Source organism: Mesorhizobium sp. B2-7-2, from assembly GCF_006440775.1.
Taxonomy (GTDB): Bacteria; Pseudomonadota; Alphaproteobacteria; order Rhizobiales; family Rhizobiaceae; genus Mesorhizobium.
In genome coordinates, this window is the sequence record NZ_VFTZ01000031.1 from 1 (window position 1) to 56,111 (window position 56,111).

Consider the following 56,111-nt stretch of genomic DNA (forward strand, 5'->3'; position numbering starts at 1 on the left):
CTACTCCCCTACTCCCCTACTCCCCTCATTTTCGGGGTTACATCCGCCAAAACTCTTCCCTATAAGGCCCTCCTAGCCTGATACCAGAATCGCAAACACAACCGGCCGGGTCCTTCCCGCCCGGTTTTTCGTGCAAGCTGCTCGCCGAACGGAACCCGCAGACATGCCAAGACGCACCGACATCAAGTCGATCCTGATCATCGGGGCCGGCCCCATCGTCATCGGCCAGGCTTGCGAGTTCGACTATTCCGGCACCCAGGCTTGCAAGGCGCTGAAGGAAGAGGGCTTCCGCGTCATCCTGGTCAACTCCAATCCGGCCACCATCATGACCGACCCGGAGCTGGCCGACGCCACCTATATCGAGCCGATCACGCCCGAAGTGGTGGCCAAGATCATCGCTAAGGAGCGCCCAGACGCGCTGCTGCCGACCATGGGCGGCCAGACGGCGCTCAACACGGCGCTGTCGCTGCGCCGCATGGGCGTGCTCGAGCGCTATCAGGTGGAGATGATCGGCGCCGATGCTCATGCCATCGACAAGGCCGAGGACCGTGCGCTGTTCCGCGAGGCGATGAGCAAGATCGGCCTCGAAACGCCGAAGTCGATGCTGGCCAACGCCACCGATGTCAAGAACGCCGACCGCAAGACGCATGAGGCCGAGCGCGCCGCGCTGAAGGCCGAACATCCGGAAAATCTCGACGCCGCCCTCGATGCGCTGGAAACCCGCTGGAATCTCGGCGAAGGCGACCGCAAGCAGCGCTATATCAGCCACGCCATGGCGGTCGCCGCCCAGGCGCTCGACCATGTCGGCCTGCCGGCCATCATCCGCCCCTCCTTCACCATGGGCGGCACCGGCGGCGGCATCGCCTACAACCGCGCCGAATTCTACGACATCGTCCAGTCCGGCCTCGATGCCTCGCCCACCACCGAGGTGCTGATCGAGGAGAGCGTGCTCGGCTGGAAGGAGTATGAAATGGAGGTCGTCCGCGACAAGGCGGACAATTGCATCATCATCTGCTCGATCGAGAATCTCGATCCGATGGGCGTGCACACCGGCGATTCCATCACCGTCGCGCCGGCGCTGACCTTGACCGACAAGGAATACCAGATGATGCGCAACGCCTCGATCGCGGTGCTGCGCGAGATCGGCGTCGAGACCGGCGGCTCCAACGTGCAGTTCGCCGTCAACCCGGCCGACGGCCGGCTGGTGGTCATCGAGATGAACCCGCGCGTCTCGCGCTCGTCGGCGCTTGCCTCGAAGGCCACCGGGTTCCCGATCGCCAAGGTCGCGGCCAAGCTCGCCGTCGGCTACACGCTGGACGAGCTCGAGAACGACATCACCGGCGGCGCGACCCCGGCCTCGTTCGAGCCGACCATCGACTACGTGGTGACGAAGATCCCGCGCTTTGCGTTTGAAAAATTCCCGGGCGCCGAGCCGGTGCTGACCACCGCCATGAAGTCGGTGGGCGAAGTGATGGCCATCGGCCGAACCTTCCAGGAATCGCTGCAGAAGGCTTTGCGCGGACTGGAAACGGGTCTCACCGGATTGGACGAGATCGAGATTCCGGGCCTCGGCCACGGGAGCACCGCCGCAAGCCATGTCGACGACCGCAACGCCATCCGCGCCGCGCTCGGCACGCCGACGCCGGACCGGCTGCGCATGGTGGCGCAGGCGATCCGCATGGGCACCTCGCTCGAGGACGTGCATGCCATGTGCAAGATCGACCCGTGGTTCCTCGAGCAGATCGCCGCCATCATCGCCATGGAGGAACGCATCCGCGAGCACGGCCTGCCGCAGGATGCCGTCAATCTGCGCATGCTGAAGGCGATGGGCTTTTCCGACGCCCGCCTCGCCTCGCTGACGAAGACCGACGCGGAAGTGATTCAGAAGGCAAGGCAAAAGCTCGACGTTCATCCGGTCTACAAGCGCATCGACACCTGCGCGGCCGAGTTCGCCTCGCCGACCGCCTATATGTACTCGACCTATGAAGTGCCCTTCGTCGGCGAGCCCGCTAACGAGGCACGCGTGTCGTCGCGCAAGAAGGTCGTGATCCTCGGCGGCGGCCCGAACCGTATCGGCCAGGGCATCGAGTTCGACTATTGCTGCTGCCATGCCGCCTTCGCGCTGCGCGACGCCGGCTATGAAGCGATCATGATCAACTGCAATCCGGAGACGGTCTCGACCGACTACGACACCTCCGACCGGCTTTATTTCGATCCGCTCACGGCGGAGGACGTGCTGGAGATCCTGCGCGCCGAGCAGGCCTCGGGCGAGCTGGTCGGCGTCATCGTCCAGTTCGGCGGCCAGACGCCGCTGAAGCTGGCCGATGCGCTGGAGAAGGCCGGCATCCCGATCCTCGGCACCTCGCCCGACATGATCGACCTGGCGGAGGACCGCGACCGCTTCCAGAAGCTCTTGCACAAGCTGAACCTCAGCCAGCCGAAGAACGGCATCGCCTATTCGGTCGAGCAGGCGCGCCTTGTCGCCGGCGAGCTCGGCTTCCCGCTGGTGGTGCGCCCGTCCTATGTGCTCGGCGGCCGCGCCATGCAGATCATCCATGACGAGGGCATGCTGCAGACCTATCTGCTCGACACCGTGCCCGGCCTGGTGCCGGAGGACATCAAGCAGAAATACCCCAACGACAAGACCGGCCAGATCAACACGCTGCTGGGCAAGAACCCGCTGCTGTTCGACACCTATCTCTCCGGCGCCATCGAAGTCGATGTCGACTGCCTGTGCGACGGCAAGGATACTTTCGTCTCCGGCATTCTGGAGCATATCGAGGAAGCCGGCATCCATTCGGGCGATAGCGCCTGCTCGCTGCCGGTGCACTCGCTGCCCTCCGACCTCGTCGACGAGCTGGAGCGCCAGACGGCCGCCTTGGCGCGCGCGCTCAATGTCGGTGGCCTGATGAACGTGCAGTATGCGATCAAGGACGGCACGGTCTATGTGCTGGAGGTGAACCCCCGCGCCTCGCGCACCGTGCCCTTCGTCGCCAAGACCATTGGACGTCCGATCGCCAAGATCGCGGCTCGCATCATGGCTGGCGAGACGCTGGAAAACGCCTTCGCCCATTACGGCGCCATGCCCGATCCTAGGCGGCCCGGCCACATCGCGGTCAAGGAAGCCGTCTTCCCCTTCGCCCGTTTCCCCGGCGTCGACATCCTGCTCGGCCCGGAAATGCGCTCGACCGGCGAGGTCATGGGCCTCGACCGCGACTTTGCGCTGGCCTTCGCCAAGAGCCAGCTCGGAGCCGGTGTCGATCTGCCACGCTCCGGCACGCTCTTCGTCTCCGTGCGCGACGAGGACAAGAAGGGCATCCTGCCGGCCGTAAAACGTCTCGCCGGCCAGGGTTTCAAGGTGCTCGCCACCTCCGGCACCGCCCGCTTCCTCGCCGAGAACGGCGTGGTCGCCGAAAAGATCAACAAGGTGCTGGAAGGCCGCCCCCACATCGAAGACGCCATCCGCAACCGCCAGGTCCAGATCGTCTTCAACACGACGGACGGCCAGAAGGCGGTGTCGGACTCGAAATCGCTGCGCCGCGCGACGCTAATGCAGAAGGTGCCGTATTACACGACGCTGTCGGGTGCGGCGGCGGTGGCGGAGGCGATTGCGGCGCTGCGGGCGGGAAATCTGGAGGTTCGGCCGCTGCAGGAGTATTTTGGGTGATATCTTAGCCGATCTCTTCAGACTACTCTAAAACATGATCGCCCTGTGAATAGGATGGCTGCCATCGTAATGACGAACAAAAGCGCTTCTCAGGGACATTGAAAAATGGTGCCCATCGTTCTTAAGAGAACGAAAAAGCTCGCTTTTCCGGAGCTTCTCCCTGTTTTTGTCTTCCAATTTTTTCCGAATATCCGCCTTAGCCATCCTTTCCAAAAACTTATCGTAATACATTAGGGGTTCGAATGCATCTTCTCCCAATACATCCAATACCCTTTCAATAGGCGTCATCCGCACTAAACGTTCACAGATTGCCCTCTTCTCCCCAGCACTTCTTTGAGCAGTTTCAGCGCAAATAAGAAGCCCCGAAAAATATATCAATTTTCTCGAAAATACCAACTTTATATTTCTTATCCCCCACGGCTTTCCATCTTCCTCGGTTTTAAACTCAAAATCAACGCAGACAGTTCTGTAGTACCTTATTATATCGTTTAACAGAAAAAGAGCCAGTTGGTGATCAGTTATTTTTTCGGATATATACCTAATAAGCATAGACTTTATCAAATTGTGATAGGCTCCCACATCACCTACGCCAATTGATTCAAGTATCAATAACATCCGCCTAGTGATACTTTCGTTGCTGTCGCCTGTTCCACCAATATTTAATAATATCTCATCGTGTTGAACAACGCTATCTTCGCCAAATATCCCTGAAGAGCCCGGCAGCTTTAATTCGACCGCAATATGCGCATCTTTCCAGAGTCTCTGCATCGACTCATTCGAAGCGTTATCCCTAACTACAAAGGCGTCAAAGTCCGACCCGTTAACCATTTCCTTTCGAGCCAGCGAGCCATTTACTACCAGGAAGGTCCCCGAGTTTGCATAGGTCTCACTCAACCTAGCTAGTTTTTCCAGAGTCGTTTCCGATTCCAAATGGGCTTTCTTTATGTTGCCAAAACGCCCGTCCAGTTCTTCGATTTTCAACGCTTCCCCCTCGTTCTTATATATCTACGATACAGGTCAGAAATCGACGTCAACGCGACTGACCTGTCGATATCGAAATTTGTTTCCCGAAGTTCAAAGCTATTACCCACCTGACCATAGTACAAATCCGGCTCAAGGCCAATCTCATGAGCCAATTCACGATCACTCTTAAGAAAATCTCCGTATCCAACATCGGTTTTCTTCGACAATACCAAGTTTATATAGGAATTTTCAAACCTTGCATAAGCACCATGCTTTAGAAACTCATCATAGAACGCCCCCTTTACGTCCCAAAACCGGTCAAGATTCTCAATTTGATGCACTCCAATTTTATTTTTCTTATAGAGCTCAGAGAGAGAGTTTATTGCATCGGGAACATCAAACGGAGGCAAAAGCCGGAATGAGATCATGAAACGAAAGATACCGTCAAGGGTATCGATATTTATTGGGTTGTGAAATATCCATCCGAGATCTTTGTCAGTACCAAGGCTAATCGCGAGAACCCTATCATCATTTAAGCCGAATTTCGATAGTATCGAAGATACCCCCATCCTTGAATCAGAAAGTATGAACTCTAATATAACCCTGTGATTGATTTTTGGGTTTATTTTCTTAAAAGCTCGCTCAGTGCTGTGCGAGAAAGGGCTATGACCCAGGTCATGGCATATAGAGGCAGCTATCACATACAGCCTTTCTTCCGGAGAAAGGCCTATGCTGTCTATAAGGCGTTGAGAGAGCAGGAGGACACCAATGGTATGATCTGATCGCGAAAAATGCCAAGTACTATCTCTAGATTTGTGGAAATTATAATAATCTATCGCACCTAGAAAAGAAACTTCCTGCAATCTCGCAAAAGCTTCAGACCTTATCAGAGACCGTATAAGATCTCTCTCGGTCTCTTCCATTCTAGATTTTTTTTCTGATATGAAGGTCATCGTTTCATCTAATACGCAAGGTCGCCCCAGATTTATTGCCGTATTTTAAGAACTGACAGCGATACCCACTTACGTCCCCAGGCCGAGATTGCAGCTTACCACGTGAGGGTATTTCTGTCATAACGGCAATGCCCTCCGATGTGTGCATCTGATGACGCAGAGAGCGGAACCCATTGGTTAGATAGATGCTGCCTAGCGTGTTAGCAATTGCCACCCGAGCCCCCTTTTTCGTTGTGGGAATAGGAAAGGTTCACGCCACCGCCGCACACTCGATCTCAATGTCAGACTCCATCGGCCAGGACGCCACCGGCACGAAACTCCGCGCCGGCGGGTTCACGCTGAAATACCGGGCATACACCCTGTTTATTGCGTTGTAGAAGCCGGAATTGACGGCGTAGATGCGCACCATCACCACCTTGTCCAGCGAGGTGCCGGCCGCTTCCAGGCAATGTTTCAGCGCCTTCAGCGACGCCTCCGTCTGGGTCTCGATGTCGCCGCGCACCATCTCGCCGGTCGCCATGTCGACCGGCGGCGTCGCCGAGATGAACACGAAGCCGTTGGCCCGCACCGCCGTCGAGCACGGCAGGCCGAGCGAGCGCACCTTGGCCGACATTACGGGTACTTCGATGACTTCCTTGTCCATGGCGGCGCTCCCTTGTTTGGGGGCGAGCTATCGCGGCAGTGTGGGGACGCCAGCCTTCCCTTCCCCCCTTGTGGGGGAAGGTGGATCGGCGCGTAGCGCCGAGACGGATGAGGGGTGTTCCAGCGAAGTGAGGCGTCGGCATTCCCTGGAACACCCCTCATCCGGCCGCTTCGCGGCCACCTTCTCCCACAAGGGGAGAAGGCAAGGGCGGCCCTCACTGGTGCGCGACCGCCAGTTCCTTCACATGCTTCTCGTGCATCTTCAGCACCGGCAGCGTCTTCTTGGCGAATTCCTTCATCGCCGGGTCGTCGCCTGAATTGGCGTAGGTGGAAAACAGCGCCACCGCATCCTTATGCGCGTCAGCCTGCATCTTGATGTATTTGGCGTCGAATTCCTTGCCGGTGGCAGCCTTCAAGTCATCGAGCAGCTGCTGCTCCTTGGGCTGCAGCGCGGGGCCGGCCGGCTTGATCGACGCCGTGGTCTGGCCCTGGCTGAGCGCGGCCTTGAAGTCCTCGCCGGCCTTGCTGTGATCCTTGATCATCTGCGCGGCGAAAGCCTTGACGTCGGCCGACGCCGACTTCTCTTGCGCCAGCTTGCTCGACTCGATCTCGAACATATTGGCATTCGGCACCGTCGTGACGAAGGTCTGAGTGTCGACCTTGTTCTCGGTCACCATCGGTCCCACGGCATCTGAATTGTCCGACTGGGCGAACGCGGCGGGCGCGCCGGCAACAAGCGCGACGGCGACCAGGGGCAGCAGCGTTTTCATCTCGATCTCCGATCCGAAACAGCCCCTCCGCCTTCCCCAACGCGGCACCGGCCCCAGGGTTGCCTAAGAGGTTGCCTCGAAAGGAAGCGCGGGGGCCTGGCGCCCGCACCGCCATCAGTGGCAATGCGCGCCGGGAGCGAGCCCGGCATATTGCAGCTGCTCGTGCCAGTCCGGCCGCCCTTCGGGCGTGAAATCCATCAGGTTCCACAGGATCTCGCAGGTGCCGATGGCGCGCGGGTCCTGTCCCGGCTCTGTCGGCGCGAAGCCGAGCTCCGACGACCAGAAATGCCGGATGCCGTCACCATCGCGGTGGAACACCGAAAGCAGCGGTATCTGCGCGCCCTCGGCGGTTTCGGAGTTGTAGTCGCGCTTGAAAGCGTTGCCGGCGGACGAGACGAGCCGCATGTTTCGCCAGCCGCGGTCGCGGCCGAGCGCCGTCAGATTGTCGAGCCCGGTCTTCGCCACCACGGCAAAGTTGAAGCCCGCCGCTTCGAGATGGCCGATCGCGCCGTCGAACTGGTCGAGCAGTGCCGTGCAGGACGGGCATGGCTGGTCCTGCCGGGCAAGCTTCGCCGTCTCGCCACCCGTTGCCACCTCGCGCGTCTCCTGCGGATGGCGCGGGAACATCATCTGATAGAGGATCAGCGTATCCTTGCCCGGCGCGAACAGGTCCGACAGCTTGACTTTCGCCGACTGGCCCTGGTCGTCCAGGGCGTCGAACACATAGTCCTGCGACACCAAGCCACCCGGCGGCAAAGCGCGCCTTGCCTCCGCCACCGCTTCCATGGCGCGGCGCAGCTCGATTTCCTTGCGCAGCAATTTTTCGCGCGCGGTGCGATATTTGGCGGATTCATTGGGAAAGGTGATCATGATCGTCTCCTGGCGCCGGCGTCCCGGCGCGGGTTGCTCTACGATCCAAGGACGGCTCGCCGCGACCTGATCCGACATTTCGGCACACGCTTTCCGGTCACTTTTTCGCGTCGCATCTAGCCTTTGACGCCGCCAGCCGTAAGACCCGACACGATCCTGCGCTGGAAGACGAGCACCAGCGCCACCAGCGGCACGGTGACGATCACCGAGGCGGCCATGATGTTGCCCCACGGAATCTCGAACTGTGAATTGCCGGAGAGCAGCGCGATCGCCACCGGCACGGTGCGCTGCGTGTTGGTGGAGGTGAAGGTGAGCGCGAAGAGGAATTCGTTCCAGGCGCTGATGAAGGCAAGCAGCCCGGTGGTGGCTAAAGCCGGCCACATCAACGGCAGGAAGATGCGCGTGAGGATGGTCCATGGTCCGGCGCCGTCCAGGATCGCCGCTTCCTCGATCTCGACCGGCAGGTCGCGCACGAAGGTGGTGAGCACCCAGACCGTGAACGGCAGCGTGAAGATCATGTAGGACAGGATGAGCGCCAAGAGTGAATTGTAGAGATGCAGCGCCCGGATGATCTCGAACAGCCCGGCGAGTGCCGCGACCTGCGGAAACATCGACACCGACAGGATGGCCAGCATCAGCGCCGAGCGCCCGCGGAAGCGGATGCGCGCCAGCGCGTAGGCCGCCGTGACGCCGAGCAGCAGCGAGACCGCGACGACCGCGCCGGAGACGATCAGCGAATTGACGAGATTGCGCAGGAAGGGACCTTCGGTCAGCACGTTGCGGTAATTGGCAAGGCCGAACGATCGCGGCCACAGGCCTGCCTGGAACAGCTCTGTTCCCGATTTCAGGCTGGTGACGATTGCGTAGTAGAACGGAAACACCGCGACGAAAACGATCGCCAGGAGCAGCAAGTAGAAGCCGGCGCGCTTCAGCATCTTCATATCAGCGCCCTCCGTCGAAACTCAGCCGGCCGATGCGGATATAGGCGATGGTGAGCAGGCCGATGATCAGGAAAAGCAGCGTCGAGGCCGCCGAGCCATAGGCAAACTTGTCGAACTCGAACAGGTTCTCGCGCGCGAAGATCGACATCGACTTGGTCTGCACATTGTTGGGCGTCAGAACGTAGATCAGGTCGAAGATGCGCAGCGCGTCGAGCGCGCGGAAGATCACCGCCACCATCACCGCCGGCCGGATCAGCGGCAAGGTCACCCGCCAGAAGATCTGCCACGGGTTGGCGCCGTCGAGCTTCGCCACCTCGAGGATCTCGCGCGGCAGCATCTGCAGGGCCGCCAGGATCAGCAGCGCCATGAACGGCGTCGTCTTCCAGATGTCGACGATCAGCACGGCGATCATCGCCGTATCGGCATTGGCGGTCCAGGCGATCTTGGTGTCGATCAGGCCGAGATTGAGAAGCGCGACATTGATGATGCCGAACTGGTCGTTGAGCATCCACTGCCACATCTTGGCCGAGACGATGGTCGGGATCGCCCAGGGAATGAGGATCGCTGCCCGCACGATGCCGCGTCCCGGGAATTCGGTGTTGAGCGCAAGCGCCACGATCATGCCCAGCACCGTCTCGCAGGTCACCGACACCGCGGCAAAGCGCACCGTGTTCCACACCGCGCGCCACCAGACCGGATCGACGAGCAGCCCGTCATAGAGCAGGCGGCCGCTCGGCAGGCGCAGCACCGAGAAATAGTTGTCGAAGCCCACCCATTGCCTTGCGTCGAGATCGGCCAGCGAAGCATCGGTGAAACCGTAATAGACCGTGCGCAGGAACGGCCAGCCGGCAACGGCAGCGAGCACGAGAAGCATCGGCGCGAGGAACAGCCAGGCCGTGCGCACGCGTCGGCGCATCAGCGGCGATCGCCTTGCCGCGCTCACCAGCCCTTGCCTTTCAGCCTGGTCAGCCTCGCCCCGAGATCGGCCAAATTGTCGGCGGCGGCGCCTTGGCCTGAGATCGTGTCGTGCACGGCAGTCCAGAACTGGCTGGATGCCTCGTTGTACTTGATCCTGGCGGTTGCCGACGGCCTTGGCTGCGCGTTGAGAAAAATCTCTTTCCAGCGCGGCACGATCGGCTGCTGCCGGGCGATGTCGGGGTCGTCATAGAGCGCCGGAATGGTCGGCAGGTTGGACGTTCTCAGCGTCCGGTATTTCTGCATCTCGCGCGACGCGATGAACTTGACCAGATCGATCGCCTCGTCTGGATGTTTCGAATATCTGGAGACGGCAAGATTCCAGCCGCCCAGGGTGGCGGCGGGATGCCCGCCTTCGCCGGCCGGCAGCGGCGCCACGTCGAACTTGCCCTTGATCGGCGAATTCTCGCTGTTGCCAAGCGCATAGGCGTATGGCCAGTTGCGCATGAAGACGGCATTGCCGGTCTGCCAGACGCCGCGCGTTTCTTCCTCCTGATAGGCGAGCACGCCCGGCGGCGCGATCGTGCCGATCCAGCCCTTGACCATGTCGAGCGCCGCGGCCGCCTTTGGATTGTCGATGGAGATTTCACCGTTCGGCTCGATGATCCGACCGCCGCCATTCGACATCACCCATTCGAGCGCGTTGCAGGTCAGCCCCTCATAGGCGTTGCCCTGGAAGACGAAGCCCCAAATGTCCTTGTTGCCGGCCGCCCGCTCCTTGTTCATCACAAGCTTGGCGGTATCGGCCAGCTCCTTCCAGGTGGTCGGCACCTTGGCGCCGTATTTGTCGAGCAGATCCTTGCGGTAGTAGAGCGCCGGCGCATCGGTGAAGATCGGCAGCGCGACCAGCCTGCCGTTGACCGTCTGCGATTGGATGATCGACGGGAAATGCTCGCCCACCACATCCCTGGTCGCCTCGGTCAGGTCGACCAGCTGGCTGGCAAGCTGCGGCGCCCAGATCACGTCGGTCTGGTAGACGTCGATATCGCTGCTGCCGGCGGCGAGCCAGAGCCGGTATTGGCCGAACTGGTCGGTGGTCGAAGGCGGGATGACGACGATATCAACCTTGTTGCCGCTCTTCTTCTCGTAACGATCGAGTATCTCGCGCAACACTTTGATGCCGTTGCCCGTATCGCCCGACACGATCGACAGTTCCACGGCTCGCGCCTGAACAGCGCCGAGCAGGATGCCGGCGGCCAGGAATGCTGAAGCGAGTTTCACAGGATTGCGGACCTCCCTGCGCGACCGGCGACGCATAGATCGCGGCTCATCAAGGCCCCTGCGTTGAATGCGCGACGCCGCTTAGGGTTCCCGCGCTTGTGCGTGCCGACCGGGCCGGCGGGTCGGTGAAGCCGATCTCGGTTGGCTCGACCGCGTCGGCGGCCCGTTCCGTCCGCCTCGCTTCACGCAAAGCGGACGGGCTCCGAAACCCCCGCCCCGGAGCCCGCCTGGGAGTGGCTGACGCATGCCGGCACAGCCTCCTCCGACGCCTTGCCCGCGTCGATCCGCCGATCGGCCGCCCGGCACGACGACGAATTAGCATGCCCTAACGTCAGCCTATGTGAAGGAGTTCACAATGTCCGGGCGCAGGCGATTGCAAGCCGCGCCGGGAGCCTCGAATCCGGCCCGCCGCGCTTTGCGCGTCAGCCTTCCCAGTCGACCGGGATCATGCCGAGCCGCTCGTAGAGCCTGAAGGCCGCGGTGCTCTTCACCGTGTTGGTCTTGAGATCGACATGGGTCGCCCCGCGCTCGCGAAAGGTCAGGAACACCTGCCGCATCAGCGCCTCGCCGAGGCCCTGCCGTCTCGATTCCGGATGCACGGCGAGATCTTTGACGAAACCGGATGTCCAGCAGAGCGCCGCGCCCGCCAGCAGCCCTTTGCCGTCGATCGCCAGGAAACAGAGAGCGGGATCGAACTCCGCATCGCCGGCAATGCGCGGCCACCATTCGTCGAACGGCCCGTCGGCGCCGTCGTCGAACACCTCTTCCAGCAGCGCGTGCAAAGCCTGCGCGTCCCGGTGATCGAACGCACGCATGACGAAACCCTGCGGCCAGTGCGGCGCGGTCAGCGTGTCGTCGAGCAGCTTGCGCAGGCGGATGTCGTTGGCAGCCGGCGGGCGGGGCGTTGTGTTTTCATGCATGGCGCTGTCTCGAAACGCCGCGCGGAACCGTCCGTCCGCTCAGGCGTCGGGTGGCAGGCGGTGCCGCTTGCGGTCGGTGCCCAGGCCAGTCGCCTCGAGCAGGCCTTTGCGCTTGGCATCGTAGTAATAGCCGGTCTGGTAGAGCATGTCGGCCCGCTTGGCGTTGCCGCCCGAAACCAGCCAGGCGCCGCGCAGATACTTGACCGCATATTTGAGATTGGTCTCGGCGTCGAACAGGCCGGTCGCCGGTCCGTCATAGCCCATGCCGCGAGCCGTCGCGTGCTTGATCTGCATCAGCCCCCAATGTCCATGATTGTAGGCTTTCGGGTTGAAGGTGCTTTCACGATTGACGACATGGCGCACCAGGTCGATCGGCACTTCATAGATCGCCGAATATTTTTCGATCAGCCGTTCGATCTCGCCGCGCGGGCCGCTGGCGTGCTGCTCGGGTTGGCCAGGTGCCGCAAGCAGCGCCGGATTTTCCAGCATCATATAGGCGACCTGCTGGACGCCGGGCATCGGGGCGACTTTCGCCGACTGGCCGGTGACCGGCATAGCGACGCCTGCGGTCGTATAGACTGCCGCTCGGCTGATGGATGCCGCTCGGCTGATGGATCCAGGGCCGGTCGGCGAGCCGCCGGCGCTCAGCACCGGCGGCGGCGGAAACTGGCCGGCCATCGGCGTCGCTCCGGCGAAGGCCGCGGGCTGAGCCAGCGCCGCGGCCGGCGCGCCAGGTTGGACAGGCGGCGGCAAAAGCGCGCTTTGCGTCGCGGGCGCGCTTTGCGTCGCCAATGCGCTTTGCGTCGCGGGCGCGCCTGGCGTGGTCGCCATGGCGACGACATCGCCGGCCAGCGCCGCAGTCTGCACCTGCGCGAGACCCGAAGGTTCCGGCAGCACGGCCACCGTTTCGGGCAGCGCGAGCGTCGGCGTGTCGTCCGCAACAGCAGGCGTCGAGGCTTCCGCAAGCGCGGGCGCGGCCTTCATCTGCGAGGTCGAGGTGCAGCCGCTGAGACCGGCTGCTGCGACGAGCACGCCTATCGCGGTGGATATGATTTTAGCGGGCAAGCCGTGCGGGTCCGGTTTGTCGGTTGTTAAGGAGTCCTTACACCAGCGATTCACACCCGGCAATCGGGGCCACCCGGCGGTTTTCGGGTGGCGACAACAGGGCCGAAGTGCCATATTGTTCTGGATATGTACTCGTTTTTCGCTGTTTTGCGGAAGGAATACGTCATGAAACCCACATCCCAGATCACGGCCGGCCACGCAGTGTTAGAAACAGTGATCGGCTTTATGGGGATAGCCTGGAGCGAGAAGGGCCTGATCCGGCTTTGCCTGCCGGAGCGCAGCCGCGAAACGGTCGAGCGCCGGCTGCTTCGCCACCCCGGCGTCTCGGCCTCGACAGACCAGCCGTCCTGGGTGGTCGATCTGATCGCCGCGATCAAGGCCTATGCGGCCGGCGAGGACGTCGACTTCTCCGGCGTGCCGGTCGATCTCGACGGCATCGATGATTTCCGCCTTGCCATCTACGACGCGGCGCGCAAGCTCGGCTTCGGCGAGACCACCACCTATGGTGAATTGGCCAAGCGCGCCGGCCATGCGGGCCTTCCGCGCGAAACGGGCGCGGCACTCGGCGCCAATCCGGTGCCGCTGGTCATTCCGTGCCATCGCATCCTGGCGGCCGGCGGCAAGATCGGCGGCTTCTCCGCGCCCGGCGGCTCAGCCACCAAGGAAAGGATGCTGGCCATGGAAGGCGTTCGCGTCGGCCCGCCGCCGGCGGGGCAGGCGACATTCGGTTTCTAAGGCGCTGCGTATCAGTCCTGTAGGAACCGGCGGCGGAAGCGCCGCTCGAAATCCGGCCGCTTGCAGACATAGACCATGCAGGACCTGGCGTCGGCACTCGGCACATAGGCGCGTGCCCTCACCTCGCCCGCGTTGCAGAAACGCTCGTCGCGCACATAGCGGTCGTAGAGCGGCAGCCCCGGCACGCGCGTCGACTGGTAGCGCAGGATGACGGCGCCCTGTCTGGCGATCGTCGCCTGCACCCGGTCGCAGCTCATGCGCGTCGGATCGTAGCGCGTCACCGCCTGCGCTTCCGCGGCAAGCAGCAGGAAGCAGGCGGCAAGCAGAATGGTCTTCATGGCTTCTCTCCTCGGACGGGCAAGCATCGCATCCCTTCACAACGCGGCACCGCTGTCAAAACTTCCATGCTTGTATTCCGCTCGATCCGGGATGCGGGGCAGCGTCCAGGCAACCCGTCTTGTTTTCTTGCTCAAACTATCCTATATCCGCAGCATTGAATTTGGCCGATCGATCGGGCCGCGATCTTCGCGTTTGCTGACGTCTATCTCCAAAATTTCGATACCGCCGGCCGGACGTTGGTCCGGTCAAACAAAAGCAAATGTGAAGGGCATTCTATATGGCAACTGGTACGGTCAAGTGGTTCAACGCCACCAAGGGCTACGGCTTCATCCAGCCTGACAATGGCGGCGCGGACGTTTTCGTCCACATCTCCGCTGTCGAGCGCGCTGGCATGACGAGCCTGGCTGAAGGCCAGAAAATCAACTTCGAGATCGAGCAGGACCGCCGCACCGGCAAGTCAGCTGCTGGGTCTCTTAGCAAGGCAGCCTGATTTGGCTTAAGCATTTTGCGGCCAAGCGGAATCGCTTGGCGTTGCAGAAATGCGGCTAAGCAAAGGCGCGCGCCGGACGAAGGTTCGGGGCGCGCGGCAAGTCACGGATGTACTGACGGTCGCGCGAGAAGCGCGCCGGAGCGAAAAGACCCGACAAGCTGGAACAGCAGATAGCTGCCGGCCCGGACCAGACGCTCCCGATCAGGCTACCGGCAGAGGAAGGCGGGCATTGCCCGCCTTTTTTGTTGTCTGGATTTTGGCGAGTTCTTCTCCGGTCCCAGCAGGCCCACGGGTGGCACTTTTGGCCCACCAGTGCTATTATTGACGCATGACCAAACTCGAACAGATCGAAAAATCCGTCGCCGAGCTGAGCCCTGAAGAGCTGAAGGCATTTGCCGCCTGGTTCGAGGCTCTGCGGGCCGATTTGTGGGACAAGCAGATCGAAGCCGACGCGAAAGCGGGCCGGCTGGACAAGCTTGCAGAACAAGCACTGGCTGAGCATCGCGCGGGTCGGACTCGGCCCCTGTGAATTACTCTGCCGCCCCTTCGTTTTGGGACGCATACGATAAACTACCTAAAGCAATCAGGATGAAGGCTGACAGCAGCTTCGCCAAGCTGCGTGCAGATCCGTTTCATCCTTCGCTCCATTTCAAGCGAGTTGGACGTTACTGGTCAGCTCGAGTTGATCTGGACTACCGCGCTGTTGCAGTCCGTGACCAGGACGACATGATCTGGTTTTGGATCGGCACCCACTCCGAGTATGAACGCCTTTTGAAATAGCCGCTTACGGCTGTATGCATGCAAAGCGGCTCGCTGGCGCGCCCATACAGGTTGGGTGCAAAGCGGTGAGGAATTATCCCTTCCACTCGATCGGCACATGCCCCTTATCCGCCTCGACGCGCTTCAACCAGGCGGCGACCGCCGGATAGGCATCCAACTGGAAGCCGCCCATCCCGGCGGTGTGGGTATAGGCGTATAAGGCGATGTCGGCGACGCTGTAGGCGCTGCCGGCGAAGAATTCGTTCTGCTTCAGATGCTGGTTCATCACGCTGAGCGCCTTGTTGCCGCGCTCCAACGTCTGCGCCAATCGTTCCGGCGTGGCGTCCTTCGCCCGTTCCGGGAAGGTCAGCAGCGCCTTGCGCACCGCGATATAGGGCTCGTGGCTGTATTGCTCGAAGAATAGCCATTGGTAAGCCAGCGCACGTTCATACTTGTCAGTCGGCAGGAAGCGCGTCCCTTCCGCGAGATAAAGCAGGATGGCGTTGCTTTCAGCGATACGCCTGCCGTCGTCGAGCTCGAGCATCGGCACCATCGCATTCGGATTCTTGGCGACATAGTGGGCCTTGCGCGTCTCGCCGGTATGCGAGCTCACCTCTACCCGGGTGAAAGGAATGCCGAGCTTGGCCAGCAACAGCCGCGGCTTATAGCAATTGCCACTGTCGGCCATGTCGTAAAGGATCATCCCACATACCTCGCAAGTCGTCTGAAGCCATTTCAGCACGGCTCTAACGTGCCCAGGCGAGACCATCCAGTGATTTGTATTTGAGAAGAACCATCAGCGGCGCTGATATGTTTTCAGCGTCTGCATCAGCGATGCTGACGCACTTTTTGGGATCGAGCTTCAGCGATGCTGATGCACCTTTTGGCATTGAGCATCAGCGACGCTGATGCAGGGGCACGACCTTGTTGCCGGCGCCGATCAGAGCGTCGACCGAAAGCGGTTCTTCCTTGAAGATCGTGCCGGCGAGCGCCGGGCGGGCGAGATGGAAACCTTGCAGCAGGTCGACGCCGCCCTCGAGCGCGACGCGCAAGTGCTGTGCATTCTCGATGCCCTCGACCAGCACTTTGGCGCCGCGCTCGTGCAGCATCGCCACCAACGGCCGGAAGAAGCGTTCGGCGGCGGCATGGCGGCAGAGCTCGCCAAACCAGGCGCCATCGATCTTGACGATGTCGGGTGCAAGCAGATCGATGCGCGCCTCGGTCGAATGCCCCGTGCCGAAATCGTCGATGGCGATGCGGATGCCGTCGCGCCGCATTTCGCGCACCAGGCTGGCAAGAACCTGGTCATCGGCTGCCTGTTCGGTGATCTCGCAGACCAGCAGGCTGGGCTCAAGCTCCAGATCGCCGAGATGCCTGGTCATCAGCCGGATCTCGGCGAGCGCCCGTCCGAGATGGTCGTTGATGGTCGGATTATAGTTGAAGAACAGCGTCAATCCCTCGACGCCGATGTTGCGATAATTGCCGAGATGCAGCATCCGGCACATCGTTTCGACAAACAGAAGGTCGGGCGCGGGAATGCTGCCGAAGAAGACCGAAGCAGCTACCGGCTGCGCGACGCGGCGCGGCTCGATCAGCCCCTCGACGGCGACGGCTCTGAGCACCCTGCCCTCCGGGGCGAAGATCGGCTGATAGGCGCTCCACAGCCGGAACTCGCCATAGACGCCGAACTGGAGGCCGATCTCGTCGGCGAAGATCGCCTCGGCGACGTTGCGCCGCCTGTCTGGTTGTCCGCTCATGGCGCGACCTTGCGCCCGAACACCCTTGCCGGCCGTCCGTGCAGCGTTGGCGCCGCCGGGCTTGCGGCGGCCGGTGCCTTGCTGTCTTCGCTCGAGGGCTGCTGCGCGCCCTTGCCGAAGACGCGAAAGCTGGTGGGGGCAAGTTCCGGCCGGGCAAGCACGTAGCCCTGCACCATGGAGGCGCCGGACCTCTCGGCTAGCTCCAACTGCCAGCCTTCCTCGATACCTTCGAAGACGGTGCGGATGCCCTGGTTCTCGAAACTCTGCACCATCGCCGTCAGCAAGGCGAAGCCGGCGCCGGACTCCATCAGATGGGTAATCCAATTCGCATCGAATTTGACGATGTCCGGCTTGAGTTCCTTGATCCGATTGATGTCGGAATCATCGGCGCCATAGTCGTCCACCGCGATGCTGAAGCCATTGGCCCTCAGCGCCTCGACAAAACCGTAGAGCGCTTCCTGAGAAGCCGATTTCTGCTCGGTGACCTCGCAGACGATGCGGCGCGGATCGATACCGGCTTCGTGCAGCACCAGCCGCATGTCGCGCAACGCCTTGTCGGCGATGTGGCGATCGGTGAAGACAGACGGGTCGAAATTGACGAAGATAGAGGCCTCTTGCGGCAGGCAGGCACCGGCGTTCAGAAGATGCAGCGTGCGCGTCAGCGCCTCGATATGCAGCCGGTCGGCCGCCGGGCAGGTGCCGAAAAATGTCGCCGGCGACTGCGGCTCGCCGTCGCGGAACGGCCGGATCAGCCCTTCGAAAGCGGCGACCGAAAGCTTGCCCTCCTTGAAGGCGAAGATCGGCTGGAACGCGCTCTGCAACGTATAGATGCCCCAGACACCGGTCGAGGTGCCGTCATCATGACGGATGATGTGGGCGAGCCCGATGCTGCGCGACAAGGTTTCTCGCTCCGCGAATAGGCGCAATCCGATCTGCGATCCTGCCAGCCAAGGGTTTACCGGCCGTTGATGAATTTAGCGTTGCCGCTCACGCAGGCTGACTTTGGTCACGCCTCCTTGACCTCTGGCTCATCGTACAATGCTTGCGCTCCGCGCGATGATGCGACATGAGAGGCGCCGCGGCCGCTCCTGGCCGCTTTTCCTAGGAGACATTTCGTCATGGCCTTTCTCGCCGACGCCCTTTCCCGCGTTAAGCCTTCCGCGACCATCGCGGTGACGCAGAAAGCGCGCGAGCTGAAAAATGCCGGCCGTGACGTGATCGGCCTCGGCGCCGGCGAACCGGACTTCGATACGCCCGACAACATCAAGAACGCGGCGATCGAGGCGATCCGCCGCGGCGAGACCAAATATCCGCCGGTTTCCGGCATCGTGCCGTTGCGCGAGGCGATCGCGAAAAAATTCAAGCGCGAGAACAATCTCGACTACCGGCCGGAGCAGACCATCATCGGCACCGGCGGCAAGCAGATCCTGTTCAACGCCTTCATGGCGACGCTGAACCCGGGCGACGAGGTCATCATTCCCCGCCCTTATTGGGTGAGCTATCCTGAAATGGTGGCGATCTGCGGCGGCACGTCGGTGTTCGCCGACACCTCGATCGACAACGGCTTCAAGCTCACGCCGCAAGTGCTGGAAGAGGCGATCACGCCGAAAACCAAATGGCTGCTGATGAACTCGCCGTCTAACCCGTCGGGCGCCGCTTACACGGAGGCCGAGCTTCGGGCGCTGGCCGACGTGCTGCTCAAGCATCCGCATGTTTGGACGTTGACCGACGACATGTATGAGCACCTGACCTATGGCGATTTCGTCTTCAAGACCATCGCCGAGGTCGAGCCGAACCTCTACGAGCGCACGCTGACCATGAACGGCGTATCGAAGGCCTATGCCATGACTGGCTGGCGCATCGGCTATGCAGCCGGCCCGGTGCCGCTCATCAAGGCGATGGACATGATCCAGGGCCAGCAGACCTCGGGCGCCTGCACCATCGCGCAATGGGCTTCCGTCGAGGCGCTCAACGGCCCGCAGGATTTCATTGCGAAGAACAAGGCGATCTTCCAGGGCCGGCGCGACCTCGTGATCTCGATGCTCAACCAGGCGCGCGGCATCTCCTGCCCGTCGCCGGAAGGCGCCTTCTATGTCTACCCGTCCTGCGCCCAGCTGATCGGCAAGAAGACCAAGACGGGCAAGGTGATCGACAATGACGAGGCCTTCTGCTCCGAGCTGCTGGAGGCCGAGGGCGTCGCGGTGGTGTTCGGCTCGGCCTTCGGCCTCGGACCGAACTTCCGCATCTCCTACGCCACGTCGGATGCCTTGCTGGAAGAAGCCTGCACGCGCATCCAGCGCTTCACCGCGTCGCTGACCTGATCGGCTGCCCGGCCGGCCAGCAAGAAAACCCGGCGCCGCGCCGGGTTTTTCTTAGGCGCCGATCAGCCGCCATATTGCTCGTCGGAAACCTGCTCCAGCCAGTCGGCGTGAACGCCTTCCAGCGCCTCCTGCATGGCGATATGCGTCATGGCGGTTTTCCGGCCGGCGCCATGCCAGTGCTTTTCGCCCGGCGCGAAGGAAATGACATCCCCTGCCCTGATCTCCTGCACCGGGCCGCCCAAGCTTTGCGCCAGGCCGGCGCCGGCAGTGACATAGAGCGTCTGTCCAAGCGGATGCGTGTGCCAATGGGTGCGCGCGCCGGGCTCGAAGCTGACCAGCGTCGCTCTCAGCCGCGCCGGCGCCTCTTTCTCGATGATCGGCGTCTGCAGCACCCGCCCGGTGAAATATGTCTCCGGCGCGACGATCGTCGGCACGCTGCCGCACGCAATGAGCTTCATCGTTCAGATCCTCTCGAACAGAGCGCCCCGCGCGGCGTCTCACGCGATAGTTTCACCTCGCCGGGAGACCGTTGCAACCGGCTTTGAGCCATTGCCCGGCGGCAACCTCGATTTCTCATTCGCGCAGCGGGCGGATTGCAGCATTAGAATGTCAGAGAACTGTCATAAATAGTTGCCTTTTAACCATAAAATCGCGATCCCCACTCAGCGGCAAAGGAATAAATCGAGGCAGCCGCCACGCTCAGCGTTTCTTAACGGCTGAGGTCCTAGCCATGTCGCGTGCTGTGGGGGCGCGGACATGAGTATCTTGGCGACAATCAAAGATCACAGCGGCCGTATCTATCGCGGCATCCAGGCGTTGCTCGTGATGAGCATCGCCGCCACCGGGCTTGCGGCTTTCGCGCTGACGGAGAACGCCTCCCGCGCCGGCGCGCTCGCGGTGTCGGTGACTTCGACCTTAATGGCGCTTCTGGTGTTGATGTATATGCGCTCGAACGTCGTCCAGCGCCTGCAATCGGCGGCGGACGCCGAGGCCGAGAAGCATCGCTTTCTCACTGACGATGCCATGACAGGCGCGATGACCCGGCGCTATTTCATCGAAGCGCTGGGCGATTGGCTGAGCGGCTCGCGCAACCGTCGCCAGGCAAGTCTGCTTTTGATCGACCTCGATCATTTCAAGCAGCTCAACGACACGTTCGGCCATCAGTTCGGCGATCTGGCGCTGGCGCATCTGGTCGCGGAAGCGCAACGCATCTTCGAGGACGGCGTCATCGGCCGGCTCGGCGGCGACGAGTTCGGCATCATGGTTCCGCATGGCGACGTCGCCAGTATCGGCAAGGACGCCCGCCGGCTGCTGGATGCGATGCGGGCCGGCAAGAGACATGAAGGCAAGATCATTCCCTTGTCGATCTCGGTGGGCGTCGCGCTCGCGCCGTTGCACGCTTCGAACGGCACTGAATTGATGCTGCTGGCCGACCTCGCGCTCTACGAGAGCAAGGCGGGCGGTCGCGGCCGCGTCACCGTTTTCGACGAGGAGATGCTGTCTGACAAACGCTATCGCCGGCTGGTGGAGCGCGAGCTGCGCGCTGCGATCTATCTCGGCGAATTGGAACTGCACTACCAGCCGATCGTCGGTCCCGACGGCTCGGTCGACGCGCTGGAAGGATTGATCCGCTGGCGTCATCCCGTGCGCAGCTTGATCTCGCCGTCGGAATTCATCCCTATCGCCGAGCGCTCGACGCTGATCGACATGATCGGCGAATGGGTCTTCAAGCGCGCCTGCGCCGATATCGGGCATTTTCCCGGACGGCGCATCTCGATCAACGTCTCCGGCGAGCAGCTGAAGCGCGACGAGATCGTGACGATGTGCGACCGGGTCCTGCGCGAGACCGGCCGGTCCGCGTCGCAGTTCATCATCGAGATCACCGAGACGGTGGCGACGGCCGCGACGCCCGAGGTTCTCAGGCGCCTCGAGGCACTGCGCGGCCTCGGCTTCCACATCGCCCTCGACGACTTCGGCACCGGCCATTGCGGCTTCAACTACCTGAAGTCGCTGCCCATCGACAGCGTCAAGATCGATCGCTCCTACATCCGCAGCCTCGCCCACGACCAGGTGGCGCAGATCTTCGTTTCTGCGCTTGCCCAGATCGCCCGCATCCAGGACATCGCCATCGTCGCCGAGGGCGTCGAAACCGCGGAGGAATTCGCGCTTGCCCGGACGGCCGGCTGCAGCCGCTTTCAGGGCTATTTCTTCGGCAGGCCGGCGCCGCGCGACAAGGCAAGCGCCTTGTGTGCCGCCGCCCGCGAACCGCTCGCCCTCACAGCCTGACAAGTAAAAAATGGCGGTCTGGTGAACCCAAGCCGGCGAACGTCCTATTTTTCTTGCCCTCCCGACAAACCCGTGTGACGATGGTTTTGGGAAGAGGTGAAAACCCCGCCCGCGACGGCCGAACAGGCCGGCCGCCGCTCTGCACAGGGTGCGATCGGACGCAAACCGGTTTCCACTTTTGCTGATCGCTCTCTCGGGAAACGCCTGAGTGGAGGTTCAGCCATGGGTACTCGCGCCGGAGGACGACGCACGGGACCGAAATGCATTGCCATAGTCGGTCCCTTCGCAAGCGGTAAGACGACACTTCTCGAAGCCATCCTCGCCCGCACGGGCGCCATTCCCCGCCAGTCACCAGTTTCATCGGGTAACACCGTTTCGGACCATTCGCCGGAGGCACGCGCCCACGCCATGAGCGTCGAGGCGACCTTTGCCACCACCGATTTCATGGGGGAGCAGATCACTTTCGTCGACTGTCCCGGCTCCATCGAATTCGCCTTCGAGGCCGAACCCGTGCTTGCCGCTTGCGACCTCGCGGTCGTCGTCGCCGAGGCCGATGAGAAGAAGATCCCGGCGCTGCAGCTCATCATGCGCAAGCTCGACGATCTCGCCATTCCGCGCATCCTTTTCCTCAACAAGGTCGACAAGGCGGTCGCGGGCGTGCGCGAGACGCTGAAGATGCTGCAGCCGGCAAGCACGGCACCGCTGCTGCTGCGCCAGATTCCGGTGCGCAAGGACGGCATCGTCATCGGCTCGATCGATCTGGCGCTGGAACGCGCCTACATCTATCGCGAATACGCCGAGAGCCAGGTTGCCGAGATACCGAACGACGACAAGGCGCGCGAGCTGGAAGCGCGTTTCTCCATGCTGGAGACGCTCGCCGATCATGACGATCACCTGATGGAGCAGTTGCTGGAGGAGATCGAGCCGCCGAAGGACGCGATCTTCGACGATCTCTCGGCCGATCTGCGCGCCGGCGCGGTGACGCCGGTGCTGATCGGCACGGCCGAGAAGGGCAACGGTGTGCTGCGCCTGTTGAAAGCCATCCGCCATGACGCACCGGATGTCGAGGCGACGCGGAAGCGCCTGGGCGCGCCGGACGGCCAGACGGTGGTGCAGGTGATGAAGACCATTCACACCGCGCATGGCGGCAAGCTTTCGGTGTCGCGCGTGCTCTCGGGCCAACTGGCCGACGCAGCCGAGCTCTTCCTTTCCAACGGCGACACGGCGAAGGTTTCCGGCATCTACAGGATGCTCGGCAAAGACCAGTCGAAGCTGACATCAGCCAAGGCGGGCGACACGGTTGCGCTCGGCAAGCTCGACAACGTCAAGACCGGCCAGACGCTGAGCTCGGCCAAGGGCGGCATCCGGCCGCTTGTCACGCTGGAGCCACCGCAGCCGGTCTTCGCCTTCGCGCTTCGCCCCAAGGAGCGCAAGGACGAGGTCAAGATGTCGGCGGCGATCCAGCGGCTTGCCGAGGAAGATCCATCGCTCAGCCTGCGCCACAACCAGGATTCCGCCGAAACCGTCCTGTCGGGTCATGGCGAGATGCATCTGCGCGTGGTGCGCGAACGCCTCGAGGGCAAGAACCAGATCCCGATCGAGGGCCATGCCCCGGCGGTGCCTTACCGGGAGACGATCCGCAAATCGGCGCAACAGCGCGGCCGCCACAAGAAGCAGTCCGGCGGCCACGGCCAGTTCGGCGATGTGATGATCGAGATCAAGCCGCTGCCGCGCGGGTCTGGCTTCCAGTTCTCCGACACCATCACCGGCGGCGTGATACCGAAAACCTATATCCAGTCGGTGGAGACCGGCATTCGCGACTATCTGAAGACGGGCCCGCTCGGCTTTCCGGTCGTCGATGTCGCCGTCAACCTGTCGGACGGTTCCTACCACGCGGTCGATTCCTCCGACATGGCCTTCCAGATGGCGGCGAAGCTCGCGATGAAGGAAGGCATGGCCGCCTGTTCGCCGGTCCTGCTGGAGCCGGTGATGAAGGTCGAGATCGTCACGCCCTCCGACGCGACCTCGAAGATCATCGCGCTGATCCCGCAGCGGCGCGGCCAGATCCTCGGCTATGATGCAAGGCCCGACTGGCCGGGCTGGGACGTCGTCGAGGCGACCATGCCGCAGGCCGAAATCGGCGACCTGATCATCGAGCTGCGCTCGGCGACCGCCGGCGTCGCCAGCTACAAGGCCGCGTTCGACCACATGGCCGAGCTCACCGGCCGGCTGGCCGACGAGGCGATGAACGCCAACGGCAAAGCGGCCTGAGCAATTCCGGGTGAGCGGTTTTCCGTCCGGAGTTGCGTAAGAACAAGGAGATAGTGCGGTTCGCCGTTTCTGTGAAACGGTGAAACGCACGAGCAGGTCGGCCTGTCTGGCAGGCTTCTGTTGGAGATACCAAAACGGCGTCCGGATGATCCGGACGCCGTTCCTATTGCGGACCGTTCTCCTGGGAGGCAACGGCTAGTCCGCCGCATCCGGAAAAAAGGTTCGGACGCGGTGCTTGCCTGAGCCCGGTCTTTCGAGTGATGCCCCCATCTCCCGAACCGACCAACCGCGTCCTATCGTCTACTTAAACGATAGAGTGGGTCTGCGACATGTTACCCGATGTTACATGTCACTGTTACGCGGTGGATTCAGTCGTTTTCTTGCCGGCTCGAAGGCGTGCGGGCAACAAAAAAGCCGGATCAATAAAGATCCGGCTGAGTTTGATTGGAAGTGCCGATTAAGGCTAACCTCCAGAGGGGAACACTCGAGGGCGCTAATGGGAGGAGAACGCGCCCCGGAGATGCGACTATATATGTGCTCATCATGCCCAAGAAACAAGCATCTATTTTGCAACACACGCATGCAAAAAGACGCAGGCTGTGGTCCAACCTGTTCATCGAAGCCATAGGACCAGAAAAGTCGCCGATTCCGGCGCGTTTCCGGCGCTAAAGCGACTGCTTAAAAGCAAACCGAGCCGATTTTGCTCGGAAATGTGCAGGACGGCGAAATGATGTCGATTTCGGCAAGCCGAGTTTATTTTTACGGCAGGAGACCGATGATGCGAACTTTTTCAGCAATCGCCGGCAGCGCGATGTTCCTTGTCGCAGCGCCGGGCGTCGTCGCCGGCTTGGCGCCGTGGCTGCTGACCGACCATTATCGCAAACCTCTGTCGGCTCTGCCGGGCTTCGTGCCTGTGGGCTCGATTCTTGTGATCGGAGCGGCCGCCATCCTGCTTCATGCGTTCGCCCGCTTTGCGCTTGAGGGCCTGGGCACGCCCGCTCCCGTGGCGCCGACCGAGAAACTGGTCGTCGGCGGCGTCTACCGCCATGTGCGCAATCCCATGTATGTGGCGGTGTTGGCAATCATCCTGGGCCAGGCACTGATCTTTTCGAGCTGGGCGGTGCTGGTCTACGGCCTCATCGCCGCGGCGGCGATGATCTCCTTCGTCAAGCTCTATGAAGAGCCGACGCTCGCCAGCCGCTATGGCGAAGAATACGAGGTCTACCGCCGCGCCGTGCCCGGCTGGCTGCCGCGCCTGACACCCTGGCGCGGATAATCCGTGCTCAGGGGTGCGCCCCTGCCTAGTGGCGCTGCACAGGGATTTTGACCGTCGGCTCTGGGTGCGTTGGCAGGTGGCATGCGTTGGAGATTGGCCGAAACGCCCACCGCGATCGTCATTCTAGGGCGAAGCAGGAGCGAAGCTCCGTCGCGAAGACCCTGGAATCCATGCCGTTACCTTCGCCAAGGATCGCTACGGAGCAAAATTCTGCACCGTGGCGGCGCTTCCAAGTCGCGGCATGGATTCTATGGTCTGCGCGTCGCTTCGCTCCTTGCTCCGCCATAGAATGACGAGGTTGGGGCGGCTTCAACCAATCCCCGGCGTTTGCGCTGGTTTCACGGCAATGAACGGAAAATCTTGCACCACGACAAACGGCAACCTTTCAAAATCCCTGTGTCGGAGAACTAGTAGGACCAGCTGCGCGCCTTGGCGATGATAAAGTCGCGAAACACGTGCAGCTTCGCCTGGTTCTTCATCGCGTCGGGATAGGCGAAATAGGTGTCGAAGGACGGCACCTCGGTCTCGGGCAGCAGCTGCACCAGGTCCGTGTCCTTGTTGATCACATAGTCCGGCAGCATGGCGATGCCGGCGCCGCCCTGCACCGCCCGCTTGATCGACAGGATGTCGTTGATCTGCAGCGTCGGCACCCGCTGGCCGCCCTCGAAATCGCCGACCGTCTCCAGCCAGTTCAGCTCCGACAGATGCGAGGGCACCGGCAGGCCGAAAGTGACGATGCGGTGGTTCCTGAGCTCGGCGATAGAGGCCGGCCTGCCGAACTTGGCGATATAGGACGGCGCCGCATAGAGGTGGAAATGCACCGTGAACAGCCGGCGCTGGATAAGGTCGGGCTGCTGCGGTTGGCGCAGCCGGATCGCGCAGTCGGCCTGGCGCATGGTGAGGTCGAGCTCCTCATTGGCCAGGATCAGCTGCAGGCTGATCTCGGGATAGAGCTCGATGAATTCCTGCACGCGCTCGGTCAGCCAGCCGGCGCCCAGGCCCACCGTGGTCGTCACCCTGAGCACGCCCGACGGCCGATCCTTGGTTTCGGTGAGCCGTGTCTTGATGGTTTCCAGCTTCATCAGTACGTCATGCGCCGTGCGGAACAGCATCTCGCCCTGCTCGGTCAGCACCAGGCCGCGCGCATGGCGGTGGAACAGCGCCACGCCGACGTCGTGCTCCAGCGCGCTGACCTGCCGCGAAATGGCCGATTGCGACAGGTGCAGCGTCTCGGCGGCATGGGTGAACGACCCAGCCTCCGCCGCTGCGTGAAATACGCGTAGCTTGTCCCAGTCCAGCGCCATGATTCCCCTCGCGTTGCTTCGGCGTCTGAATGAAAAATCAGGCTTTTAAACGGCTTCTTTCAGCCGATTGTCATTCCGCCGCTTCGCGGTGAACCTCGATGCCCGCCAGATATTTTTCCGCCTCGAGCGCCGCCATGCAGCCAAGTCCGGCCGCCGTCACCGCCTGGCGGTAGACGTCGTCGGTGACGTCGCCTGCGGCGAACACGCCGGGCATGTCGGTGCGGGTGGAATCGGGCGCCGTCCACAGATAGCCGTTCGGCTTCTGCTTCAGCTTGCCGGCGAAGAGCTCGACCGCCGGCGCATGGCCGATGGCGACGAACACGCCGTCGACGGGCAGCTTCGATTCCTGGCCGGTCACCACGTTGCGCAGCGTCAGGCCCTCGACCGAGGGCGGCAGCGGCGCCTTGCCCGGCCGTCCGGTGATCTCGTCGACGACCGTGTCCCAGATGACGCGGACATTGTCCTTCTTGAGCAGACGCTCGCGCAGGATGCGCTCGGCTCGGAAGTCGCTGCGCCGGTGGATGACGGTGACGCTCTTGGCGAGGTTCGACAGATAGAGCGCCTCCTCGACGGCGGAATTGCCGCCGCCTACCACCGCGACGTCCTTGCCGCGATAGAAGAAGCCGTCGCAGGTGGCGCAGGCCGAAACGCCGAACCCCATGAAGGTCTGCTCCGACGGGATGCCCAGCCACTTCGCCTGCGCGCCGGTGGCGATGATCAGCGCATCCGCGGTGTAGACGGTGCCGGAATCGCCGGTCGCGCGGAACGGCCGCACATTGAGATCGACCTCGGTGATGATGTCGTTGATGATGTCGGTGCCGACATGCTCGGCCTGCTTGAGCATCTGCTCCATCAGCCACGGACCCTGGATCGGATCGGCGAAGCCCGGATAATTTTCCACGTCGGTGGTGATCATCAATTGGCCGCCCTGCTGCAGGCCGGCGACCAGCATCGGCTTCAGCATGGCGCGCGCGGCATAGACCGCCGCCGTGTAGCCGGCCGGGCCGGAACCGATGATGAGAACGGGCGCATGTTTGGTGTTCATGAAAGTCCCCTGCGGCGCGCAGCCGTGGTTTGTCGCGGCTAATGTAAGTGTTGCCCGTGAGACCAGCAAGGCAAGTTGGCTTTCGTCCCCGGAAAGCTTCGTTCCCCGCATATCAGGCCATATCGCCGCCCCTCACCGATGCACGTCGTCCGGAGAGATGCGCGGCTCTGGGATCACCGCATGCATCAAAAGAAGGAGAAAATCATCGTAAAGGGATGGCCTCCCAGGCGAAACCAAATTACAAAATCGCGAAAGATTCTTGCGCGAAAGCCGTCCATGCCGCTCAAAGCCGATCTCGATGCCATCGACTGGAAGATCCTGCGCGAACTGCAGGGTGACGGCCGCATGACCAATGTCGAATTGTCCAACCGGGTCGGCATTTCGGCGCCGCCCTGCCTGCGCCGTGTCAGGCGGCTGGAAGAGGCAGGCATTATCCGCGGCTACCGCGCGCTACTGAACGCGCCGGCGCTCGGCATGGATGTCGTCGCGTTCTGCCTGATCGGCCTGCATCATCAGGCCGATGCCGAGCTGAAGACCTTCGCCGAACGCACACGCGGCTGGCCGATCGTACGCGATGCCTGGATGGTTTCGGGCGAATCCGATTTCCTGCTGCACTGCGTGGCGAGCGATCTCGGCACCTTCCAGACCTTCGTCATCGAGGAACTGGCCTCCGCTCCCAACGTGGATACCGTACGCACCGCCTTGACCATCCGGCGCGTCAAGGACGAAGGGCTTGTCGCCTTTCCAACTTAATGTGCCGGTTTCCGGAAAATCATCTGCAAAAACAAAGGGCTTAGCGCCGGGCTTTGAATCAACCCGCGATCAGAGCGACCGTATCGCGGCAAGCAGGTCCTCAACGTGGTGAGCGCCGCGCAACGGCGAAACCGAAAACCCGCCTATCGTCGAGCCTTCGCCGTCCACCAGCCAACCACGCGCAAGGCCGGCGCGCTGGCCGGCTTCCATATCGGCCGGCTTGTCGCCGACGATCAGCGATCGGCTGAGATCGAGGCCGAGGCGGCACCCCGCCTCCAGCAGCATGCCCGGGTTGGGCTTGCGCATCGGATGATCGGCAACCGCCAACACGCCCCTGCCGGCCTCGTGGTAGGCGCAGGCAAGCACCATGTCGACGAAGGCCTTTTTCTCAGCCAGCAGCCCAAGCACGCGCCCGTTGACCCGCGCAAACGCGTCCCAGCCGAAATAGCCGCGCGCGATGCCGGACTGGTTGGTGACGACAATGACCGGAATGCCGTGCTCGTTCGCGGCCTCGATGACCGGCGCGATGCCGTCGCGCAGCTCCATGGCCACTGGATTGTCGGGATAGCCGGTATCGACATTGATGGTGCCGTCACGATCGAGGAACAGCGCCGGCCGGCCGGCCGGAAAGCTCCTGGCGGTGGTCCGCTCGACCCAAAGACCCGGCTCGGCCAGCGGAAAGCCTTCGCTTTCAGCCATTGCTGAGGCGCGCTTCGACCGCCTCGCACAGATGGTGATAGAGGCACAAATGCCCCTGCTGGATGATCGGCGTCGAAGTCGACGGCACGTTGAGCAGAATATCGGTCAGCGGCTTGAGCTTGCCGCCGGTTTCGCCGGTCAGGCTGATCACCGTCATGCCCATCGCCCGCGCCTGCTCCGCCGCGGCAAGGATGCTCGGCGAATTGCCGCTGGTCGAGATGGCCAGCAGCACCGCGCCTTCCGATCCATGCGCCTCGACCTGGCGCGAGAACACGGTGTCGAAGCCGTAGTCGTTGCCCCAGGCGGTCAGCACTGCGGCGTTGGCCGGCAACGCGATGACGTTGTAGGCCTTGCGTTCTTTCAGAAAGCGGCCGACCAGCTCGCCGGCGATGTGGATGGCGTCGCTGGCCGAGCCGCCATTACCGCAGATCAGCAGAGCCTTGCCTTGCGACAGCGCCGTCACCACGGTGCTCACCGCGCGCTCCATCTCGCCGGTGAGGTCGCGCTCGACCATCGCCGATATAGCCGCCGCGGAGCGGACCAGGTAGTCGTTCAAATCGGACATGAGACCCTCAGTTTGCGGCACGCAGCTTGCCGATCGTGTTCGTCGTGCTCTTGCCGGCGACGAGATCGACCAGCACCACGCGCCCGCCCGCCTTCTGCACCACGTCAGCGCCGACCACGGTCTCGACCGTGTAATCCGCGCCCTTGACCAGAATGTCCGGCAGAAGCGCCTCGATGAGCTTGAGCGGCGTATCTTCCTCGAAGACGACGACGGCGTCGACCGAGGCAAGCGCTGCCAGCACGCAGGCGCGGTCATGCTGGCTGTTGACCGGGCGCCCCGGCCCTTTCAGCCGATGCACCGAGGCGTCGCTGTTGAGGCCGAGCACCAGCCGGTCGCACTGGCTGCGCGCGGCATGCAGCAGGCTGACATGGCCGGCATGCAGGATGTCGAAACAGCCATTGGTAAAGCCGACGGTCAGCCCTTCTTCCTTCCAGGCAGCGACCATCCTGGCCGCGGCATTGAAATCGAGGATGGCGTCCTGATGGCCGGTCGGCCCGTGCGAGCGGAACAGCGCGCCGGATAGCTCCTCGACGTTCAGCCGCGCCGTGCCGCGCTTGCCGACCACGACGCCGCCGGCCGCGTTGGCGATGACCGCGGCATGCACCCGGTCGGCCCCGGCGGCGAGCGACAGCGCAAAACTCGCGATGACCGTGTCGCCGGCACCGGAGACGTCGAAGACTTCGCGCGCCTGGGTGGAGATGTGGCGGGCATCCTCGGCGGAGATCACGCTCATGCCCTTTTCGCTGCGCGTCGCGACGATGAACTCGAAATCATGCGTGGCAATCAGGTCGCGCGCCGCGGCCACGATCTCGTCGTCGCCGAACACCTTGCGCCCGACCGCCTCGCCAAGCTCCTTGCGGTTCGGCGTCACAGCCGTGGCGCCTGCGTAGCGCGCATAGTCGCGTCCCTTCGGATCGACCAGCACCGGCTTGCCGGCATCGCGGCAGATCGCGATCAGCTCGCCGGCGACGCCGTCGAGCAGGATGCCCTTGCCGTAATCGGAGAGGATGACGATGTCGGCGCGGCCAAGCGCCGCCTGGAAATGATCGATGAGCTTCGCCCGCTCGGCCCCGGTGAGCGGCTTGATCTCTTCCTCGTCGAACCGCAGCACCTGCTGGTTGAGCGCGCTGAAGCGGCTTTTCGATGAGGTCATGCGGTCCTGGTGCTGCAGGAGGCCGTCGGTGTCGACGCCGATCTCGCTGAGCATGCGCATCAGATTGTTGCCGGCCTGATCGGCGCCGATCACTGAAACGGGGATGGCGGCCGCGCCCAACGAAACGATGTTGGAGACGACATTGCCGGCGCCGCCCATGTTCAACGTCTCGCCCTTGCCATGCAGCACGGGGATGGGGGCTTCCGGCGAGATGCGCTCGATCACGCCGCTGACGAAACGGTCGAGGATGAAATCGCCCACCACCAGCACGGTGACGTCGCCGAACCGGGCGATGGTGCGATGCAGAGGTTCCGGAGAGGGCAGATTGTGCTTGATCATCTCACTCGAGCTATGCCTGAAGGAGGCCGGACTTGATTAGATTTCAGCGCCGGAATTGTGGCGCGGGCTGCTCAAAGCGATGCCGATATACCGCAATTCGGGAGAGCGCAACGGCAGGCCTGGTGGACCGCAGCCGGAGCCGGCAGCGCAATCAGCTTCTCTGAAGGGCGACGTGGACGCCGAGGCCAACCAGCACGGCGCCGCCCGCTCGCTGCATCAGGCGCTGCGCGCGTCCCGAACGCCGCAGCCGCGCTATCATCGCGCCGGCAAGGAATACGCACACGACGTCAGCGGAGGAGAACATCAGGTTGACGATGGTTCCAAGCACGACGAACTGCAGCCAGACCGGGAACGCCGCCGAGGCGTCGATGAATTGCGGCAGGAACGCCATGAAGAAAATCGCCGTTTTCGGATTGAGCACCTCGACGGTGATGCTTTCGAAGAAGGCGCGGCGGGCCGATTTCCGCTCGATGGCGGGCAGAGCCATATCGCCGTCCGCCCGTTTGCGGAACATGGCAACGCCGAGCCAGACCAGATAAAGCGCGCCGATCAGCTTGACCGCCAAATAGAGCGGCGGCACGGCGTGGAACAGCACCGACAGGCCGGCGGCCGCGGCAAAAACATGGAAATAGCCGCCGAGATGGATGCCCAGCGCCGCCGTAAGCCCGGACCAGCGGCCGCGCGCCATGGTCTGCGCGGCGGCATAGAGCATGGCGGGACCGGGGATATAGGCGAAGATCGCGGTGGTGGCGAAGAAGGCGATGAGTAGTTCGGTCGACGGCATTTGTTCCTCATGATCCGGTCTCTGTCAGGCTTCGCCTTGCTGGCCCGATCTCCATACCGGCGATACCACAGATACGAATATCTTCGAATTCCTCCAACATCATTCAGGCTGGCGCTGCCCCTCACCTGCCTGCCGGCATCCTCTCCCCGTATAGTGACGGGGAGAGGGGAACTGCGATCGACGGTTTCGCCAATCGCCAACGTTGTAGGAAAGGCGGCAAGGTTGCGGCCAGCCCTTTCTCCCCGTCACTATACGGGGAGAAATGCCCGGCAGGGCAATGAGGGGCAGCGCTGACGTAACGTGATTGTCGACATTCAGCCTGAAGCGACCGGGATCTCGGCGCCCGATCTAATCGCCACTCCCTCGGGCAGCGTACTCTTCGAGCATCTCGACATGTTCGGCCGGGGCGTCTTTGGCAGCGTAAGCGCGACGGCTGTCGTTGGCGAAGCGAGCCTCGTAGGCCTCGATGCTCATCAGGACATATCTCGGCTTGTTGTGACGGGTGATGAAGACAGGCTGCTGGCTCGCAGCCGCAAGCACGTCACCGAGATTTTGTTTCAGATCAGTAGACGGGTATTGCTTCATGAAGGCCTCCATTTTGTACAAAATAGGCAAAACAGACGAAATAGACAAGCTCAAACGACCTAAGGTGGGCGGCGCCTGCTTTGTCGACAGCCCGACTGGCCTCCCCTATAAGAGCCGGAATCGCAAGCAGCCAGAGGCCTTCATGATCATCGTCACGGGCGGCGCCGGCATGATCGGCTCCAACATCGTCGCCGCGCTCAATGCCGAGGGCCATGACGACATCGTCGTCGTCGACGACCTCACCGACGGCCGCAAGATCGCCAACCTCGCCGACCTTCGCATCGCCGACTATCTCGACAAGGACGATTTTCTCGCCCGGCTCGAGGACGGCGCGGTCGGCCGCATCGAGGCCGTCTTCCATCAAGGCGCCTGCTCGACCACCACCGAATGGAACGGCAAGTTCATGATGGAGGTGAACTACGCCTATTCGAAGCGGCTGCTGCATGCCTGCCTCGAACTGCGCGTGCCTTTCCTCTATGCCTCCTCGGCCTCCGTCTATGGCGGCGGCAGCGAATTCCGCGAGGAACCCGATTTCGAGCGCCCGCTCAACGTCTATGCCTATTCCAAGAAGCTATTCGACGACTACGTCCGCCGCACCGTCTTCGACACCGATCATTCACAGGTCGCCGGCCTGCGCTATTTCAACGTCTACGGCCCGCGCGAAGCGCATAAGGGCGCCATGGCCTCGGTCGCCTTCCATCTCTTCAACCAGGTCGAACGTGGCGAAAACCCGAAGTTGTTCGGTGCCTATGGCGATTTCGGACCCGGCGAGCAGAGCCGCGATTTCATCCATGTCGGCGATGTGGCCGACGTCAATCTGTGGCTGTGGAAACGCGGCGCGAGCGGCATCTTCAACTGCGGTACCGGCCGCGCCCAGCCGTTCCGCGCCATTGCCGAGACGGTGATCGACACGCTGGGCCAGGGCGAGATTGAATTCATCCCCTTCCCCGACCATCTCAAGGGCAGCTACCAGAGTTTCACGCAGGCTGATATGTCCCGCTTGCGCGCGGCCGGCTACAATGGCCAATTCCGCACAGTCGAAACCGGCGTCAGGGACTATGTCGAATGGCTGAAGGCCCAACGATCCTCGTGATCGGCCCACGCTGGGTGGGCGACATGGTCATGGCGCAGTGCCTGTTTGCGGCGCTGAAGGAAAAACATCCGAATGCGGCCATCGACGTGCTGGCGCCGGCCTGGGCTGCCCCGCTGGTCAAGCGCATGCCCGAGATACGCAGCCAGATCGACTTTCCTTTGATGCCGGGAGCGCTCGAATTCCGCAGCCGCAGGCGCTTCGGCCGCCTGCTGCGCGGCCGCTACGACATGGCCTATGTGCTGCCGGGGAGCTGGAAATCGGCGCTGATCCCGTTCTTCGCCCGCATCCCACATCGCGTCGGCAATCTGCGTGAGATGCGCTACGGCCTGCTGACGGATGTCGTACCCCTGCCCGAAGCGCTGAAACGGCGCACCGCACGCGCCTATTTCGGCCTCGCGCGCGGCGGCACTTTTCGCGCGCCGCGTCTTACCGTCGACAAGGCCAACCAGGCCGATCTGCTGGTGCGCTTCGGGCTGACCGCGAAGAAATTCGTGGCGCTCATGCCCGGCGCCGAATTCGGCCCGGCAAAACGCTGGCCGAGCGATCGCTATGCCGGGCTTGCCCGAGACATGATGGCCAAGGGCTTGGGCGTCGCGCTGCTCGGCTCGAAGAACGATGCCGACGTGACCGGCGAGATTGCAGCCCTTGCGCCGGGTGCCGTCGACCTTGCCGGCAAGACACGCCTCGAGGACGCCATCGACCTGATCGCCGCGGCGAAGCTTTCGGTCTCGAACGACAGCGGCCTGATGCATGTCGCGGCGGCCGTCGGGACGCCGATCGTCGCCGTCTACGGTTCGACCTCGCCGGAAAACACGCCGCCGCTCAGCGAGCGCTCTGAGCTGATCTGGCTGCATCTGTCCTGCTCGCCCTGCCACAAGAAGGTCTGCCCGCTTGGCCATCTCAACTGCCTGAACACGCTCGACGTCGCCCGCGTCACCGCAGCGGCCGACCGCTTGCTCAAGGTTCCGGCAGCGGCATGAAAGTGTTGATCGTCAAGACATCGTCGATGGGCGATGTCATCCACACGTTTCCCGCCGTCGAGGACGCGGTGCGCAATCGCTCCGATATAGATTTCGATTGGTGCGTGGAGGAGCCGTTTGCCGGTATCGTGGCTCTGCATCCGGCGATCGGCACCATTCATAAGGTGGCGGTTCGGCGCTGGCGCAAGCGGCTTCTCGACGGCGCCACGTGGCGCGAGATGACCGGACTGCGCGGCGCGCTCCGCGCCTCCCGCTACGATCTGGTCATCGATGCGCAGGGCTTATTGAAATCGGCCCTGGTCGCCATCCAGGCCGGCGCGCCGATTGCCGGCTTCGACCGGGCGAGCGCCCGCGAGCCGTCGGCGACGCTTTTCTATCGGCATAGATATGCCGTGCCGCGCGACCTGCACGCCATCGAACGCACCAGACGGCTGTTCGGGCTGGCGCTTGGCTATCAGCCGGATTTGTCGGCGCTCGATTCCGGCATCGTGCCGCCGGCGGGCAACCTGCCTGGCATCGACGGGCAGACCGCCTTCCTGCTGCACGGCACCAGCCGCGAGGACAAGAAATTGCCGGTCGAGGATTGGATCGAAACCGCGCGCCGACTGGCCGACCGGCAGTTCACACCGGTGGTCACTTGGTCGAATGAAGCGGAAAAGAAAGTGGCGGAAGCCATTGCCGGTGCCGTGCCAGGGACGGTGCTGGTTGCGAAATCGCCGCTCGCCGACGTCGCCGCGATCCTCGGTCGCTCGAAGTTGGTCATCGGCGCCGACACCGGCCTCACCCATCTTGCCAGCGCCTTCGGCCTGCCGACGGTCGCCATCTTCCTGGCGACCGAACCGGGTCTCACTGGCCCGCGCGGGCCTTTCGCATCGACCTTGCTTGCGCCTGCGGGCGGCAAGGTCACGCCGGCTGACGTGATGACTGAGGTTGAGCGCCTGCTGGCGCTCAGATCAAACGCGCCAGCGTGAGGGACCTTTTCAGAATTCGCTCTGGTGAGTCGAATAGCGTGGTTTTCGAGAACCGGAGCGGAGTGTACTTAAAGTACGTGAGCACCGGAAGCGCAGAAAACCGCGCTAGTCGACCGCCAGAGTAGAATTATCAAAAGGTCCTTAGATAAACTGCACCTGGACGATCTCGTACCCTCGGGCGCCGCCCGGAGCATTGACCTCAATGGCATCGCCGACTTCCTTGCCGATCAGCGCACGCGCGATCGGCGATGAAATCGAGATGCGGCCGGACTTCACGTCCGCTTCCTGGTCGCCGACGATCTGGTAGGTCTTCTTTTCCTCGGTGTCCTCGTCGACGAGCACGACAGTTGCACCGAATTTCACCTTGTCGCCGGAAAGCTTCGAAACGTCGATAACCTCGGCGCGCGCGATCAGATCCTCGAGTTCGTTGATGCGGCCTTCATTGAGGCTCTGCGACTCTTTCGCCGCGTGATACTCGGCATTTTCGGACAGGTCGCCATGCGAGCGCGCTTCGGAAATCGCCTCGATGATGCGAGGACGCTCCTCCTGCTGGCGCCAGCGAAGTTCTTCCTTCAATGACGCGAACCCCTCGCCTGTCATCGGGACCTTGATCATAGCCTGACCTTTCTGCCGCCACCCCCGTTTTCGGGAGGGACCTTGTCAATAGGTACAAAAAGAAAACGGTCCGGCAGCCTCGGGCTAACGGAACCGTCTCACCACAATTTCCCTGAATATAGCGATCTTTGCGCGATTTTCACGCCCAAAAATTGAAGTTCGGCAAAATGATCACCGCTTTCGCGGGTCCGCGGCTGACGGCGAGCAATAAAAAACCGGCTGCGATTGCTCACAGCCGGTTCGAGAGGCTTCGAGCCCTGTTCAGCTCCTCAGGAAATGATCGATCTGCTCGGACAGCATGCCATATTCGCGCGAGCCCTTGCCGGTCCGCTTTTCGATTTCCTGGAGCTGCTGCTGCGCGCCGGCGAGATCGCCGATCTGCAGATGCGCCTCGCCGAGATATTCGCGCACCAGCGTGTAATTCGGGTCGATCCGCAGCGCTTCCTCGTAATAGCCGAGGCCGACGGTGACGCGGCCCGAATGGCGGTGCGAATAGCCGAGATAGTTGAGGATGCGCGGATCCTGCTTGTTGGCGGCGAGCGTCAACACCGAGATCGCTTCGTCATAGCGCCCGGCCATCGCCAGATCGTGGCCGGCCTCGTAGATGCTGTCGTCGTCCAGCATGCCATATTGCGGCTTAACGCATTTGTTCTTCTTCTTGTCCCAGACCTCGCCCTTCTTGCAGGTGGTCGTCTGGCCACCGCTGCTGCCGCTTTCGCCAGCCGCAAATGCCGGTGCAACGAACAGCGGCAGCGCCGCAATAGCCATGACCTGAACAAGTAAACGTCTGCGCATCGAAGCCTCCGTGAGTGTGACAATGCCAGATTAACGCCGCCTTGGCGCGGTTTCATCCCGAAATGCGGACGACTGCCTAACTATTTTGAACGGTCGGACAGTAGCCGATACCTGCGGACGTGACGCGCGCTTTAATTCCGCTATCATCGGACCAAGCGCATCACGTGGAGAAGGACCGTGCAGCAGCGCCTCGAGAAGGAGTGGGAACTTTCGATCGATCCGGACACGGTGCGCCTGTTCATCCTCAAGGCGAAGGCGCTGAGTGCTGCCGTCAACGAGGACTATGACGACGGCGCTGAGCACGAGGTCGAATTCGACGGCGACACCCATGACAGCCACCATCATGACGGCCTTGTCGAGGAAGCCTCGGAAGACCTGACCGAGGAAGAATTGCGCGAGCTGATCAACGATCTCAATATCGACGAAGCGGCCGAGCTGATCGCGCTCGCCTGGGTCGGGCGCGGCGACTATGAGGCATCCGAATGGGCGGACGCGGTGGCCGCCGCCAGGGAGCGTCCCAGGAAGCGCGCGGCCAAATATCTGCTCGGCCTGCCGATGCTTGCCGACTGGCTGGAGGAAGGCCTTGAAGCCATCGGCGCGTAACGCGCCGGTAACCGATTGTGATCGGCAAGGCAGCCGACACAGGCAACTTCGCAACGCGACCGCCGTTTCGGGGCGATGGCAACGCTGAGCTTTTCCCGATTTTGCAGATTGGCGCTGCCTGTGGCGGCTGCGGTGCTGCTGGTTACGCCGGCCATGGCCAAGCATCATCATCGGCATAAAAGACACCTGCCGCCGGCCAGCCAGAGTGCCGCTCCGGCTCCGGAAACGCCGCCGGCGACCCCGGTTCCAGGGTCGCGTCCGCAGGATCTGGAGAACGGCACTGAGAAGTCCGGGCAAGGCAAGCCGCGCGCGGACGGCAGCGACGACGTCCTCAACCAGCAGAAATCGCATCCGAAATGGGACGCCCGTCCGCCGCGTTCGAAGAGCGCTCAATCCGCGCCGCGGACGGAATCCGAGCCGCAGACGCCGGATGTCGTGCCGACGCCCCCGCAGAAGCCCACCGAACTGGAGCCGGAGCCGCCGGAAACCGCGCCGCAGCCATCGGAAAGACCCGAACCGCCGGGCGAGGAAAAGATGCTTCCCGATCCGCGCTCGGCCGACATGCCGGCCGACACGATGCCGGCGGAAGAAACCGCGTGCCGCGAGCGGCTGAAGGCGCTGGGCGTCGAGTTCGAGGAGCACAAGGCCGAGCACGATGCGGAAATCGGCTGCTCGATCCCCTATCCGGTAATTTTGAAAACGCTCGGCAAGTCCATCGGCATCAGTCCCGGTACCGAGCTCAACTGCCGGATGGCCGAGGCGGCGGCGCGCTTCATGGCCGAAATCGTCCAGCCCACGGCGAAGGCCGAGCTCGGCGCCGATTTGAAGTCGGTCAACCAGGGCTCGGCCTTTGTCTGCCGCCCGCGCAACGGCACCCGCAAACTGTCCGAACACGCCTTCGGCAACGCGCTCGACATCGCCAGCTTCACCTTGTCGGACGGGAGGAAGATCGAGATCGGGCCGACGCCGCCGGAGAAGGACGCAAAATTCCTCGACGCGGTGCGCAAGGCTGCCTGCGGGCCGTTCAAGACGGTGCTCGGGCCAGGCGCCGATCCCGACCACGCGCTGCATTTCCACCTCGATCTGGAGCCCCGCCGCCACGGCGGAACCTTCTGCCAATAGGTGAATTCCGAAAGTCTTGCCCGCGCCAAACCAAGAACAGCGCCGCAATTCCGCCCCATGCATGAATGCCGGCGCTGATCTTTCCTTTACTGTTGGCGGTTAACCTTGTGCCATTCGGATCATGATCCCAGTTGGGCTCGGATCTTGGGGACAAGGACGCCTTTCAATGGCTCGAGGACTTGGCGCCATGCTGGTGGCGGCGCGACGGAGCAAGCGTGTCACGATCGTCGGGCTGGCCGCGGGCGTCGCCATGGCGGCGATATCGGCCTGCACGACCGGCGACGTCTTTGCGCTGCAGCCGGCCGTCGATGTCGGCAGCCAGACGGCAGCCGTGCCGCAGCCCGATGCGCCGCAATATTCCGGAATGCAGCGTCTTGTTCCGTCCAACCCTTATATGACGCAGGCCGCCTATCCGCGCATGGACGAGCCGATGTCGCCTCTCGAGCAGATGCCGGCCAGCGAGATCGACTGCCGCAACGAGCTGAAGCGGATGGGTGTCGTCTATCAGGATGTCCAGCCGATCCATGAGGGCCAGTGCGGCATCGATTATCCGGTAAAAGTCTCGGCCATCGGCAACGTCGCCATGACGCCCGCGGCGACGCTGACCTGCAACATGGCCGCCACCTTCGCCGCCTGGACGAAGAACGAGCTGCAGCCGGCTGCCCGCTGGCGCTATTTCTCCGGCGTCAAGGCGATCCATCAGGGCTCCAGCTATTCCTGCCGCAACATCGCTGGCGAAGGCGTGCTGTCCGAGCACGGCAAGGGCAACGCCCTCGACGTCATGAGCATCGAGCTCAACAATGGCGACGACATCGACGTCCGCAAGCCCGGCCTGTTCGCCTTTCGCACGCGCGGCTTCCTCAACAATGTACGCGCCGACGGTTGCGAGTATTTCACCACGGTGCTCGGCCCCGGCTACAACTACGACCACCGCAACCATTTCCATTTCGACATCAAGAACCGCAAAAGCGGTTACCGCGCCTGCCGCTGAGGCTGCTCTGCCCAAAACGGCCAACATCGCATAAAATGGTCGCGCGTGGATTTGGGAGCGGTTGGCTGTGGGTGGGCGAAGCCTGAGACGACGCGCGGCGATCTGGATCGCGGCCTTCTGCGCCTTCTACGTGGCCCTCGCCTATCTCGCCGCGCCGGAATTCTGGACCTGGCGGGAGCGCGGCTTCCGCACCCGGCCCTTCGAGATGGTGACGCATACGCCGCAGGGCATTACCGGCGACCCGATCAATGTCGGCCTGGTCGGCACCGAAAAGGAAGTTGTCCACGCCTTCGCCGTCGCCGGCTGGGACACTGCCGATGCCGTGACGCTGCGGACCGCGATCGACATCGGCGAAAGCGTCTTGTTTTCCCGCCCCTATCCCGATGCGCCGATGAGCCGCCTTTTGTTCGAGGGCCGAGCCCAGGACCTGGCCTTCGAGAAACCGGTCGGCGACAGCGCCGACCGGCGCCACCACGTCCGCTTCTGGCAGACGGACACGGTGGGCGACGACGGCCGCCGGCTCTGGCTGGGCGCCGCGAGCTTCGACCGCGGCGTCGGCCTCAGCCACGATACCGGCGCCGTCACCCACCATATCGGCCCCGACATCGACGCGGAGCGCGACTTCCTGATCGGCGATCTGAAGACCGCCGGCCTTCTGGCCTCCACCAGCGAGATACCCGGGATCGGCGCCACCAAGGCCGGACGCAATGGCGGCGGCGATCCCTATTTCACCGACGGCATGGCGGTGATCGGCGTTCTGAAGACGCAGCAGTGACGGCGCACCCGTCACGCGCGCGCTGACGCCGAAGGTGCGCGTCGTCGTCGACGCGCTTGTCGGGCATTTTTCGGCGCCGCTTTGGGATGCCGCCTGAACAGCGCGCCTGTCATGTTCCAAAAATACCGACGGGCTATTTTCGAACGCACTGCAGCAATGCTATTGACCGCCCATGCTATATGTTGAAATCGCCGTCGTGGCCGTCCTCATTCTGGTGAACGGCCTCTTGTCGATGTCGGAGCTCGCTATCGTCTCGTCGCGGCCCGCCCGCCTCAAGGCGATGATCGACCGCAACGTCAGGGGCGCCGGCCGCGCGCTGGCGCTCGGCTCTAATCCCGGCAAGTTCCTGTCCTCGGTGCAGATCGGCATCACCCTGGTCGGCGTTCTCTCCGGCGCCTTTTCGGGCGCGACGCTCGGCGAAAGGCTGGCGCAATATCTGGCGTCGACCGGCATCCGCGAAAACATCGCCGATCCTGTCGGCGTCGGCATCGTCGTCGCTTTGATCACCTATGCCTCGCTTATCGTCGGCGAGCTGGTGCCGAAGCAGATCGCGCTCAAGGATCCGGAGCGCGTCGCCGTCAGAGCCGCGCCGGCAATGACCATCCTCGCCACCTTCTCGGCGCCGCTGGTCTTCCTGCTCGACCTCTCGGGCCGAGCCGTGCTTTGGCTGCTTGGGCAGGCCGGCGAGACCGAAGAGAAAGTCACCGACGAGGAGATCAAGATGCTGGTCGCCGAGGCCGAGCATCACGGCACCATCGAATCCGACGAGCGCCGCATGATCGCCGGCGTCATGCGTCTCGGCGACCGCGCCGTGCGCGCCGTCATGACGCCGCGCACCGAGGTCGACTGGCTGAACCTGCAGTCCGACGAGACCACCGTCAAAAAGCTTCTGATGGATACCCAGCACTCGCGCCTGCCCGTCGGCGACGGCAATGTCGACGCCATGGTCGGCGTTATCCAGACGCGCGACGTGCTGGCCGCTCTTCTCGCCGGCAGGGTGCTGGATCCGCGCCAGCATGTGCGCGCCGCCCCCATCGTGCATGACCAGGCCGACGCGCTCGACGTCCTGCAGAAGCTGAGGGAATCGGACGTGCCGATGGCGCTCGTTCATGACGAATACGGCCATTTCGAAGGCATCGTCACGCCGGCCGACATCCTCGAAGCCATCACCGGCGTGTTCCGCTCCGACCTCGAGGCCGGCGAGGAAGAGAACGCAGTCAAGCGCGATGACGGCTCGTGGCTGCTCGCCGGCTACATGCAGGCCGACGAGATGGCCGAGGTGCTTGGCATCGATCTGCCCGAAAACCGCGACTACGAGACCGTCGCCGGCTATGTGCTGTCGCATCTGCATCATCTTCCGACCACCGGCGAATGCGTCGACGCGCAAGGCTGGCGTTTCGAGGTGGTCGACCTCGACGGCCGCCGCATCGACAAGCTGATCGCCACCCGCCTGCCCGACGGCCATCGCCCTGTGGCGCGGCGGTAGCCAGCACGGCCTGCTAGACGTAGCCTCTACCGCATAGCCAGATGCGGATTGAGACCAATTTGAGGGCGGCGAGACAGCCAGCTTGTCATATCGGGTGACAATACGGCGGAACTGCTTGGCAGGTCATATAGGCTCATGCTGAGCCTGCATTAGATTCAGCCGCGATATGAAAGTCTCGGTCGGAAACGACCATTGCGAACCTACGCCCAAGAAGGATATGTTGCCGCGGCGCGCAGGCATCCCGCTTCATCATCGCGCATGTTCCATGAAAGCAAAGAATAGATTCGACTCGCTCATGCACGCGGTCTGTGTTGGTCATGGCTATTGTGGAGGAAGGCACGGCGACAAGTTCATGCATGTCACCGATTTTATTCCTCAATCCGGCGATGTTACAGCGGATCAGTTCGTGGAATGGGTATTTCTAGCTGAATATGAGAATGAGAGTGAGCGAATGTCTCCCAGATGGGATCGGCATCGCCAGAGGATGCGAGACTATTTTGTTGAGCACATGGGATCAGACGTCGTCGATGCCAGCCAACTAAAATGTGGCGTGGAGGGCTAAGTCAACCCTTTACTCTGCTTCCCACTCATCTCGGTCATACCGCATTTATGAGTTTACGACCTAGTTCTCCGACACAGGGATTTTGAAAGATTGCCGTTTGTCTTGGTGCAAGATTTTCCGTTCATTTCCGTGAAATCAGCACAAATGCCGGGGATTGGTTGAAGCCGCCCCAACTTCGTCATTCTATGGCGGAGCAAGGAGCGAAGCGACGCGGCGCAGACCATAGAATCCATTCCGTGACTTGGAAGCGCCGCCGCGGTGCAGAATTTTGCTCCGTTGCACGCCTTGACGAAGGTAACGGCATGGATTCCAGGGTCTTCGCGACGGAGCTTCGCTCCTGCTCCGCCCTGGAATGACGATCGCGATGGGCGTTTTCGGCCAATCTCCAACGCATGCCACCAACGCAAACAGAGCCGACCGGTCAAAATCCCTGAGCAGTGCCACTAGGATGAACTTCCGGCTTTGGCCGACGTTCACCTGAATGGTCACGAACGTCTTCGTCTTTGGCACCTTGAAAAGAGGGTTTCCCCTGCACGAGCAGGGTTTGAGCGGGGCCGCGTTTTCTGGCAATCGTCGGACGCATGAGCGGTTTCCAATGCTGATTGCTGGACCTCGCTTCGTTCCGATGATGTTCAACGAACCGGGTGTCGGTTTCCAGGTCGCCGGCGAACTCTACGAGGTCGATGATCGCACCCTCTCGCGCCTCGATGCCATTGAATCCGTCGGCGCGCCCGGCAGTTTGCGCGTGCCGATCGAGGTTGAGCATCTCGAGGGCGGACAGTCGACCGCAGCGCAGGTCTATATGAAATCCCGGCATCTCGCAGATCCCGTGCATTCGGGATATCTCGCCTGTTACAATAACCGGCGCTTCGTTCTTCCTGCGAGAACGTAGCGACTTCGCCCGCCTCCGGAAGTTTTGTATTTTCGGTTCAAGAAGCGGTTGGCCTGCCACCGCTCGAGCTTTCCCATCCGGCGGCAGCGATCGTGATCAGAGCGGCGCCGAGCAGCAACGGCCTGCGCCGCTTCCTGACGACGGCACTTGAGGCCAGTTAGCTTGGCTATTCCCGGACAAAGGTGTCGAGGCTGGTGCCGAAGGCGCGCCAGGTTCCTACCTGCTTGCGGGAAGCGGTTTCGCCCTCCTTGCCGGTGATGGTGCTGCCGGCCACTGTCAGCCACATCGTCTCCAGCTTGCCGTCCCGCAATATGCCGGTGTAGCTCACCGCGGCGGGGCCGGCCGTACCCTCGCCGGCGGCCGTTACTCCAATCACGTCGCCATGCGCGATGCCGGATATCGGCACGGTCTGTCCATAGAAGCTGCTGTCTTCGAGCGCCGTGCGAAACGTGCCTTCAATCCGGCCGCCGTCCTCGCCGGTGATGTCGAGGACGGACCCATACTGATTGCGCCATCTGCCAAGCCAAGGCATCCCGCTCCTCCACGACTGTCCTGTCTTTGTCTTCGGTGGATTCGGGCCTGCATCTAACGCGCCGTTCCGAGCGGTCAACAGTGCGACGGCTTAAAGGGATCAGCCCGGGATCCAGGCAAGACAGGCAGCTCGGCAAATCGAAAGGGGCAGCGCTGGCGCCGCCCCTTTCTCACTGGGAGGACAGTGTCGATCGACCGCTCAGGCGGCCTGGGCTTCGCCGGCGATCGCGTCGGCGGCGCGGGCCGCTTTCAGCACCCTTGCCCACCAGGCGACGTCGTTGACCAGCGCGGCGGCCGACTGGTTCAGGTGCTCGAGATCCTCGAGCTTCTTCTCGCCCTGGCGAACCGCAAGGAAATCGCCCCAGGCGATGTGCACCGCCGACTTGACGGGCGCCATCTGCAGCTCGATGGCGATCAGGCGAAGGTGCTCGATCGCGCGCGAGCCGCCGACGCTGCCATAGCCGACGAAGCCGGCCGGCTTCTTGTTCCACTCATTGGCGGCGTAATCGATGGCGTTCTTCAGTACTCCGGTCGGGGCGTGATTGTATTCGGCGGCGGTGAAGATGAAGCCGTCGAACTCGGCGACCTTCTTCTGCCAGCGCTGCGCCACTTCGTTCTGCGACGGCGCCCAGGCGGACGAAGCGACCTCGTCGAAGAAGGGCAGCGGCCAGTCGCGCAGATCGACGATCTCGACATCGATATCGGCGTGCGACTTGGCGATCTTGGCGATCCACTGCGTCGGCACGTCGGCGAAGCGGGCGGCGCGCGTCGAACCGACGACAATGGCGATTTTGGGCTTGGACATAAGGGGCTCTCCTTGCGGGAATTTCTGGTATCGTTTGGATACCGGCGCTATATGTGATACTGACAAATCGACGCGCAAGGAGGCACTTCTTTGTTACTGAGGCACCCGCACAACACCGAGGACTGCCGGGCCGTTTCAGAAATCCTGCAACGGGTCGGCGACAAATGGACGGTGCTCGTGGTCGGCAAGCTCGGCGGCGGACCAATGCGCTTCAACGAATTGCGCGCCGCCGTTGGCGGAATTTCGCAAAAGATGCTGACCACCACCTTGCGCGGTTTGGAGCGCGACGGCTTCGTCACGCGCAAAGTGTTTCCGACCATTCCGCCACGTGTCGATTACGAGCTCACCCAACTCGGTCACGAGCTCCTCGTGCCGGTCGGCGCGCTCGGCGAGTGGGCGCGCAAGAACACCAATCGGGTCCGCGAAGCGCGCGCGAAATTTGACGGCCTCCAGGCCTGAAACCCTTGCAATGCAAGGGTTTTTAGCCTGCCTATGAAACCGTGGGCCTCAGCGCCGGTCGCATCGCGTTTTCGGTTTGGATCGGAGCCTCCGCGGTTCCGCCGCTGGCGTCGCCGGGCAACCGGTTCGCCAGGATGACCCGTCTTTAGCCGGCAACCGATCAGGCACTTGGGGCAGTGCTGTCGCAGCACGCCCTCGAGCAGCTCTCCCGCTGCGCGGCCTTCTTGTCGATCGCCTTCGGGCCTCGCATGCAGGCGACGCGTGGAAGGTCTTTGCTGACTTCCATGTAGGCCGTTATGCCGAGCAGGCAGACCAGAGCAATAAGGGCCGCCACGAGCCAGCCGTTCAGCATATGTTGACGCATTGTCTTTCCCCCGCGCCTACAAGGTGGGGCGTGAAGGCAACCATTGGATGTCGCGAAGCGCATCTCCCGCGCAGCCGTTGTTACAAAGCGGCAAGTCTGGGGAGAATCAGTATCCCGCCGGAGCGTCAGCTCTCGGCCGGAACCGGCTTCGGCTTGCCTTCGCCGTCGAGCGCCACCATGACGAAGTCGGCATGGGTGACCTTCTCCATCAGATCGGAAAGATAGCGCTGCGCCCACGCCTCGACCTTGAGCACCATCGAGGTGCGGCCGACGCGCTCGACATGGGTGTAGATGCAGAGCGTGTCGCCGATCTTCATCGGCTTGGCGAAGGACATCTCCTTGACCGCGGCGGTGACCACGCGGCCCTTGGCGCGCTCGGCGGCGCGGATGCCGCAGGCAAGGTCCATCTGCGCCATCACCCAGCCGCCGAAGATGTCGCCGGCCGCATTGGCGTCGGACGGCATGGCGAGCGTGCGCAAGGTCAGATCGCCAAGCGGCTTGCCGTCCGCGTAATGCACCATCGCGAAATCCTCTCCTGAAGCGATCGCCTCATCCCGTAGCGTCGCTCCCTTCACCCGTCAACGCGCGCACTGCTGACAGCCGGAGCTTTCAATCCTAGGCTATGCCCACAGAACGGCCTGCGGGGGAAGGAATTGGCTTTGCCGCTCAATCGCATCGTCCTTTACGTCGGAAACATCGAAGCGGCGGTGACTTTTTACGAAAGGCACTTCGGCTTCAAAGCGCATCGTGAGGAAGGCGACAGGATCGTTGAGTTGGTCAATCCGGCCGGTGGTGCAAGTCTGATGCTTCATCTCGCGGCGAAGGGGCAGAAAAAGGGACAATCGACTGTCAAATTGGTCTTCGATGTCGAAGACGTCGAAGCCTTTGCCGCTTGCAGCGCCAAGGACGGGCTGGAATTCGGCGCCCTGCACCGGGGCGACGGCTATGCCTTCGCCAACGCCCGCGATCCCAGCGGCAATCCGATATCGATTTCGAGCCGCGCCTTTCGGAAAGACGACAGTACCGTCGGCTAAGCACAAAGGCGCCGGTCGCTTTTTTCACAAGCCATGCCGGAAGCCACGGCGACGCCGCAAGCCGGCAATGTCTAGGGTAAGCGCAACATTGCGGAGCCCGCCTTTCCATCATGCAGACTTACGACTTCATCATCGTCGGCTCCGGCTCGGCCGGTTCGGTCGTTGCCGACAGGCTGTCGGCCTCGGGCCGCTTCTCGGTGCTGGTGCTGGAGGCCGGCGGGACCGATCGGCGGTTCTATGTCCAGATGCCGCTAGGCTACGGCAAGACCTTCTTCGATCCGGCCGTCAACTGGAACTACAAGGCCGAGCCGGATCCCGGCCTGGCCGGCAACAGCGATCACTGGCCGCGCGGCAAGCTGCTTGGCGGGTCGAGCTCGATCAACGCCATGGTCTATATCAGGGGCGCGCGCGAGGATTTCGATGCCTGGGCGGCGGCCGGCAATCCGGGCTGGACATATGACGACCTCCTGCCCGCCTTCAAGGCGATGGAAGACAATGCGGCGGGCGCCGACCAGTGGCGCGGCGTCGGTGGCCCCTTGCACATCACCGACTGCACGAACGCGGTGCATCCGCTGACCAAGCGCTATCTTGCCGCCGCCGAACAGGCCGGCCTGCCGTTCAATCCGGACTTCAACGGCGCCTCCCAGGAAGGCGTCGGCGTCTACCAGATCACGACGAAGAACGGACGCCGCATGTCGGCCGCCCGAGCCTTTCTGCGGCCGGCGATGAAGCGCTCAAACGTACGCGTCGAGACCAATGCTCTGGCGACGAAAACCCTGTTCGAGGGCAAGCGCGCCGTCGGCATCGAATACGAGCAGAACGGGCAGAAGAAGACGGCTCGCGCGGGCCGCGAGGTGATCCTGTCGGGCGGCTCGATCAACTCGCCGCAACTGCTGCAGCTGTCCGGCGTCGGCCCTGCGGCCTTGCTGGCCGACTTCGCTATCCCGGTCGTGCAGGCCAATGACAATATCGGCGCCAATCTGCAGGACCATGTCGGCATCAACTACACTTTTAAAGGCAAGCTGCCGACGCTCAACCAGGTCCTTAGGCCCTGGTGGGGCAAGCTGCTCGTCGGCATGCAATACATCCTCTTGCGCTCCGGTCCGCTGTCGCTGTCGATGAACAATGCCGGCGGCTTTTTCCGCACCGACCCGTCGATGACGCGGCCGAACATGCAGCTCTACTTCCAGGCCTTCTCCACCGTCATCCCGAAGAGCGGCGAGCGTCCGATCCTGACGCCCGACCCCTGGCCGGGCTTCTCGATCGGCCTGTCCAACTGCCGGCCCTCGAGCCGCGGCGAGATCATGATCCGCTCGAGGGACCCGCGCGACTATCCGAGGATCACGCCCAACGCCTATTCGACCAATGCCGATGTCGACGAGATGCTGGCGGCGGTGAAGTTCGTGCGCAAGATCGCCTCGATGCCGGCCCTGGCCGAGATCATCGAGGAAGAGGTTCTGCCCGGCCCGTCGATCCAATCGGACGCCGACCTGATCCAGGATTTCAGGAAACGCTCAGGCACCGTCTATCACCCGGTCTCGACCTGCCGCATGGGGCCTGATGCGGCGCGCGCCGTCGTCGACCCGCGGCTTCGGGTGCACGGGCTGGATGCGTTGCGCGTCATCGACGCTTCAATTTTCCCCGACAACATCACGGGCAACACCAACGCCGCCGCGATCCTGACCGGATGGAAAGGCGCCGACCTGGTTCTGGAGGATCACAAATGAAAATCACCGAAGTGAAGACCTGGATTGTCGGCAACCCGCCGCCCGGCATCGGCGGCAAGTATTTCATCTTCGTCAAGCTCACCACCGATGGCGGCGTGGTCGGCTATGGCGAAGCCTACAATGCCACCTTCTCCGCGCACGTCACCGCAAGGATGATCGAGGACATGGCCGAGCGCTATCTCGTCGGCCGCGATCCGCATGACATCGAGAATTTCTTCCGCCGCGCCTATTCCTCCGGCTTCACCCAGCGCCCCGACGTCTCCGGCATGGGCTGCTTCTCGGCGCTCGAAATGGCCTGCTGGGATATCGTCGGCAAGGAAGCCGGCAAGCCGGTCTACAAGCTGCTCGGCGGCCAGGTGCACGAGACGCTTCGTTCCTACACTTATCTCTATCCGCACACCGGCAGCGTCCATTCGGAAGATGCGCGCGGCAAGAACGTCTATAACGACCCCGACATGGCTGCCGCCTGCGCGCTCGAATATGTCGAGCAGGGTTTTAACGCCGTGAAGCTCGATCCGGCCGGCCCCTACACCGCCTATGACGGCCATCAGCCGCGCCTGATCGACATCGACCTGTCGGCGCGCATGGTCAAGGCGATCCGCGAAGCAGTCGGTAACAGGGCGGATATCCTGTTCGGCACGCATGGCCAGTTCACCGCCTCCGGCGCGCTGCGGCTCGCCCGCGCCATCGAGCCCTACGATCCGCTCTGGTTCGAGGAGCCGGTGCCGCCGGATATGCCCGAGGTGATGGCGCAGGTCGCCCGCGGCACATCCATTCCGATCGCCACCGGCGAGCGGCTGACGACGAAGTTCGAGTTCGCCCGCGTCATCGAGAACCGCGCCGCGACCATCCTGCAGCCGGATCTCGGCCGCTCCGGCGGCATCCTCGAGACCAAGAAGATCGCCGCAATGGCCGAAGCCTACCACATCCAGGTCGCGCCGCACTGCTATTGCGGCCCGATCGTCGGCGCCGCCAACGTCCAGCTCGCGGTGACGCTGCCCAATTTCCTGATCCTGGAATCGCTCAAGCAGTGGGACGGTTTCCACGCCACGCTGCTCAAGAAGAAGATCGAGTGGCAGGACGGCAACGTCATCCCCTCGAAGGAGCCCGGCCTCGGCGTCGAGCTCGACGAGGCGGTCTGCGACGCCCATCCCTATAGCGGCAAGGAGCTGCATCTGCAGATGATGCAGACGCCGCTGATGCCGTGACCCTCGCTTACGCCTTCGTCGGCCTTGGCCATCTCGGCGGCAACCTTGCCGCCAGCCTGCTGCGCAACGGCTTTGCCGTCACCGTCTTCGATCGCGATCCGGCAACGGTCGAGCGCCTTGTCGCGCTCGGCGCCACGGCGGCGACGAGCCCGGCCGATGCTGCGGTGCGCGCCGGCAATGCGATCACCTGCCTGCCCTCGCCGAAGGTCAGCGAAACAGTGCTCACTGGTCCGGACGGATTGCTCCAGGGCCTCCCCGCGGGCGGCACCTGGATCGAGATGTCGACCAATGGCCGCGACGAGATTTTGCGACTTGCCGCCCTTGCATCGAAAAAAGGCATTGAGACGCTCGAATGCCCGGTGACCGGCGGCGTGCACCTGGCCGCGATGGGCAGGATCACCGCCCTCGTCGGCGGCGACGCCGCGCTCTATGAGCGGCACCGCCCGGCCATCGAGGCGATGTGCGCGAAATCCTTCCTGATGGGCCCGGTCGGCTCGGCCGCGGTGATCAAGGTCATCACCAATATGCTCGCCTTCATCCATCTCGTCGCCGCCGGCGAGGCGCTGATGCTCGCCAAACAGGGCGGGCTCGATCTCGCCCAAGCCTACCACGCCATCGTCGCCTCTTCCGGCAACAGCTTCGTCCACGAGACGGAGAGCCAGCTGGTGCTCAACGGCTCCTACGACATCGGCTTCACCATGGACCTGGCGCTGAAGGACCTCGGCTTCGCGCTTGCCATGGGCAGGGATTTCGGCGCGCCGCTCGATCTGGCGACACGCGTCAACGCGATTTTCGAGGAGGGAAAACGCGCCTATGGCGGTGGCGCCTGGTCGACCCAAATCGTCAAGCTGCTGGAGGATGAAGTCGGCACGGAGCTTCGCGCACCGGGCTTCCCGGCAAAGCTCGAAATTTGAAACAGCGGGATCGTGGAATGAAATCAGGGCTTTGAGTAAGCCTCCGGAATCATCCCCGCAACGAATTGAATCGGAACTTCAACATCTCGGTTGGTTCTCAGGCAGAAGTTCCGACCAGACTGCATACCTCGACAATTGGCGGAACCGGCCTTCCCTTCGTCATACTCGGGGCTTGACCCGAGTATCCATGCCGCGACCAAGCCGAAAGGTGCAGCGGTGAAGAATTCTGCACCGTGGCTGCGCTCAGGACTCCCGGCATGGATCCCAGGGTCTCCGCGACGGAGCTTCGCTCCTGCTTCGCCCAGGGATGACGACGCCGCGGGGCGCTCCACCCCTGGCCAACGTCTTGATTCAACCTCTCAGCGTCAGCGCGCCGGGCAGGATCTCGAACGTCGCCGGAATCCGGCCTGGCGACTCGCCGTCTATGTCGACCAGCGCGCCGTTCTTCTCGGCATCGCCGAGCGGCTCGACCAGCACCTTGCGGCCACGCAGGATGGTGATTGCCGGATGGTTGCGATGGCGGCCGCCATAGAGCAGGCGGAGGTCGCGGATCAGCCCAAGCTTGCCGGCGGCCCGCAGGATGACGATATCGAACTGGCCGTCGGCGAGCTCGGCGTCCGGCGCGATCATCATGCCGCCGCCGAAGAATTTGCCGTTGGCCACCGCGACCAGCGCCATGCGCGCCTCGACCGGCTCGCCGTCGTCGATGGTGATCCTGACATCCTGAAAACGGTAGCGGATGAACTCCAGCACGGTGCGCCAGAAGAACAGCGCCTTGGCCGAGACCCTGCCCTTGCGCTTGTCGGCATTGACGGCGCGATCCGTCGCGCCGGACAGGCCCAGGCTGGCGATGTTGATGAAGTGGCGGCTGGCCAGCGCGCCGTGATCGTCGATGTAGCAGATGCGGCCGGCATCGATTTTTCGCGCCTTGGTATCGGCGATCCGCTTCAGCGCGGCGTCGATGCCGCGCGGCAGGCCAAGCCCGCGCGCGAAGTCGATGCCGGTACCACAGGGCAGAAGCCCAAGCGCCGCTTCCTGGCCGGTCTCGTCCTGTGCCTGCAGCAACCCGTCGGCCACCTCGCTGGCGGTGCCGTCGCCGCCTGCCGCGATCACCAGGTCGCACCCGCCGGCGGCGAGGTCGATTGCCAATCGCTCGGCGTCGCCGCTGGCCTGCGTTTCCCGCAAGTCGAAATCGCCGAAATTCCTGTTGAGCGATGCCGCGGCCTCCGCCCAATGCCGCTTGAGCCTGCCGCCGCCGGCAATCGGATTGAGAACCACCCCGACTTTCAAGTCGACCTCCCCCGAGGCAAGTCGCGCAACAGGCGCGGCGGCAACCGCGCTGGTACCCAAAATCTTTAGCCGACATTGAAACGCGGACCGGGCGCCGGAGCAAGGCTCCAACGTCCAGCGGTCACAGAAAAGCGGGGCAGGCTGTCTAAGCGGTTCGGTCGGCGGATTCCGCTGCTTTTGCCATTGGTCCCCGATAATCCCGCTATCCACAGGCTCACCGGCATTCCCCCGACCCCTTACCCGGCGTACATTCAACTCATCTCAGGCGGCTACCGAACGCCCCGCCGAAAGGCAAAAGCGCAAGGCGGATTTCCTGAGGCCCGTACGGCCCGGAACGAAAGCAGGCTCGCCTGTTTGAGGGACGGATACCGAGACCTACGGGTGCCGCGGAAAGCGTGCTAACGCCGACGGCGGACCGATGCTGCCATGAAGGCCGGGAAAAACCTTCGATGGCACGCTGGGCGAAGCCCGCAAGGGTGGAGATCGGCTTGGTCTGGAACGGGAGCTGCCCTGGGCGGCGACTGGCAGGACCGTCAAAATCAAGGCCGGGCTGGCGCGACGACTTCACGGAAGTTGCTGCCTTAACCGGTTCCTGATCTGACAGGGAGGCGCTGGGAGAAATCCCGGCGCCGACTGTCTTTTGGTGCATCCCCAGGCGCGCAGTGGCCCCTGCGGAGGCCGCTTGCCAGCAACAACCTGTTCCTGCCCGGGGTTCGACCAGGCCGGTGCCAAATTGGAACATGTCCACGCCGGCGACTGAGGCATTTCGGTCACAGTTCCCGGCGGAGTACCTTCGGAAACGTCCCGTCATCCACATTTCACAATAGCGGCCAAATCCCGCCTTGTTCGGCGTGGATTGATGCAACCGGGGTGCAGAGGGCAATTTCGAAGGGACAAGACCGTGATCAAGACCGCCCTTGTCGCCATGACCATTGTCGGCTGCGACTGCGACGCCAAGCTGTGCGAATATATCGGCGAGACGCCGGCCAAATGGGCGACGCTCGCCGACTGCGAAGCGGCGATGAAGAGCCAGATGCTGCACCAGCGCAATTTCAACTATCCGCTTGTTTCAGGCATTTGCCGCGTCAAGGGCTCGGCCTCTTCCTCCGAGCTTGCCGAGAAAGCTTCCAGGCCGGATCTGAAACCCAGGAACCGCGTCGTCGAAACCATCGCCCCGCTGCCGCCCGAGCTCGACCATCGCCCGAGCGTCCCGGTCGGCGGAACGGTGACCGCCAGCGAAACGGAATCGGCAAAGCCGGTCGCCTTCGACAGGTCGGTCGATGGCGGCCGCGCCGTGCTCTACCGCACCAAGGCCGGCTATGCCGTGGTCAAGACCGACCTCAGCCGCGCTGCCGGCGCAACGGTGGACGCGGCGAAGCGCTCGGCGAACTGGCTGGCCGGATTGACCGGGCTGTAAGCCTGCCCACGGTTCAGGTCGGCCCGAGCAGAAGTGAAGCCATTCCCTTATCATTGCCCGATGACAAAGGCGTAGGGCCGCTTCGCAACCGCAGATCGGATTGATCAAGCCGACACATTGCCCGAAGATAACGCACAGGATATTGGCCTTCACCGGGGGGTGTCATGACAATTGCCGTTCGTATCGCGTTATCCCTGCTGCTGGCGCTCGCTCCCTTGCATGCCAAGGCGGAAGGCGACGACAAGGCCATGGTGATCGCATCCGACGACGCCGAGATGGCGGCGGCGGTCGAGAAGGCGCGATCCAGCCTGGATGAATTCCTGGCTTTGTCCGACGCTCCGCCGCCGGGGACCGACAAGTTCAAGCTGAAGGTGATGATCGTCGACGGCAATGCGACGGAGCATTTCTGGATCATTCCCTTCAAGCGGACCGCCAACGGCTTCGTCGGCATATTGGCGAACGAGCCGGAAATCGTTCAAAACGTCGTCCTTGGCCAGAACATCGAATTCGCCAGGGACGACATTTCCGACTGGGGCTACACCAGGAACGGCCGCCAGGTCGGCAGCTTCACCGTCTGCGTGATGCTCAAGAAGATGTCGAAGGAAGACGCGGATTACATGCGTTCTGCATACGGCTTCGATTGCTGAACCCTATCCGGCCACTTCATCTCGCGCGCCGACCTTGCGCTCCGACATGGGAAAAATCGTCACGAGTCGGGCCGCGACCCGCTGCTTGAGCGCGCCACCCAGAACTTCGATCGGCACCAGCCGCTCATGGTTGCCTGCCCGCAGCCGCACGAAGAAATGCATCCGGTAGGCAGCGATCCTACCCCGCGTGGCCGGATCGGCGCTGACATCGACGACGAATACCGAGCCTATGCGTGCCGGCCATGGCTGCCTGGCAAGAGCCGTTCCGAGGAAATCGCCGAGTCCATAGGCGATCACGCTGTCGCCGATGCGCTCGACGGGCTGCAAGACATGCGCATGATGCCCGGCGATCAGCCGGACGCCGCGATCCGCCAGCCGCCTCGCCAGCGCCCGCGTCGCAGGTCGTGGAAAATGCCGGAACTCCCAGTCCCAATGCGGCACGGCGCAGATGAGATCGATGCCCGACGCAGCGTCGCGCGGCCATTCGGCGGCGCGCATCGAGATGCGTTCTTCGAACGGCGCGGCATCCGTGTTGCGCCACAGCGTGAAGGCCGCAAAGCCGATCGTCAGCGATCCGGCCGCATGACGCTGGACAGGCCCGCCGGCAACCGTGCCGATGGTCCGGATCCCGAGCCGGTTCAGTGCCGCGAGTGTTTCCTCGAAACCGGCGATGCCCTGATCGAGCATATGGTTGTTGGCCAGGGACAGAACGAGTCTGTCGCGCGCGATGCCGGCGGCTGCGAGCGCATCGGCCAGGAAGCGCTCGCTCATCGCATGATGCGTGCCGAGCCGGGTGCCCATTACCGCGCGTGCGCGTTCGACGATCGGGCTTTCGCAATTGCCGACCACGAGGTCGGCGGACGAAAGCAGCGTCGTGATTGCCGGATCGCATTCCGGCGCATCGCGATTGGCGACGGCCGAGATGTCGCCGACGAAGGCCAGCCGCACCTTCCGTGTGGGCTGCGGATCGAGCAATGTCGCCGCCGGCGCCGCGAAGCCGCTTCTGTCGCCGGCAAGCGACGGTCTCAGCAGGCGCGGCAGCCACGACAGTTTATAGGCAAGCGGATAGTTCGACACGGGCCCATCCAGTTTCACCCTGTGTAGACTGTCTGATGGGCCGGTTGAAGCGGGTTGCTGGCGATCCCGCGGCGGGCATCTCGGGCTGACCGAAATGTGTGTATGCTCGCGACGTCGAGTAGTGGAGGGCGATGACGATGCGTAGAACGATCCTTGCAGCAGCCTTGTTTGCATTCCTGCCGGCGTCCTTCGCCTGGGCGGAGATGCCTGACGCGGCCAAGTCCATGTTCGAGGCGAAGAGCGTGGCCGACCGGAACACGGCGCTGTCGACGCTGGAGGCGGCAGCGGCCAAGGACTCGGCCTCGGCCTATGCGGCCGGCGCCGGCGAATTCTTCACTGCGCTCGAGCTCCTCGCCGGCGGCCTGCATCGCCACGGTTTCGAGAGCCCGAAATCCTTCATGCTGCCGCTGATGCGGTTGCCGGTGCCCGACAATCCCAACCCGCAGCCGCTGACCTACGAAGACTTCCGCGCCATCCTGGTCGCCTTCCGCGACCGGCTCGAAAAATCCGCCGTCACGCTCGGCTCGGTGCCAAAAGATGCCGATATCGGCATGGTGGTCGATCTCACCCATGTCGGCATCGACCTCAACGAAGATGGCAAGCTCGCGCCCGACGAAAGCATCGCCGCCATCATGGCGTCGCTCTCACGCGGCAGCGTCGACATAAGCGATGCCGCGCCTTCGCTCACCTTCCGCTTCGACCGCGCCGACGGTTTTTGGCTGCAAGGCTATGCCGAGTTCCTGATGGCGCAGGCCGATTTCTGGCTGGCGCATGATTTTCGCAATGCTTTCGACGGCTCGTTCCACATGCTGTTCCCGCGCGCGAAGCTGCCTCTGCAGGATACGCTCGTGCCGCTGGACGGCGGCATGAGCGGCAACATTTTCGCCTCGGAATGGCGCTTCGCCGACTTCATCTCGCTGGTACATCTCGTCAACTGGCCGGTGGTCGAGCCGGAACGCCGGCAGGCCGCGCGCCGCCACCTGCTGGAGATGATCCGCCTGTCGCGCGAAGACTGGAAATCGATCTTGGCCGAGACCGACAATGACCGTGAATGGCTGCCGGGACCGCAGCAGAAAGGCGTCAATCCGCTGACCGGCCTCGAGGTCGGCGAGGAACAGGTGCAGGCCTGGCTCGCCACATTGACGGTAGCTGAGGATCTTCTCCAAGGCCGCGCGCTGCTGCCGCATTTCCGCATCGCCGGCAAGGGCATCAACATGAAGCGCTTCTTCGACGAGCCGAAACCTTTCGACCTGGTGCTGTCGATCACCGGACCCGGCATCGCGCCCTATCTCGAAAGCGGCAAGA

The 56,111-nt window shown here is 62.9% G+C and carries 57 protein-coding genes (1 of these 57 running past the window's edge); 27 read left to right on the forward strand and 30 right to left on the reverse strand.

The window, feature by feature from the left end; genetic code table 11:
• Positions 1-163: 163 nt before the first annotated feature.
• Positions 164-3,667, forward strand: a complete 3,504-nt coding sequence (gene carB, locus FJ425_RS28030; RefSeq protein ID WP_140727461.1) for a carbamoyl-phosphate synthase large subunit — start codon at positions 164-166, stop codon at positions 3,665-3,667.
• A 27-nt stretch (positions 3,668-3,694) separates the two neighbouring features.
• On the opposite strand, the gene FJ425_RS28035 is transcribed toward carB, so the two are convergent.
• The 10 genes from FJ425_RS28035 to FJ425_RS28080 form a co-directional block, all read right to left on the reverse strand.
• The gene (locus FJ425_RS28035; protein WP_140727463.1) at positions 3,695-4,648 is read right to left on the reverse strand and encodes a hypothetical protein; all 954 of its coding nucleotides are present in this window, start codon (positions 4,646-4,648) and stop codon (positions 3,695-3,697) included.
• Positions 4,645-5,583, reverse strand: a complete 939-nt coding sequence (locus tag FJ425_RS28040; protein WP_140727465.1) for an HD domain-containing protein — start codon at positions 5,581-5,583, stop codon at positions 4,645-4,647. The genes FJ425_RS28035 and FJ425_RS28040 overlap by 4 nt, the downstream gene beginning before the upstream one ends.
• Positions 5,584-5,833: 250 nt before the next feature.
• A complete protein-coding gene (locus FJ425_RS28045; RefSeq protein WP_140727467.1) occupies positions 5,834-6,226 on the reverse strand; it encodes a RidA family protein in 393 nt (130 codons plus the stop codon).
• Positions 6,227-6,440: 214 nt separating this feature from the next.
• A complete protein-coding gene (locus tag FJ425_RS28050) occupies positions 6,441-6,995 on the reverse strand; it encodes a DUF4142 domain-containing protein (protein WP_140727469.1) in 555 nt (184 codons plus the stop codon).
• Between the two features lie 114 nt (positions 6,996-7,109).
• Positions 7,110-7,865, reverse strand: a complete 756-nt coding sequence (locus FJ425_RS28055; protein ID WP_140727471.1) for a DUF899 family protein — start codon at positions 7,863-7,865, stop codon at positions 7,110-7,112.
• 116 nt (positions 7,866-7,981) lie between these two features.
• Complete coding sequence (locus tag FJ425_RS28060; protein WP_140727473.1) at positions 7,982-8,806, reverse strand: carbohydrate ABC transporter permease; 825 nt, start codon at positions 8,804-8,806, stop codon at positions 7,982-7,984.
• Between the two features lies 1 nt (position 8,807).
• On the reverse strand, positions 8,808-9,722 hold the full coding sequence (locus FJ425_RS28065) for a sugar ABC transporter permease (protein ID WP_140541508.1): 915 nt from the start codon (positions 9,720-9,722) through the stop codon (positions 8,808-8,810).
• Positions 9,723-9,745: 23 nt separating this feature from the next.
• Positions 9,746-11,002, reverse strand: coding sequence for an ABC transporter substrate-binding protein (locus tag FJ425_RS28070; protein ID WP_246678045.1), 1,257 nt, complete (start codon positions 11,000-11,002; stop codon positions 9,746-9,748).
• Positions 11,003-11,424: 422 nt separating this feature from the next.
• On the reverse strand, positions 11,425-11,922 hold the full coding sequence (locus FJ425_RS28075) for an N-acetyltransferase (RefSeq protein ID WP_140629888.1): 498 nt from the start codon (positions 11,920-11,922) through the stop codon (positions 11,425-11,427).
• Between the two features lie 39 nt (positions 11,923-11,961).
• Positions 11,962-12,987 carry a lytic transglycosylase domain-containing protein gene (locus FJ425_RS28080; RefSeq protein WP_140727476.1) on the reverse strand — a complete coding sequence of 342 codons (1,026 nt, stop codon included), beginning with the start codon at positions 12,985-12,987 and terminating at the stop codon, positions 11,962-11,964.
• 165 nt (positions 12,988-13,152) lie between these two features.
• Here FJ425_RS28080 and FJ425_RS28085 point away from each other — a divergent pair, with 165 nt between their 5' ends.
• A complete protein-coding gene (locus FJ425_RS28085) occupies positions 13,153-13,722 on the forward strand; it encodes a methylated-DNA--[protein]-cysteine S-methyltransferase (protein ID WP_140727478.1) in 570 nt (189 codons plus the stop codon).
• Positions 13,723-13,733: 11 nt separating this feature from the next.
• On the opposite strand, the gene FJ425_RS28090 is transcribed toward FJ425_RS28085, so the two are convergent.
• Positions 13,734-14,060 carry a hypothetical protein gene (locus tag FJ425_RS28090; protein ID WP_140541468.1) on the reverse strand — a complete coding sequence of 109 codons (327 nt, stop codon included), beginning with the start codon at positions 14,058-14,060 and terminating at the stop codon, positions 13,734-13,736.
• Between the two features lie 278 nt (positions 14,061-14,338).
• Here FJ425_RS28090 and FJ425_RS28095 point away from each other — a divergent pair, with 278 nt between their 5' ends.
• From FJ425_RS28095 to FJ425_RS28105, 3 genes are all read left to right on the forward strand, one after another.
• A complete protein-coding gene (locus tag FJ425_RS28095) occupies positions 14,339-14,551 on the forward strand; it encodes a cold-shock protein (RefSeq protein ID WP_027168154.1) in 213 nt (70 codons plus the stop codon).
• A gap of 328 nt (positions 14,552-14,879) precedes the next feature.
• On the forward strand, positions 14,880-15,080 hold the full coding sequence (locus tag FJ425_RS28100; RefSeq protein ID WP_140541469.1) for a hypothetical protein: 201 nt from the start codon (positions 14,880-14,882) through the stop codon (positions 15,078-15,080).
• Complete coding sequence (locus FJ425_RS28105) at positions 15,077-15,331, forward strand: hypothetical protein (RefSeq protein WP_140629881.1); 255 nt, start codon at positions 15,077-15,079, stop codon at positions 15,329-15,331. The genes FJ425_RS28100 and FJ425_RS28105 overlap by 4 nt, the downstream gene beginning before the upstream one ends.
• Before the next feature lie 73 nt (positions 15,332-15,404).
• Here FJ425_RS28105 and FJ425_RS28110 read toward each other — a convergent pair whose 3' ends face one another.
• The 3 genes from FJ425_RS28110 to FJ425_RS28120 form a co-directional block, all read right to left on the reverse strand.
• Positions 15,405-16,013, reverse strand: coding sequence for a glutathione S-transferase family protein (locus FJ425_RS28110; protein ID WP_140629879.1), 609 nt, complete (start codon positions 16,011-16,013; stop codon positions 15,405-15,407).
• Between the two features lie 193 nt (positions 16,014-16,206).
• Positions 16,207-17,067: an EAL domain-containing protein gene (locus FJ425_RS28115; protein ID WP_140629877.1), complete on the reverse strand. Its 861-nt coding sequence runs from the start codon at positions 17,065-17,067 to the stop codon at positions 16,207-16,209.
• Positions 17,064-17,966, reverse strand: a complete 903-nt coding sequence (locus tag FJ425_RS28120; protein WP_140541473.1) for an EAL domain-containing protein — start codon at positions 17,964-17,966, stop codon at positions 17,064-17,066. The genes FJ425_RS28115 and FJ425_RS28120 overlap by 4 nt, the downstream gene beginning before the upstream one ends.
• Positions 17,967-18,185: 219 nt before the next feature.
• On the opposite strand from FJ425_RS28120, the gene FJ425_RS28125 reads away from it, so the two are divergent.
• Complete coding sequence (locus tag FJ425_RS28125) at positions 18,186-19,388, forward strand: pyridoxal phosphate-dependent aminotransferase (protein ID WP_140727480.1); 1,203 nt, start codon at positions 18,186-18,188, stop codon at positions 19,386-19,388.
• Positions 19,389-19,450: 62 nt separating this feature from the next.
• On the opposite strand, the gene FJ425_RS28130 is transcribed toward FJ425_RS28125, so the two are convergent.
• Entirely contained in the window at positions 19,451-19,846 is a 396-nt protein-coding gene (locus FJ425_RS28130) for a cupin domain-containing protein (protein ID WP_140727482.1), read from the reverse strand.
• A gap of 298 nt (positions 19,847-20,144) precedes the next feature.
• Between FJ425_RS28130 and FJ425_RS28135 the strand changes: the two genes are divergently transcribed.
• The 3 genes from FJ425_RS28135 (at position 20,145) to FJ425_RS28145 (ending at position 25,221) form a co-directional block, all read left to right on the forward strand.
• Complete coding sequence (locus tag FJ425_RS28135; protein ID WP_140541476.1) at positions 20,145-21,674, forward strand: GGDEF domain-containing phosphodiesterase; 1,530 nt, start codon at positions 20,145-20,147, stop codon at positions 21,672-21,674.
• 222 nt (positions 21,675-21,896) lie between these two features.
• Positions 21,897-23,945, forward strand: a complete 2,049-nt coding sequence (locus FJ425_RS28140) for an elongation factor G (protein WP_140727484.1) — start codon at positions 21,897-21,899, stop codon at positions 23,943-23,945.
• Between the two features lie 778 nt (positions 23,946-24,723).
• Complete coding sequence (locus FJ425_RS28145) at positions 24,724-25,221, forward strand: isoprenylcysteine carboxylmethyltransferase family protein (RefSeq protein WP_140727503.1); 498 nt, start codon at positions 24,724-24,726, stop codon at positions 25,219-25,221.
• 407 nt (positions 25,222-25,628) lie between these two features.
• Here FJ425_RS28145 and FJ425_RS28150 read toward each other — a convergent pair whose 3' ends face one another.
• Positions 25,629-26,525, reverse strand: a complete 897-nt coding sequence (locus FJ425_RS28150; protein ID WP_140727486.1) for a LysR family transcriptional regulator — start codon at positions 26,523-26,525, stop codon at positions 25,629-25,631.
• Positions 26,526-26,595: 70 nt separating this feature from the next.
• On the reverse strand, positions 26,596-27,570 hold the full coding sequence (gene trxB / locus FJ425_RS28155) for a thioredoxin-disulfide reductase (RefSeq protein ID WP_140727488.1): 975 nt from the start codon (positions 27,568-27,570) through the stop codon (positions 26,596-26,598).
• Positions 27,571-27,846: 276 nt separating this feature from the next.
• Here trxB and FJ425_RS28160 point away from each other — a divergent pair, with 276 nt between their 5' ends.
• Positions 27,847-28,323 (forward strand): Lrp/AsnC family transcriptional regulator, encoded by a 477-nt coding sequence (locus tag FJ425_RS28160; RefSeq protein ID WP_040989590.1) that lies wholly within the window; start codon positions 27,847-27,849, stop codon positions 28,321-28,323.
• 69 nt (positions 28,324-28,392) lie between these two features.
• Here FJ425_RS28160 and FJ425_RS28165 read toward each other — a convergent pair whose 3' ends face one another.
• From FJ425_RS28165 to FJ425_RS28190, 5 genes are all read right to left on the reverse strand, one after another.
• Positions 28,393-29,022, reverse strand: a complete 630-nt coding sequence (locus tag FJ425_RS28165; RefSeq protein ID WP_140727490.1) for an HAD family hydrolase — start codon at positions 29,020-29,022, stop codon at positions 28,393-28,395.
• Positions 29,015-29,587, reverse strand: coding sequence for an SIS domain-containing protein (locus FJ425_RS28170; protein ID WP_112126837.1), 573 nt, complete (start codon positions 29,585-29,587; stop codon positions 29,015-29,017). Before FJ425_RS28170 ends, FJ425_RS28165 begins: the two co-directional genes overlap by 8 nt.
• Before the next feature lie 7 nt (positions 29,588-29,594).
• Positions 29,595-31,079, reverse strand: a complete 1,485-nt coding sequence (gene rfaE1, locus FJ425_RS28175) for a D-glycero-beta-D-manno-heptose-7-phosphate kinase (protein WP_140727492.1) — start codon at positions 31,077-31,079, stop codon at positions 29,595-29,597.
• Between the two features lie 151 nt (positions 31,080-31,230).
• Complete coding sequence (locus FJ425_RS28180) at positions 31,231-31,863, reverse strand: LysE family translocator (protein ID WP_140541483.1); 633 nt, start codon at positions 31,861-31,863, stop codon at positions 31,231-31,233.
• 348 nt (positions 31,864-32,211) lie between these two features.
• Entirely contained in the window at positions 32,212-32,448 is a 237-nt protein-coding gene (locus FJ425_RS28190; protein WP_140727494.1) for a type II toxin-antitoxin system Phd/YefM family antitoxin, read from the reverse strand.
• A 142-nt stretch (positions 32,449-32,590) separates the two neighbouring features.
• Between FJ425_RS28190 and rfaD the strand changes: the two genes are divergently transcribed.
• The 3 genes from rfaD to waaC are packed head-to-tail and all read left to right on the forward strand — an operon-like array spanning position 32,591 to position 35,492.
• Positions 32,591-33,541: an ADP-glyceromanno-heptose 6-epimerase gene (gene rfaD / locus FJ425_RS28195; RefSeq protein WP_140727496.1), complete on the forward strand. Its 951-nt coding sequence runs from the start codon at positions 32,591-32,593 to the stop codon at positions 33,539-33,541.
• The gene (gene waaF, locus FJ425_RS28200; protein WP_140727498.1) at positions 33,514-34,521 is read left to right on the forward strand and encodes a lipopolysaccharide heptosyltransferase II; all 1,008 of its coding nucleotides are present in this window, start codon (positions 33,514-33,516) and stop codon (positions 34,519-34,521) included. Before rfaD ends, waaF begins: the two co-directional genes overlap by 28 nt.
• Positions 34,518-35,492: a lipopolysaccharide heptosyltransferase I gene (waaC, locus tag FJ425_RS28205; RefSeq protein WP_140727500.1), complete on the forward strand. Its 975-nt coding sequence runs from the start codon at positions 34,518-34,520 to the stop codon at positions 35,490-35,492. The genes waaF and waaC overlap by 4 nt, the downstream gene beginning before the upstream one ends.
• 141 nt (positions 35,493-35,633) lie before the next feature.
• On the opposite strand, the gene greA is transcribed toward waaC, so the two are convergent.
• On the reverse strand, positions 35,634-36,107 hold the full coding sequence (gene greA, locus FJ425_RS28210) for a transcription elongation factor GreA (protein WP_095766573.1): 474 nt from the start codon (positions 36,105-36,107) through the stop codon (positions 35,634-35,636).
• A gap of 261 nt (positions 36,108-36,368) precedes the next feature.
• On the reverse strand, positions 36,369-36,902 hold the full coding sequence (locus FJ425_RS28215; RefSeq protein WP_140541488.1) for a tetratricopeptide repeat protein: 534 nt from the start codon (positions 36,900-36,902) through the stop codon (positions 36,369-36,371).
• A 177-nt stretch (positions 36,903-37,079) separates the two neighbouring features.
• On the opposite strand from FJ425_RS28215, the gene FJ425_RS28220 reads away from it, so the two are divergent.
• From FJ425_RS28220 to FJ425_RS28245, 6 genes are all read left to right on the forward strand, one after another.
• Positions 37,080-37,505 carry a DUF3775 domain-containing protein gene (locus FJ425_RS28220; RefSeq protein ID WP_140629839.1) on the forward strand — a complete coding sequence of 142 codons (426 nt, stop codon included), beginning with the start codon at positions 37,080-37,082 and terminating at the stop codon, positions 37,503-37,505.
• 75 nt (positions 37,506-37,580) lie between these two features.
• The gene (locus FJ425_RS28225) at positions 37,581-38,627 is read left to right on the forward strand and encodes an extensin family protein (RefSeq protein WP_140629836.1); all 1,047 of its coding nucleotides are present in this window, start codon (positions 37,581-37,583) and stop codon (positions 38,625-38,627) included.
• Positions 38,628-38,793: 166 nt separating this feature from the next.
• Positions 38,794-39,618 (forward strand): extensin family protein, encoded by an 825-nt coding sequence (locus FJ425_RS28230; protein WP_140629833.1) that lies wholly within the window; start codon positions 38,794-38,796, stop codon positions 39,616-39,618.
• 67 nt (positions 39,619-39,685) lie between these two features.
• Positions 39,686-40,393 carry an LssY C-terminal domain-containing protein gene (locus FJ425_RS28235; protein ID WP_140629830.1) on the forward strand — a complete coding sequence of 236 codons (708 nt, stop codon included), beginning with the start codon at positions 39,686-39,688 and terminating at the stop codon, positions 40,391-40,393.
• A gap of 172 nt (positions 40,394-40,565) precedes the next feature.
• Positions 40,566-41,879 (forward strand): hemolysin family protein, encoded by a 1,314-nt coding sequence (locus FJ425_RS28240; RefSeq protein WP_140629828.1) that lies wholly within the window; start codon positions 40,566-40,568, stop codon positions 41,877-41,879.
• A 1,043-nt stretch (positions 41,880-42,922) separates the two neighbouring features.
• Positions 42,923-43,333: a gamma-glutamylcyclotransferase family protein gene (locus tag FJ425_RS28245; protein WP_140629825.1), complete on the forward strand. Its 411-nt coding sequence runs from the start codon at positions 42,923-42,925 to the stop codon at positions 43,331-43,333.
• Between the two features lie 166 nt (positions 43,334-43,499).
• On the opposite strand, the gene FJ425_RS28250 is transcribed toward FJ425_RS28245, so the two are convergent.
• Together FJ425_RS28250 and FJ425_RS28255 are read right to left on the reverse strand one after the other, a co-directional pair.
• Positions 43,500-43,865, reverse strand: coding sequence for an avidin/streptavidin family protein (locus tag FJ425_RS28250; RefSeq protein ID WP_140541494.1), 366 nt, complete (start codon positions 43,863-43,865; stop codon positions 43,500-43,502).
• Positions 43,866-44,063: 198 nt separating this feature from the next.
• A complete protein-coding gene (locus FJ425_RS28255) occupies positions 44,064-44,669 on the reverse strand; it encodes an NADPH-dependent FMN reductase (RefSeq protein ID WP_140541495.1) in 606 nt (201 codons plus the stop codon).
• A gap of 90 nt (positions 44,670-44,759) precedes the next feature.
• On the opposite strand from FJ425_RS28255, the gene FJ425_RS28260 reads away from it, so the two are divergent.
• Entirely contained in the window at positions 44,760-45,128 is a 369-nt protein-coding gene (locus FJ425_RS28260) for a helix-turn-helix domain-containing protein (RefSeq protein WP_140629822.1), read from the forward strand.
• A 160-nt stretch (positions 45,129-45,288) separates the two neighbouring features.
• Here the strand turns inward: FJ425_RS28260 and FJ425_RS28265 are convergent, their stop codons facing one another.
• Both FJ425_RS28265 and FJ425_RS28270 read right to left on the reverse strand, forming a co-directional pair.
• The gene (locus tag FJ425_RS28265) at positions 45,289-45,492 is read right to left on the reverse strand and encodes a hypothetical protein (protein ID WP_140629818.1); all 204 of its coding nucleotides are present in this window, start codon (positions 45,490-45,492) and stop codon (positions 45,289-45,291) included.
• A 125-nt stretch (positions 45,493-45,617) separates the two neighbouring features.
• Positions 45,618-46,013 (reverse strand): acyl-CoA thioesterase, encoded by a 396-nt coding sequence (locus FJ425_RS28270; RefSeq protein ID WP_042646168.1) that lies wholly within the window; start codon positions 46,011-46,013, stop codon positions 45,618-45,620.
• Positions 46,014-46,151: 138 nt separating this feature from the next.
• On the opposite strand from FJ425_RS28270, the gene FJ425_RS28275 reads away from it, so the two are divergent.
• The 4 genes from FJ425_RS28275 to FJ425_RS28290 all read left to right on the forward strand — a co-directional run bounded on the left by FJ425_RS28275 (position 46,152) and on the right by FJ425_RS28290 (position 50,375).
• Entirely contained in the window at positions 46,152-46,526 is a 375-nt protein-coding gene (locus FJ425_RS28275) for a VOC family protein (protein WP_140630934.1), read from the forward strand.
• Positions 46,527-46,636: 110 nt separating this feature from the next.
• Positions 46,637-48,253: a GMC family oxidoreductase N-terminal domain-containing protein gene (locus tag FJ425_RS28280; RefSeq protein ID WP_140629815.1), complete on the forward strand. Its 1,617-nt coding sequence runs from the start codon at positions 46,637-46,639 to the stop codon at positions 48,251-48,253.
• A complete protein-coding gene (locus tag FJ425_RS28285) occupies positions 48,250-49,461 on the forward strand; it encodes a mandelate racemase/muconate lactonizing enzyme family protein (protein ID WP_140629813.1) in 1,212 nt (403 codons plus the stop codon). Before FJ425_RS28280 ends, FJ425_RS28285 begins: the two co-directional genes overlap by 4 nt.
• Entirely contained in the window at positions 49,458-50,375 is a 918-nt protein-coding gene (locus FJ425_RS28290) for an NAD(P)-dependent oxidoreductase (protein WP_140629810.1), read from the forward strand. Before FJ425_RS28285 ends, FJ425_RS28290 begins: the two co-directional genes overlap by 4 nt.
• Before the next feature lie 351 nt (positions 50,376-50,726).
• Here the strand turns inward: FJ425_RS28290 and FJ425_RS28295 are convergent, their stop codons facing one another.
• Positions 50,727-51,665, reverse strand: a complete 939-nt coding sequence (locus FJ425_RS28295; protein WP_140727502.1) for a diacylglycerol kinase family protein — start codon at positions 51,663-51,665, stop codon at positions 50,727-50,729.
• 901 nt (positions 51,666-52,566) lie between these two features.
• On the opposite strand from FJ425_RS28295, the gene FJ425_RS28300 reads away from it, so the two are divergent.
• Both FJ425_RS28300 and FJ425_RS28305 read left to right on the forward strand, forming a co-directional pair.
• Positions 52,567-53,082, forward strand: a complete 516-nt coding sequence (locus FJ425_RS28300; RefSeq protein ID WP_140629804.1) for a hypothetical protein — start codon at positions 52,567-52,569, stop codon at positions 53,080-53,082.
• A gap of 164 nt (positions 53,083-53,246) precedes the next feature.
• The gene (locus FJ425_RS28305) at positions 53,247-53,729 is read left to right on the forward strand and encodes a DUF2314 domain-containing protein (protein WP_140629801.1); all 483 of its coding nucleotides are present in this window, start codon (positions 53,247-53,249) and stop codon (positions 53,727-53,729) included.
• A gap of 3 nt (positions 53,730-53,732) precedes the next feature.
• Here the strand turns inward: FJ425_RS28305 and FJ425_RS28310 are convergent, their stop codons facing one another.
• Positions 53,733-54,806: a CapA family protein gene (locus tag FJ425_RS28310; RefSeq protein ID WP_140629798.1), complete on the reverse strand. Its 1,074-nt coding sequence runs from the start codon at positions 54,804-54,806 to the stop codon at positions 53,733-53,735.
• A gap of 131 nt (positions 54,807-54,937) precedes the next feature.
• Here FJ425_RS28310 and FJ425_RS28315 point away from each other — a divergent pair, with 131 nt between their 5' ends.
• Positions 54,938-56,111: the 5' portion of a hypothetical protein gene (locus FJ425_RS28315; RefSeq protein ID WP_140629795.1), read on the forward strand. It continues 83 nt past the right edge of the window; the window shows 1,174 of its 1,257 coding nt (coding positions 1-1,174); the start codon lies at positions 54,938-54,940; its stop codon lies beyond the right edge, outside the window.

What these genes read in the sequence shown, in the direction of transcription:
- FJ425_RS28100 (WP_140541469.1), top strand. Translation starts at nt 14,880, where the DNA reads ATGACCAAACTCGAACAGATCGAAAAATCCGTCGCCGAGCTGAGCCCT.
- FJ425_RS28280 (WP_140629815.1), top strand. Translation starts at nt 46,637, where the DNA reads ATGCAGACTTACGACTTCATCATCGTCGGCTCCGGCTCGGCCGGTTCG.
- trxB (WP_140727488.1), bottom strand. Translation starts at nt 27,570, where the DNA reads ATGAACACCAAACATGCGCCCGTTCTCATCATCGGTTCCGGCCCGGCC.
- FJ425_RS28270 (WP_042646168.1), bottom strand. Translation starts at nt 46,013, where the DNA reads ATGGTGCATTACGCGGACGGCAAGCCGCTTGGCGATCTGACCTTGCGC.
- FJ425_RS28165 (WP_140727490.1), bottom strand. Translation starts at nt 29,022, where the DNA reads ATGGCTGAAAGCGAAGGCTTTCCGCTGGCCGAGCCGGGTCTTTGGGTC.
- carB (WP_140727461.1), top strand. Translation starts at nt 164, where the DNA reads ATGCCAAGACGCACCGACATCAAGTCGATCCTGATCATCGGGGCCGGC.
- FJ425_RS28190 (WP_140727494.1), bottom strand. Translation starts at nt 32,448, where the DNA reads ATGAAGCAATACCCGTCTACTGATCTGAAACAAAATCTCGGTGACGTG.
- FJ425_RS28150 (WP_140727486.1), bottom strand. Translation starts at nt 26,525, where the DNA reads ATGGCGCTGGACTGGGACAAGCTACGCGTATTTCACGCAGCGGCGGAG.
- FJ425_RS28265 (WP_140629818.1), bottom strand. Translation starts at nt 45,492, where the DNA reads ATGCGTCAACATATGCTGAACGGCTGGCTCGTGGCGGCCCTTATTGCT.
- FJ425_RS28090 (WP_140541468.1), bottom strand. Translation starts at nt 14,060, where the DNA reads ATGAAGACCATTCTGCTTGCCGCCTGCTTCCTGCTGCTTGCCGCGGAA.
- waaF (WP_140727498.1), top strand. Translation starts at nt 33,514, where the DNA reads ATGGCTGAAGGCCCAACGATCCTCGTGATCGGCCCACGCTGGGTGGGC.
- FJ425_RS28225 (WP_140629836.1), top strand. Translation starts at nt 37,581, where the DNA reads ATGGCAACGCTGAGCTTTTCCCGATTTTGCAGATTGGCGCTGCCTGTG.
- FJ425_RS28215 (WP_140541488.1), bottom strand. Translation starts at nt 36,902, where the DNA reads ATGCGCAGACGTTTACTTGTTCAGGTCATGGCTATTGCGGCGCTGCCG.
- FJ425_RS28110 (WP_140629879.1), bottom strand. Translation starts at nt 16,013, where the DNA reads ATGATCCTTTACGACATGGCCGACAGTGGCAATTGCTATAAGCCGCGG.
- rfaE1 (WP_140727492.1), bottom strand. Translation starts at nt 31,079, where the DNA reads ATGATCAAGCACAATCTGCCCTCTCCGGAACCTCTGCATCGCACCATC.
- FJ425_RS28130 (WP_140727482.1), bottom strand. Translation starts at nt 19,846, where the DNA reads ATGAAGCTCATTGCGTGCGGCAGCGTGCCGACGATCGTCGCGCCGGAG.
- FJ425_RS28245 (WP_140629825.1), top strand. Translation starts at nt 42,923, where the DNA reads ATGGTCACGAACGTCTTCGTCTTTGGCACCTTGAAAAGAGGGTTTCCC.
- FJ425_RS28250 (WP_140541494.1), bottom strand. Translation starts at nt 43,865, where the DNA reads ATGCCTTGGCTTGGCAGATGGCGCAATCAGTATGGGTCCGTCCTCGAC.
- FJ425_RS28115 (WP_140629877.1), bottom strand. Translation starts at nt 17,067, where the DNA reads ATGAGCGGACAACCAGACAGGCGGCGCAACGTCGCCGAGGCGATCTTC.
- greA (WP_095766573.1), bottom strand. Translation starts at nt 36,107, where the DNA reads ATGATCAAGGTCCCGATGACAGGCGAGGGGTTCGCGTCATTGAAGGAA.
- rfaD (WP_140727496.1), top strand. Translation starts at nt 32,591, where the DNA reads ATGATCATCGTCACGGGCGGCGCCGGCATGATCGGCTCCAACATCGTC.
- FJ425_RS28085 (WP_140727478.1), top strand. Translation starts at nt 13,153, where the DNA reads ATGAAACCCACATCCCAGATCACGGCCGGCCACGCAGTGTTAGAAACA.
- FJ425_RS28255 (WP_140541495.1), bottom strand. Translation starts at nt 44,669, where the DNA reads ATGTCCAAGCCCAAAATCGCCATTGTCGTCGGTTCGACGCGCGCCGCC.
- FJ425_RS28305 (WP_140629801.1), top strand. Translation starts at nt 53,247, where the DNA reads ATGACAATTGCCGTTCGTATCGCGTTATCCCTGCTGCTGGCGCTCGCT.
- FJ425_RS28230 (WP_140629833.1), top strand. Translation starts at nt 38,794, where the DNA reads ATGGCTCGAGGACTTGGCGCCATGCTGGTGGCGGCGCGACGGAGCAAG.
- FJ425_RS28170 (WP_112126837.1), bottom strand. Translation starts at nt 29,587, where the DNA reads ATGTCCGATTTGAACGACTACCTGGTCCGCTCCGCGGCGGCTATATCG.
- FJ425_RS28055 (WP_140727471.1), bottom strand. Translation starts at nt 7,865, where the DNA reads ATGATCACCTTTCCCAATGAATCCGCCAAATATCGCACCGCGCGCGAA.
- FJ425_RS28060 (WP_140727473.1), bottom strand. Translation starts at nt 8,806, where the DNA reads ATGAAGATGCTGAAGCGCGCCGGCTTCTACTTGCTGCTCCTGGCGATC.
- FJ425_RS28240 (WP_140629828.1), top strand. Translation starts at nt 40,566, where the DNA reads ATGCTATATGTTGAAATCGCCGTCGTGGCCGTCCTCATTCTGGTGAAC.
- FJ425_RS28045 (WP_140727467.1), bottom strand. Translation starts at nt 6,226, where the DNA reads ATGGACAAGGAAGTCATCGAAGTACCCGTAATGTCGGCCAAGGTGCGC.
- FJ425_RS28135 (WP_140541476.1), top strand. Translation starts at nt 20,145, where the DNA reads ATGAGTATCTTGGCGACAATCAAAGATCACAGCGGCCGTATCTATCGC.
- waaC (WP_140727500.1), top strand. Translation starts at nt 34,518, where the DNA reads ATGAAAGTGTTGATCGTCAAGACATCGTCGATGGGCGATGTCATCCAC.
- FJ425_RS28040 (WP_140727465.1), bottom strand. Translation starts at nt 5,583, where the DNA reads ATGACCTTCATATCAGAAAAAAAATCTAGAATGGAAGAGACCGAGAGA.
- FJ425_RS28145 (WP_140727503.1), top strand. Translation starts at nt 24,724, where the DNA reads ATGCGAACTTTTTCAGCAATCGCCGGCAGCGCGATGTTCCTTGTCGCA.
- FJ425_RS28095 (WP_027168154.1), top strand. Translation starts at nt 14,339, where the DNA reads ATGGCAACTGGTACGGTCAAGTGGTTCAACGCCACCAAGGGCTACGGC.
- FJ425_RS28065 (WP_140541508.1), bottom strand. Translation starts at nt 9,722, where the DNA reads ATGCGCCGACGCGTGCGCACGGCCTGGCTGTTCCTCGCGCCGATGCTT.
- FJ425_RS28125 (WP_140727480.1), top strand. Translation starts at nt 18,186, where the DNA reads ATGGCCTTTCTCGCCGACGCCCTTTCCCGCGTTAAGCCTTCCGCGACC.
- FJ425_RS28285 (WP_140629813.1), top strand. Translation starts at nt 48,250, where the DNA reads ATGAAAATCACCGAAGTGAAGACCTGGATTGTCGGCAACCCGCCGCCC.
- FJ425_RS28050 (WP_140727469.1), bottom strand. Translation starts at nt 6,995, where the DNA reads ATGAAAACGCTGCTGCCCCTGGTCGCCGTCGCGCTTGTTGCCGGCGCG.
- FJ425_RS28075 (WP_140629888.1), bottom strand. Translation starts at nt 11,922, where the DNA reads ATGCATGAAAACACAACGCCCCGCCCGCCGGCTGCCAACGACATCCGC.
- FJ425_RS28180 (WP_140541483.1), bottom strand. Translation starts at nt 31,863, where the DNA reads ATGCCGTCGACCGAACTACTCATCGCCTTCTTCGCCACCACCGCGATC.
- FJ425_RS28160 (WP_040989590.1), top strand. Translation starts at nt 27,847, where the DNA reads ATGCCGCTCAAAGCCGATCTCGATGCCATCGACTGGAAGATCCTGCGC.
- FJ425_RS28140 (WP_140727484.1), top strand. Translation starts at nt 21,897, where the DNA reads ATGGGTACTCGCGCCGGAGGACGACGCACGGGACCGAAATGCATTGCC.